Source organism: Streptomyces sp. NPDC008079 (genome assembly GCF_042957385.1).
Taxonomy (GTDB): Bacteria; Actinomycetota; Actinomycetes; order Streptomycetales; family Streptomycetaceae; genus Actinacidiphila.
The window spans coordinates 1-57,357 of the sequence record NZ_JBIBIC010000003.1; the positions used below are offsets into that span (position 1 = coordinate 1).

General features: G+C 72.7%; 48 protein-coding genes and 2 tRNA genes (1 of these 50 only partly in view). 33 read left to right on the forward strand and 17 right to left on the reverse strand.

Annotated elements, in window-relative coordinates:
* Positions 1-288: 288 nt before the first annotated feature.
* A complete protein-coding gene (locus tag ACFZAM_RS09455) occupies positions 289-1,227 on the forward strand; it encodes an FG-GAP-like repeat-containing protein (protein ID WP_391044304.1) in 939 nt (312 codons plus the stop codon).
* A gap of 94 nt (positions 1,228-1,321) precedes the next feature.
* Here the strand turns inward: ACFZAM_RS09455 and ACFZAM_RS09460 are convergent, their stop codons facing one another.
* A complete protein-coding gene (locus tag ACFZAM_RS09460; protein WP_391044306.1) occupies positions 1,322-2,425 on the reverse strand; it encodes a hypothetical protein in 1,104 nt (367 codons plus the stop codon).
* A complete protein-coding gene (locus ACFZAM_RS09465; protein WP_355348657.1) occupies positions 2,422-3,114 on the reverse strand; it encodes a hypothetical protein in 693 nt (230 codons plus the stop codon). Before ACFZAM_RS09465 ends, ACFZAM_RS09460 begins: the two co-directional genes overlap by 4 nt.
* 396 nt (positions 3,115-3,510) lie before the next feature.
* Here ACFZAM_RS09465 and ACFZAM_RS09470 point away from each other — a divergent pair, with 396 nt between their 5' ends.
* Complete coding sequence (locus tag ACFZAM_RS09470; RefSeq protein WP_355348660.1) at positions 3,511-4,101, forward strand: hypothetical protein; 591 nt, start codon at positions 3,511-3,513, stop codon at positions 4,099-4,101.
* A 114-nt stretch (positions 4,102-4,215) separates the two neighbouring features.
* Here the strand turns inward: ACFZAM_RS09470 and ACFZAM_RS09475 are convergent, their stop codons facing one another.
* Entirely contained in the window at positions 4,216-6,864 is a 2,649-nt protein-coding gene (locus ACFZAM_RS09475; RefSeq protein ID WP_391044800.1) for a lysylphosphatidylglycerol synthase domain-containing protein, read from the reverse strand.
* 524 nt (positions 6,865-7,388) lie between these two features.
* On the opposite strand from ACFZAM_RS09475, the gene ACFZAM_RS09480 reads away from it, so the two are divergent.
* From ACFZAM_RS09480 to nudC, 4 genes are all read left to right on the forward strand, one after another.
* Complete coding sequence (locus ACFZAM_RS09480; protein WP_355348662.1) at positions 7,389-7,760, forward strand: MGMT family protein; 372 nt, start codon at positions 7,389-7,391, stop codon at positions 7,758-7,760.
* Positions 7,761-8,035: 275 nt separating this feature from the next.
* Entirely contained in the window at positions 8,036-11,791 is a 3,756-nt protein-coding gene (locus ACFZAM_RS09485) for a UvrD-helicase domain-containing protein (protein ID WP_391044308.1), read from the forward strand.
* Between the two features lie 202 nt (positions 11,792-11,993).
* Complete coding sequence (locus ACFZAM_RS09490) at positions 11,994-15,569, forward strand: UvrD-helicase domain-containing protein (RefSeq protein ID WP_391044311.1); 3,576 nt, start codon at positions 11,994-11,996, stop codon at positions 15,567-15,569.
* A gap of 84 nt (positions 15,570-15,653) precedes the next feature.
* Positions 15,654-16,574, forward strand: a complete 921-nt coding sequence (gene nudC, locus ACFZAM_RS09495; protein ID WP_391044313.1) for an NAD(+) diphosphatase — start codon at positions 15,654-15,656, stop codon at positions 16,572-16,574.
* Between the two features lie 95 nt (positions 16,575-16,669).
* On the opposite strand, the gene ACFZAM_RS09500 is transcribed toward nudC, so the two are convergent.
* On the reverse strand, positions 16,670-16,912 hold the full coding sequence (locus tag ACFZAM_RS09500; protein ID WP_355348671.1) for a mycoredoxin: 243 nt from the start codon (positions 16,910-16,912) through the stop codon (positions 16,670-16,672).
* A gap of 191 nt (positions 16,913-17,103) precedes the next feature.
* Between ACFZAM_RS09500 and ACFZAM_RS09505 the strand changes: the two genes are divergently transcribed.
* From ACFZAM_RS09505 to ACFZAM_RS09525, 5 genes are all read left to right on the forward strand, one after another.
* Positions 17,104-19,311, forward strand: a complete 2,208-nt coding sequence (locus tag ACFZAM_RS09505; RefSeq protein ID WP_391044315.1) for a UvrD-helicase domain-containing protein — start codon at positions 17,104-17,106, stop codon at positions 19,309-19,311.
* A gap of 133 nt (positions 19,312-19,444) precedes the next feature.
* A complete protein-coding gene (locus ACFZAM_RS09510) occupies positions 19,445-19,816 on the forward strand; it encodes a hypothetical protein (RefSeq protein ID WP_355348677.1) in 372 nt (123 codons plus the stop codon).
* Positions 19,817-19,971: 155 nt separating this feature from the next.
* A complete protein-coding gene (locus ACFZAM_RS09515) occupies positions 19,972-20,340 on the forward strand; it encodes a WhiB family transcriptional regulator (RefSeq protein WP_391044318.1) in 369 nt (122 codons plus the stop codon).
* A gap of 125 nt (positions 20,341-20,465) precedes the next feature.
* The gene (locus ACFZAM_RS09520) at positions 20,466-20,714 is read left to right on the forward strand and encodes a hypothetical protein (protein WP_188283322.1); all 249 of its coding nucleotides are present in this window, start codon (positions 20,466-20,468) and stop codon (positions 20,712-20,714) included.
* A 105-nt stretch (positions 20,715-20,819) separates the two neighbouring features.
* On the forward strand, positions 20,820-21,005 hold the full coding sequence (locus ACFZAM_RS09525; RefSeq protein WP_223187396.1) for a hypothetical protein: 186 nt from the start codon (positions 20,820-20,822) through the stop codon (positions 21,003-21,005).
* Positions 21,006-21,085: 80 nt separating this feature from the next.
* On the opposite strand, the gene ACFZAM_RS09530 is transcribed toward ACFZAM_RS09525, so the two are convergent.
* Together ACFZAM_RS09530 and ACFZAM_RS09535 are read right to left on the reverse strand one after the other, a co-directional pair.
* Positions 21,086-22,435, reverse strand: coding sequence for an AarF/ABC1/UbiB kinase family protein (locus tag ACFZAM_RS09530; RefSeq protein WP_355348681.1), 1,350 nt, complete (start codon positions 22,433-22,435; stop codon positions 21,086-21,088).
* Between the two features lie 21 nt (positions 22,436-22,456).
* Entirely contained in the window at positions 22,457-23,650 is a 1,194-nt protein-coding gene (locus tag ACFZAM_RS09535; protein WP_391044323.1) for a ThiF family adenylyltransferase, read from the reverse strand.
* A gap of 277 nt (positions 23,651-23,927) precedes the next feature.
* Here ACFZAM_RS09535 and ACFZAM_RS09540 point away from each other — a divergent pair, with 277 nt between their 5' ends.
* The 4 genes from ACFZAM_RS09540 (at position 23,928) to ACFZAM_RS09555 (ending at position 27,771) form a co-directional block, all read left to right on the forward strand.
* Positions 23,928-24,560, forward strand: coding sequence for a M48 family metallopeptidase (locus ACFZAM_RS09540; RefSeq protein ID WP_355348687.1), 633 nt, complete (start codon positions 23,928-23,930; stop codon positions 24,558-24,560).
* Between the two features lie 101 nt (positions 24,561-24,661).
* Positions 24,662-26,302 carry a TerD family protein gene (locus ACFZAM_RS09545; protein ID WP_391044326.1) on the forward strand — a complete coding sequence of 547 codons (1,641 nt, stop codon included), beginning with the start codon at positions 24,662-24,664 and terminating at the stop codon, positions 26,300-26,302.
* A gap of 6 nt (positions 26,303-26,308) precedes the next feature.
* Positions 26,309-26,992, forward strand: coding sequence for an AIM24 family protein (locus ACFZAM_RS09550; RefSeq protein WP_188285752.1), 684 nt, complete (start codon positions 26,309-26,311; stop codon positions 26,990-26,992).
* Between the two features lie 17 nt (positions 26,993-27,009).
* Positions 27,010-27,771 carry an AIM24 family protein gene (locus tag ACFZAM_RS09555; RefSeq protein ID WP_355348694.1) on the forward strand — a complete coding sequence of 254 codons (762 nt, stop codon included), beginning with the start codon at positions 27,010-27,012 and terminating at the stop codon, positions 27,769-27,771.
* A gap of 112 nt (positions 27,772-27,883) precedes the next feature.
* Here the strand turns inward: ACFZAM_RS09555 and ACFZAM_RS09560 are convergent, their stop codons facing one another.
* Together ACFZAM_RS09560 and ACFZAM_RS09565 are read right to left on the reverse strand one after the other, a co-directional pair.
* Positions 27,884-28,423 (reverse strand): NUDIX domain-containing protein, encoded by a 540-nt coding sequence (locus ACFZAM_RS09560; protein WP_391044330.1) that lies wholly within the window; start codon positions 28,421-28,423, stop codon positions 27,884-27,886.
* On the reverse strand, positions 28,420-29,862 hold the full coding sequence (locus ACFZAM_RS09565) for a zinc-dependent metalloprotease (protein WP_355347395.1): 1,443 nt from the start codon (positions 29,860-29,862) through the stop codon (positions 28,420-28,422). Before ACFZAM_RS09565 ends, ACFZAM_RS09560 begins: the two co-directional genes overlap by 4 nt.
* Positions 29,863-30,029: 167 nt before the next feature.
* Here ACFZAM_RS09565 and ACFZAM_RS09570 point away from each other — a divergent pair, with 167 nt between their 5' ends.
* From ACFZAM_RS09570 to ACFZAM_RS09585, 4 genes are all read left to right on the forward strand, one after another.
* A complete protein-coding gene (locus ACFZAM_RS09570; RefSeq protein WP_355347392.1) occupies positions 30,030-31,133 on the forward strand; it encodes an SDR family oxidoreductase in 1,104 nt (367 codons plus the stop codon).
* An 87-nt stretch (positions 31,134-31,220) separates the two neighbouring features.
* On the forward strand, positions 31,221-31,700 hold the full coding sequence (locus ACFZAM_RS09575; RefSeq protein ID WP_355347389.1) for a molybdenum cofactor biosynthesis protein MoaE: 480 nt from the start codon (positions 31,221-31,223) through the stop codon (positions 31,698-31,700).
* A 126-nt stretch (positions 31,701-31,826) separates the two neighbouring features.
* Positions 31,827-32,006, forward strand: coding sequence for a hypothetical protein (locus tag ACFZAM_RS09580; RefSeq protein ID WP_355347386.1), 180 nt, complete (start codon positions 31,827-31,829; stop codon positions 32,004-32,006).
* 125 nt (positions 32,007-32,131) lie between these two features.
* Positions 32,132-33,205, forward strand: a complete 1,074-nt coding sequence (locus ACFZAM_RS09585; RefSeq protein WP_391044335.1) for a S16 family serine protease — start codon at positions 32,132-32,134, stop codon at positions 33,203-33,205.
* A 59-nt stretch (positions 33,206-33,264) separates the two neighbouring features.
* Here ACFZAM_RS09585 and ACFZAM_RS09590 read toward each other — a convergent pair whose 3' ends face one another.
* Positions 33,265-33,822, reverse strand: a complete 558-nt coding sequence (locus ACFZAM_RS09590; RefSeq protein WP_355347380.1) for a PPA1309 family protein — start codon at positions 33,820-33,822, stop codon at positions 33,265-33,267.
* A gap of 132 nt (positions 33,823-33,954) precedes the next feature.
* On the opposite strand from ACFZAM_RS09590, the gene ACFZAM_RS09595 reads away from it, so the two are divergent.
* The 5 genes from ACFZAM_RS09595 (at position 33,955) to ACFZAM_RS09615 (ending at position 41,042) form a co-directional block, all read left to right on the forward strand.
* Entirely contained in the window at positions 33,955-36,846 is a 2,892-nt protein-coding gene (locus ACFZAM_RS09595) for a UPF0182 family protein (protein WP_355347431.1), read from the forward strand.
* A gap of 82 nt (positions 36,847-36,928) precedes the next feature.
* A tRNA-Met gene (locus ACFZAM_RS09600) sits at positions 36,929-37,002 on the forward strand.
* 249 nt (positions 37,003-37,251) lie between these two features.
* On the forward strand, positions 37,252-39,189 hold the full coding sequence (locus ACFZAM_RS09605; RefSeq protein ID WP_391044338.1) for a tetratricopeptide repeat protein: 1,938 nt from the start codon (positions 37,252-37,254) through the stop codon (positions 39,187-39,189).
* 175 nt (positions 39,190-39,364) lie between these two features.
* A tRNA-Met gene (locus ACFZAM_RS09610) sits at positions 39,365-39,438 on the forward strand.
* 275 nt (positions 39,439-39,713) lie between these two features.
* The gene (locus tag ACFZAM_RS09615) at positions 39,714-41,042 is read left to right on the forward strand and encodes a HEAT repeat domain-containing protein (RefSeq protein WP_391044339.1); all 1,329 of its coding nucleotides are present in this window, start codon (positions 39,714-39,716) and stop codon (positions 41,040-41,042) included.
* Here the strand turns inward: ACFZAM_RS09615 and ACFZAM_RS09620 are convergent.
* Positions 41,008-41,418: a Fur family transcriptional regulator gene (locus tag ACFZAM_RS09620; RefSeq protein WP_355347371.1), complete on the reverse strand. Its 411-nt coding sequence runs from the start codon at positions 41,416-41,418 to the stop codon at positions 41,008-41,010. The two genes, ACFZAM_RS09615 and ACFZAM_RS09620, sit on opposite strands and share 35 nt — an antisense overlap.
* A 187-nt stretch (positions 41,419-41,605) precedes the next feature.
* Here ACFZAM_RS09620 and ACFZAM_RS09625 point away from each other — a divergent pair, with 187 nt between their 5' ends.
* Entirely contained in the window at positions 41,606-43,057 is a 1,452-nt protein-coding gene (locus ACFZAM_RS09625; RefSeq protein WP_391044803.1) for a catalase, read from the forward strand.
* A 131-nt stretch (positions 43,058-43,188) separates the two neighbouring features.
* Here the strand turns inward: ACFZAM_RS09625 and ACFZAM_RS09630 are convergent, their stop codons facing one another.
* Entirely contained in the window at positions 43,189-43,614 is a 426-nt protein-coding gene (locus ACFZAM_RS09630; RefSeq protein ID WP_391044343.1) for a CBS domain-containing protein, read from the reverse strand.
* Positions 43,615-43,821: 207 nt separating this feature from the next.
* Positions 43,822-44,631 carry a histidinol-phosphatase gene (gene hisN / locus ACFZAM_RS09635; RefSeq protein ID WP_355347365.1) on the reverse strand — a complete coding sequence of 270 codons (810 nt, stop codon included), beginning with the start codon at positions 44,629-44,631 and terminating at the stop codon, positions 43,822-43,824.
* Positions 44,632-44,776: 145 nt separating this feature from the next.
* Between hisN and ACFZAM_RS09640 the strand changes: the two genes are divergently transcribed.
* A complete protein-coding gene (locus ACFZAM_RS09640) occupies positions 44,777-45,325 on the forward strand; it encodes a TetR family transcriptional regulator (RefSeq protein ID WP_355347362.1) in 549 nt (182 codons plus the stop codon).
* Between the two features lie 36 nt (positions 45,326-45,361).
* On the opposite strand, the gene ACFZAM_RS09645 is transcribed toward ACFZAM_RS09640, so the two are convergent.
* From ACFZAM_RS09645 to ACFZAM_RS09660, 4 genes are all read right to left on the reverse strand, one after another.
* Entirely contained in the window at positions 45,362-45,685 is a 324-nt protein-coding gene (locus ACFZAM_RS09645) for a multidrug efflux SMR transporter (protein ID WP_355347359.1), read from the reverse strand.
* A 99-nt stretch (positions 45,686-45,784) separates the two neighbouring features.
* Positions 45,785-46,786 carry a ribosome small subunit-dependent GTPase A gene (rsgA, locus tag ACFZAM_RS09650; RefSeq protein WP_391044347.1) on the reverse strand — a complete coding sequence of 334 codons (1,002 nt, stop codon included), beginning with the start codon at positions 46,784-46,786 and terminating at the stop codon, positions 45,785-45,787.
* A gap of 8 nt (positions 46,787-46,794) precedes the next feature.
* On the reverse strand, positions 46,795-48,273 hold the full coding sequence (gene aroA, locus ACFZAM_RS09655; protein WP_391044350.1) for a 3-phosphoshikimate 1-carboxyvinyltransferase: 1,479 nt from the start codon (positions 48,271-48,273) through the stop codon (positions 46,795-46,797).
* 245 nt (positions 48,274-48,518) lie between these two features.
* A complete protein-coding gene (locus ACFZAM_RS09660) occupies positions 48,519-49,232 on the reverse strand; it encodes a M50 family metallopeptidase (RefSeq protein ID WP_355347350.1) in 714 nt (237 codons plus the stop codon).
* A 108-nt stretch (positions 49,233-49,340) separates the two neighbouring features.
* Here ACFZAM_RS09660 and ACFZAM_RS09665 point away from each other — a divergent pair, with 108 nt between their 5' ends.
* Entirely contained in the window at positions 49,341-50,156 is an 816-nt protein-coding gene (locus ACFZAM_RS09665; RefSeq protein WP_355347347.1) for an SOS response-associated peptidase, read from the forward strand.
* Positions 50,156-50,863, forward strand: a complete 708-nt coding sequence (locus ACFZAM_RS09670; protein ID WP_391044354.1) for an alpha/beta family hydrolase — start codon at positions 50,156-50,158, stop codon at positions 50,861-50,863. Before ACFZAM_RS09665 ends, ACFZAM_RS09670 begins: the two co-directional genes overlap by 1 nt.
* On the opposite strand, the gene ACFZAM_RS09675 is transcribed toward ACFZAM_RS09670, so the two are convergent.
* Positions 50,802-51,401, reverse strand: coding sequence for a helix-turn-helix domain-containing protein (locus ACFZAM_RS09675; RefSeq protein WP_391044359.1), 600 nt, complete (start codon positions 51,399-51,401; stop codon positions 50,802-50,804). The genes ACFZAM_RS09670 and ACFZAM_RS09675 overlap by 62 nt on opposite strands.
* A 408-nt stretch (positions 51,402-51,809) precedes the next feature.
* Between ACFZAM_RS09675 and ACFZAM_RS09680 the strand changes: the two genes are divergently transcribed.
* The 5 genes from ACFZAM_RS09680 to ACFZAM_RS09700 form a co-directional block, all read left to right on the forward strand.
* Positions 51,810-52,475, forward strand: a complete 666-nt coding sequence (locus ACFZAM_RS09680; RefSeq protein WP_391044361.1) for a sigma-70 family RNA polymerase sigma factor — start codon at positions 51,810-51,812, stop codon at positions 52,473-52,475.
* Positions 52,472-52,795, forward strand: coding sequence for a mycothiol system anti-sigma-R factor (gene rsrA, locus ACFZAM_RS09685; protein WP_355347335.1), 324 nt, complete (start codon positions 52,472-52,474; stop codon positions 52,793-52,795). Before ACFZAM_RS09680 ends, rsrA begins: the two co-directional genes overlap by 4 nt.
* A gap of 317 nt (positions 52,796-53,112) precedes the next feature.
* Positions 53,113-54,456, forward strand: coding sequence for an HD domain-containing phosphohydrolase (locus tag ACFZAM_RS09690; protein ID WP_391044364.1), 1,344 nt, complete (start codon positions 53,113-53,115; stop codon positions 54,454-54,456).
* Between the two features lie 536 nt (positions 54,457-54,992).
* The gene (locus tag ACFZAM_RS09695) at positions 54,993-56,201 is read left to right on the forward strand and encodes an HD domain-containing protein (protein WP_391044804.1); all 1,209 of its coding nucleotides are present in this window, start codon (positions 54,993-54,995) and stop codon (positions 56,199-56,201) included.
* A 192-nt stretch (positions 56,202-56,393) separates the two neighbouring features.
* Positions 56,394-57,357, forward strand: the 5' portion of a protein-coding gene (locus ACFZAM_RS09700) for a hypothetical protein (protein WP_188283420.1). It continues 32 nt past the right edge of the window; only the first 964 of its 996 coding nucleotides appear in the window; its start codon is at positions 56,394-56,396; the stop codon falls past the right edge of the window.

Here is a 57,357-nt window from a genome sequence, read left to right on the forward strand (position 1 = left end):
GCCGGGGGGGGGGCGTGTTGGGGGTGGTCAACACCCGCGCCCCCCATACCCCTGTGAAATAATCCTGTGTTCGGGTTCGACCGGGGGGGGGGCCCGGGGCCCCCCCCCCGGGGCCCCTCCGCCGTCCCGTCATGTCCCGTTGTTCCAGATGCCCTTGACGGTATCGAAACTGTGACGGACCCATGACCTGCCCATGAGAGAGCCGGGGGGCGAAGGAGGTAGCGTCAGGGGCTCCCGTGCGGAGTGATCCGTACGGAGCAGGGACATTTCACTGAGGGGGACCACTACGTGAAAACGCAGAAAAACCGGCGGACCGGACGGGGAATGAAGGCCAGGGCCGCCGCGGTGACGGCGGGCACGCTCGCCATGGTGCTGGGCGCCTCCGTCGCCGCCAGCGCCGAGGGCGGCTCGCCCGCGCTCACCACCGTCAAGGACGCGCAGAGCCACACCGCCGCACCCGGCGTCTCGACGTTCTCCACGAACGCCGCGCAGGACGACAAGATCTGGTCGTTCGGCATCGACGGCCGCGACTCCAGCGGCCGGATCTGGAGCTACCCGCCGAAGGCGAACGGCTTCGGCTCCCGCACCCAGACCGGCTACGGGATGGGCAGCGCCAACGCGTTCTTCAAGAACAACTCGGGCAACGACACGCACGTGAACGTCTACGCGCGGTTCGGCGGCACGCTCCGGATCTTCTCGGCGGCCTCGCCCGACGAGGGCACCGTGATCGGCACCGGCTGGAACGTCTACAACGCCTTCGTGACGCCGGGCAACGTCGGCGGCGCCGCCAACCCGGACCTGCTCGCCCGTGACAGCAGCGGCGTGCTGTGGCTCTACCTGTCCTACGCGGACGGCACGTTCGCCAAGAAGCGCAAGGTCGGCGGTGGGTGGAACACCTACAACCAGATCGCCGGCCGCGGTGACCTCACCGGTGACGGCAAGCCCGACATCGTGGCCCGCGACAGCAGCGGTGCGCTCTGGCTCTACAAGGGCACCGGCAACATCGACGCGCCGTTCGCCGCGCGGACGAAGATCGGCGGTGGGTGGAACACCTACAACAAGATCCTCAGCCTGGGCGACACCAGCGGTGACGGTCGCAACGACCTGATCGCCCGCGACACGTCGGGTGTCCTGTGGCTGTACAAGGGCACCGGCAACGCCGGCGCCCCGTTCGCGGCCCGCGTGAAGATCGGCGGCGGCTGGAACACGTACAACTACCTGTTCTAAGCCGCGCCGTCCTCCGGATCGCGCCGTTCGAACCGTGAAACGAGGCCCGCCGCCCGGAACTCCTCCGGGCGGCGGGCCTCTCACATGGTCCGGTTCAGCGGTTGACGGTCTGGATCTCCTGGACCGTGACCGGGTGGTCCTGGGTGATCACACCGTTCGGCAGCGGCGGGTTGTCGGCCGCGCCGTCCGAACCGCGCCAGGAGACCTTCCAGGTGGCCGTCACGTTCAGGTCGTACGCGCCGGTGCTCTGCGTGGAGCGCCGATACGTCACACCGCACGGCGGGTTGCCGGTGGCGCCCTCGGTGTACGGGGCGCCGACCTGGCCGCCCTTGCCGATGGGGCACTCGGCGGAGGACGGGTACACGGTGGCGTCCGACGTCCCCGGATCGATGTGGACGCTGGTCGGCGTGGCCGTCGTCTCGGCCCACATGGCCTGCGCGCCGGGGATGTTGAGTTCGGCCCTGACGGTGACCGGCGCGTAGTTCTCGTTCAGCGTCACCCAGGTGGGCAGATTGACGGTCTGGGTGCCCACCGGATTCGTCCGGATGTCCACGCCCGGCACCTTGGTGTGCGCGAAGGCGAGCCTGGCCAGCATCTCCGTGGTGATCACATTCGGCGTACCGGCGGGCGGGCGCTGGCCGTTGGGGACCCAGAAGGGCAGCGTGCCGTTGCAGTCGAAGCGGTCGGGGCTGTCGGAGTTGGGATTCGTCACCGGACCCCAGAATGCGCCCTTGCCCTGCTGGTCGAGGTTGAAGTTCTTGTACGCCTTCTCGCCGTTGCCGCTCCAGGTCCTGCCCTCCGAGTAGTGCTTCTTGTACTCGTCCATGGCCTGCATGGCGTAATTGGCCTGGCCCGGATACTCGTTGGTCTCCTTGACCTGCTTCTCGACCATCTTCTTGAATTCGGCGGGGCCGGCGACGGGGCCGATCCAGCACGGCGGCGGCGTCCACGTCACATTGTCGGCGGCGCCGAGCGAATGGCCTCCCGAGCCCTTCGTGCTGGTGTCCGTGGGATAGGTGACCTGGACGCCCGCGCTCAGATTGCCCTTGTCGTCACCCGAGCCGCTGGTCTTGCCGCCGGGCACGTCGGCGAAGGCCGGGGCGGCGACGGTGGCCGTGGCGGCCGTCACGAGGATCGCGGTGGCCGCGCCAAGAGCCGCACGGCGCAGGCCCGTTGCCGGGCCCGATGTGGTGGTCACTCCTTGCATTGCGTTGCCTTCGCTTTCGCATCGACGGACACGGCTTGCCACAGGTCGGCCCCCGCGGGGAACTTGGCCATGACGATCGTGAAGTACACGTAACTGCTGTCGGTGACCGCGGTGCCGAGGAGCTTGCCCGACCTGACGTCCTTGCCGTAGACCTTGCCCTGGAAGTCGCAGAAGCCGACCGTGGCGGCGGTCTTCGCCGAGGTCACCTTCACCGTGGGCCGGTAGAAGCGGTCGGTGCCGGTCTCGGTCCAGCCGCCGTCCACCGCCTGCCCGATCTGCGTACGGGCATACGCGGCGGCGCTGCCGCCCGGCTGCGCGTACCGCGCCACCAGCGGCTCGTTGACATTCCGCTTCACGATGCCGTGGGCGATGCTGCGCATGAAGTTGGCGGCGTTGCCCAACGCGGCGGCCTCGGCGTGACCGGTCGGCGCGGGCCAGTCGAAGACCAGCTTCAGATCGCCCGGCAGCGCCAGGTTCGGATCCTGCGTCACCGGCGGCGCGGTCGGCTCGGCGGACGCCGACGCCGTGGGAGAGGCGGCCGTCGCGGTGGGGGAGGCGGTGTTCGCCGAATCCCCGTCGATCGTGTCGGAGCCGCCACCTCCACCGCCGCCGCAGGCGGACAGCGCCAGGACGGCGGTCGCCGTCAACGCGGCGGCCGTGGCGCCGCAGTGGACTCGCATGGTCAACGCTCCCGATCGGTGCTCACCGGGCACCGACGGGCACCGGCCGAACAACACATCGAACGCCGAACACCCCTTGGCCCCGTATCCAAGTGGAATCCAACGTACCCAAGGCGGCGGCCCGTGTTGAGAGGGGAAGTGTGCTGGTTCGGTCACGTGCGGGTCACCGCGACGGCACAGCCGCCGATTCCACCCGGATGCCGCGCAACCCGGCAAGGACACAACCCCTCCTAACGGATAGTCGGCGACCTATTGGATACAAGTGGTGGGTCCCGAACAAACGCCGTAAAAGCAGCGAATGGGCTCGAACGCGTCGAACACCGCGGAGAACACGACGACTTCGCGTGGCGCGGAGCACCCGAGCCCTCGAAGAACCTTCGAAAGGCAAGGCACGTCATGCAGCAGAGCCGCACCACCGGTACCCGCACCCGTACCGTCCGCCGTATCGCCCTCACCACGGCCGCGGTGGCGCTCGCGGTCGCCGTACCCGCCGCCGCGGCGCAGGCGCAGTCCCAGCCGCGGACCGCGTCCCGCACGACCGGGCAGTCCCACACGACTGGGCACGGGCACGCGGTCGCGCACCAGGCGCCCACGGCGCACAAGGCCCACAAGGGCGCCAAGGCCGAGCCGGTGATCGGCTCCGGCAGCCCGCAGTCCACGACGGGACGCGTCGCCGACTTCTACGGGTCCTACATCGACGCCGTCTGGGACACCGACAGCGGCCACCTCGGCGCCGACCTGCGGTCGCACTTCCTGACCAAGGGCCTCCAGAAGAAGCTCGCCGCGTGGGAGAAGAAGAACCACGCGGACGGCGTGCTGCGCGCCCAGGACGTACCGACGGCGTGGCGCGTGACGTACGCGGGCAGCGGCGCGGGACACGCCTTCACCAATGTGCGCCTGACGTTCGGCGGGAAGGGCCACGAGACGTACCAGACGCTCAAGGTGCGGTCGGACCTGGCGACGAAGAAGATCTCCGACATCAAGTAGCGCGCGGGGCCCGCTGATTCGGTCCTTCGGACCGGTCGGCGGGGTCGGCCGGCCGGTTCCCGGCGTCGTACGGCGCCGGGGTCCGGCCGGCCGCGGAGTACGTCAACCCGCCCGCTACAGCTCGCCCTTGCGGGTGAGGTGGTGGAAGGAGACCCAGCCCGGCAGCACCGGCAGCCAGAAGGTCAGCAGCCGGAAGAAGAGCACGGCCGGAGTGGCGACCTCCTTCGGCAGCCCGGCGGCGATCAGACCACCGGTGAGGGCGAGTTCGACGGCCCCGACGCCACCGGGGGTGGGCGCGGCGGACCCCAGCGCGTTGCCCGCGAGGAAGACGACGGCGATGGCCGCGTAACTGAGGTGGCCGCCGAAGGCCCGTACGCAGCCGTCCAGGCAGATCACGAAGGTGACCGTCAGCATCAGCGTGCCGCCGATGCCGGTGATCAGCTTCGCGGGCCGCTGGAGCACGTCCAGCATGCGCGGCACGACCCCGGCGAACAGCGCGCGTACCCGCGTCGAGACGAACTTCCGCAGCGCGGGCACCGCCGTGACGACCAGCACCAGCACGCCCGCGGTCAGCAGCCCGGCCATGACCGTACGGGACGGCGACAGCGACGGCGTCTTCTCCGTACCGGTGATGAAGCCGAACGCCATCAGCAGCACCACGTGCGAGCCGAGGCCGACGAGCTGGGAGGCGCCGACGCTCGCCACCGCCAGGCCGGGCCGTACGCCCGCCTTCTGCAAGTAACGGGTGTTGAGCGCGACACCGCCGACCGCGGCCGGGGCGACCAGCTTCACGAACGACCCGGCGACCTGCGCGAGCACCGTCTTCACCAGCGACAGCCGCTCCGGTACGAACCCGGAGAGCGCGCACGCGGCGGCGACGTAACTGGCCGCGGAGCCGAGGACCGCGATCACCGCCCACCGCCAGTCGGCGTTGGCGATGGCGTCGCCGATCGGCACGGAACTGAGCTGGGAGAGCAGGAAATACGCGGCGAAGGCGCCCGCGATCACCGTGATCAGCGTGCGCGGCTTGATGCGTTCGAGACGGACCGGCTCGACCGGCGCCTGCGGACGGATCAGCAGCACCTGCTGGCGGATGAGGGAGAGCAGGTCGTCCTCGCGGGCCTCCTCCAGCGCGTCCTCTATGGCCCGCTTCTCCGCCTTGCTCTCGGCCTTGCGCTCGGCCTTCCGGCCCGCCTTGAGCTTGCCCGCCTTGAGGTCTCCGGCCTTGAGGTCCCCGGCTCTGAGATCCCCGGTTCTGAGATCCCCGGTCTTGAGGTCCCCGGCTCTGAGGTCCCCTGGCGGCACCGCCGCCGTCGCGCCGCCGTGCGCCACCTCCGCGCCGTGCGCGCGCTCCGCGGCCCGTGCCTCCTTCTCCGCCGCCGACGCCGCGAGCACCGCGTCCCGCTCGCGCTGCGCGCGGGCCCGCCCGAGCACCTTCAGCCGCGCCCGGGTCTCCCGGCTCAGCGCGATCGGCTGGAGCAGCGGCAGCGAGTTGGCGACCCGGTCGGGACCGAGCACCGCGAGCCCCGAGGCCACCGCGCGCTCGGGCCCCACCCGCAGCGCGAGCGTCGTCAGCATCTGCGCGATGTCCATCCGCAGCACGATGTCCCCGGCCGCGATCTCACCGCCGCGCAGCTCGGTCAGCACGACCTTGCCGGAACGATCCACCAGCAGCGACTCACCGACCAGCCGCCGGTGCGCGATCCGCCGCGACTGGAGCGCCCGCACCTGCGTCCACGCCTCGCGCAGCAGGTCGTCGGTGATCTCGTCGTCCGCGAGCGAGTCGAACCGCCGGCCGCCGATGTGCTCGTAGACCAGCATCACCGCGTCGGGGCCCAGCTCGGAGGTGGCGATCAGCTTCGGCGCGTTGGCCCCGGCGGCGATGGCCGCGTACGCCAGCAGCGCCTCCTGCTCCAGCGCCTGCCGCAGCGACAGCAGACTGCGCCGCTGCGTGATCCCGCCGACCAGGGCGAGCCGCCGCCACAGCCGGTAGAAGAAACCGTGCGCCTGCTGCTCCCGGTCGACCACCGTGACGTCCAGCGGCGGGCCGTCCTCCAGCGTCACCAGATACGCCCGGCCGCGGTCGGAGTCCGCGGTCTCCGGGCCGTCCAGCTCGACCCGGCGCGCGGTCTGCGGCGCGAAGCCGACCCGGCGCAGGCCCGCGAGCAGGTGCTGCCCGGTCGGCCGGACGTTCGGCGAGCCGACCGCGTAGACCGTGCCGTAGGCGACCGTCCAGCCGATCAGCACGGTCACGGCGATCGAGAACGGTGTCGTGTAGCCGCCGACCAGCACCGCGAAGGCGTCCAGCAGCAGCACGAACCACAGCGCGACCCGCCAGCGCGGTCTGCGCGCCATCCCGACCGCCGTCACATAGGCGATGACGGGCGCGAGATAGCCGTGCACGGGGTCGGTGAGGCCGGTGCCGCCGGGCGCGCTGTGGGTCAGCGCCTCCTGGATCGGATTCGGCGCGGAACTGGTCACCCACAAGTCGGTGGCGAGCGCGGCGCCGTGCGCGAGGACGGCCGCCAGGACGCCGTCGGCGATCCGCAGCCCGTCCCGCTTGACCAGCCGCTCGATCGCGAAGGCGACCGGCACGATCAGTACGGCGATGCTCGCGGTCAGGCCCGCGAAGGACGACAGGGCGTCGGGCGCGTGGTCCGCGCCCTTGGAGATGTCCGTCTCCAGGCCGGTGGTCGTCGCGTGCGCGAAGCCCGCGATGGCCAGCACGACCGCGATGCCCAGCAGCCCGAACAGGAAGCGCATCAGGTCGGCGGGGCGGTGCACGCGGGCGGCGAGCAGCGGTTCGTCGACCAGGACGGTGCCGGGTCCCGGCCCGGGGGTCAGGGTGGGAGCGGGGCCGGGGGCGGTGCCGGACGCGGTGTCCGGGGTCTTCTCGGGCGTGGCGCCGGACGCGGTGCCGGACGCGGTGCCGGACGCGGTGTCGGGTGTGGCCTCGGGCGTCGTGTCGTCTGCGGTGGCCCGGTCGGCGTCCGGGCCGGTGTCCGTCGCGGGTTCGGCCACGGCGTCACGCGTGGTGTCGGGCACGGGCAGGTCGGACAGGCGCGCCCTGTGGGCCCCGTTCGCGGCTGGCGCGGCGGGGTGCGCGGGCAGCGCGTCGGGGGCGCGGTCGGCCGGTCCGGCCTGCTCCGCGCCCGGCTGCTGCTCCCCAGCCGTCTCTTCTTCTTGATCTCGTATCACCAGTCACCGCCCGGACGATGGTGGCATGAGAGGTCTGCGAATGGGACCGGAACCCCCCGTTGTCGGTGGTCTGGGGCAGGATTGTTCGGATGAGCGAGGAGTACGACCCCGGTGCCCCCACGGAGTACGCGGAGCGGGTGCTGGACACCGTAGAACTGATCCCGCCCGGCCGCGTGATGACATACGGCGATGTCGCGGAATACCTGGGCGAAGGCGGTCCGCGACAGGTCGGCCGGGTCATGGCGCTGTACGGCGGCGGCGTGACCTGGTGGCGTGTCGTGCGCTCCGACGGGACGCTGCTGCCCGGCCACGAGCTGAGCGCGCTGGACGCGTACCGCGCCGAGGGCACCCCGCTGCGTGAGCGCGGCCCGGCCGCCGAGGGGCACATACCGCGCGTCGACATGCGCAGGGCCCGCTGGGACGGGGGCGCCGCCGACCTCGCGGGGGGCGGCAGCGGCTGACGGCCGGGGACTCATGTCCTCCAGCTTCCGTCATCGGCGCCGCCGCGATGGCATCGGCCGTCCGTACGGAGTACATCCCGCGCGTGGCGTAGCGTCGACAGCTCCCGTCCGGGAACGCGATCCCGGCGGCGTACGTGACCCGGTACGCGGTCCCGTACGCGTCCCCGTACGACCGCCAGAGCCCATGACCGACCCCATGACCGACTACGTGACCGATCCCGCACCCGAATCCGTACGCGCATCTGATCCTGGCCCCGACAGAACCGGCGAACCACGTGACATCCTCCTCGGTCTCCTCCGCCTCCTCCGCCACCTCGGCAGTGCCGCACCAGGCGCACCGGGGTGCGGGCGGCGGCGGGTACCGGTTGGTGCGGACGCCGCCGGTGGCCGCGACGCCTCCTGTGCTGGACGCGGCACAGCGCGCGGTGGTTGAGCACGGGCAGGGGCCGCTGCTGGTGCTTGCGGGGCCCGGCACCGGCAAGACGACCACGCTCGTCGAGGCGGTCACGGCGCGGGTGCGGGCCGGGACGGATCCCGACCGGATTCTCGTGCTCACCTTCAGCCGCAAGGCCGCCGTCGAGCTGCGCGACCGGCTGGCGGCGCGGGCGGCGGCGGAACCCGACGGTCCGGGCGGCGCGACCGGCGGAGTGGTGGCACCGCACGCCACCACCTTCCACTCCTTCTGCTACGCCCTGGTCCGCGAGCACCAGGCGCCCGAGCTGTTCGCCGACCCGATCAGGCTGCTGTCGGGCCCCGAGCAGGACCTGCTGGTCCGCGAGCTGCTGGCCGGAGAGGCCATGCTCGAACGCGACGGGCGCGGCAAATTCCGCTGGCCGGACGACCTGCGGGCCGCGCGCACCACGCGCGGATTCGCCGACGAGGTGCGCGCGGTGGTCGCGCGCAGCCGCGAACTGGGGCTCGGCCCGCGCGCCCTCGCGGACTTCGCCCGCCGCATCGGGCGGCCCGACTGGACCGCGGCGGCGGCCTTCCTGGACGAATACCTGGAGGTCAGCGACCTTCAGGGGGTCATCGACTACACCGAACTCGTCCACCGGGCCGCGCTGCTCGCCGAACGCCCCGAGACGCACCGGGAGCTGGCCGGGCGGTACGACGCCGTCTTCGTCGACGAGTACCAGGACACCGACCCGGCGCAGGTACGGCTCCTCCAGGCGCTGGCGGGGCAGGGCCGCACGCTGGTCGCCTTCGGCGACCCCGACCAGTCGATCTACGCCTTCCGCGGCGCCGACATCAACGGCATCCTCGACTTCCCCACCGACTTCCCGCCCCGCGACGCCAAGGCCGCCGCCGTCCGCGTCCTCACCGTCTCCCGCCGCGCCGGGGCCGAACTCCTGGACGCCACCCGGCGGCTCACCACCCGCATGCCGCTGCCCAAGCTGCCCGCCGCGGCCGTACGGCAGCACCGCGCGCTGCACGCCGTACGGTCCGACGGCGCGGTCGCCGTCCGCACGTATCCGACCTCCGGCGCGGAACTCGACGGTATCGCCGACACCCTGCGCCGCGCGCATCTCGAAGACGGCATCCCCTGGCACGACATGGCCGTCCTCCTGCGCTCCGCCTCGCCCCTCCCGGCCCTGCGCCGCGCCCTCACCACCTCCGGCGTCCCCGTCCACCTCGACGCCCCCGACATCCCCCTCCACGCCGAGCCCGCCGTCGCCCCCCTCCTCCTCGCCCTCCGCCTCGCAGCCGAGTCGGCTGCCCCTGAGCCCCCCACCCTGCCCGGCGCCCCGGGAACGCCCGACGGGGGCGTGGACTCCGTTCGGCCTGGCGGCTTGGGAGCGTCCGGCGGGGACGCGGACGCCGCTCTGCCGGGTGGGCTGGGAGCGCCCGGCGGGGACGTGGACTCCGTTCGGCCTGGCGGCTTGGGAACGCCCGGCGAGGACGCGGACGCCGCTCGGCCGGGTGGGCTGGGAGCGTCCGGCGAGGACGCGGACGGGCGGTCTGCCGACCCCGCTCTGCCCGGTGGGCCGGGAGGGCCCGGCGCGTACTCGGAGTCGACGGCCGGCCCCGCCGAGCCCGGCCGATCGTCGGCCCCCCTTTCCGGGCCTGCGCCGTTCGGCGGCCCGCAGGGGCGGGTTGAGGTCGCTGCTTCGTCGGCGGCACCCGACGGGTCTTCGCGGGGCGACGGGCGGGGGGTGGGGCGGGTGGTTGTTGGGGTGGAGGACGCCGTCGCGCTGCTGACGTCGCCGTTGGGGGGGATGGACGCCGCGGATCTGCGGCGGTTGGGGCGGGCGTTGCGGGAGGAGGAGCGGGCCGCGGGCCACGCGGTACCGCGGGGGTCGGACGAGCTGATCGCGGAGGCGGTGGGGGAGCCGGAGCGGCTGGTGGCGCACGACCCGGCGTATGCGCGGGGGGCGCTGCGGGTGGGCGGGCTGCTGAGGGCCGCGCGGGACACGCTGGCAGGCGGTGGCACGGCGGAAGAGGCGCTGTGGGGCCTGTGGGACGGCTCGCCCTGGCCGGGGAGGCTGGAGCGGGCGGCGTTGCGGGGCGGGGCGGGCGGACGCCACGCCGACCGTGACCTGGACGCGGTGTGCGCGCTGTTCGAGACGGCGGCGCGGGCCGAGGAGCGTACCGGCGGCCGGGGCGCGCTGAACCTCATCGAGGAGCTGTCGGCGCACGACATCGTCGCCGACACGCTCGGCGGCCCGGCCGTACGCCCCGACGCCGTACGCCTGATGACCGCGCACCGGTCGAAGGGCCTGGAGTGGCGGCTCGTCGTGGTGGCCGGGGTGCAGGACGGCGTCTGGCCCGACCTGCGGCGGCGCGGCTCGCTGCTGGAGGCGGACCGGATCGGCACCGACGGCCTCGCGCCGCCGCTCAGCCAGGGCGCGCTCCTCGCGGAGGAACGGCGGCTGTTCTACGTGGCGGCCACCCGCGCCCGCGAGCGCCTGCTGGTCACGGCCGTGAAGTCGGCCAACGACGACGGCGACCAGCCCTCCCGCTTCCTGGCCGAGCTGGGCGTGCCCCCGCAGGACGTCACCCACCGATCGCGCCGCCCGCTGGCCGTCGCGGCGCTCGTCGCCGAGCTGCGGGCCACCACCGTCGACCCCGCCGCGTCCCCGGCCCTGCGCGACGCCGCCGCGCGCCGGCTGGCCAAGCTCGCGGCGCTCAACGACGACGGGTACGCGCTCGTGCCCGCCGCGCACCCCGACCGCTGGTGGGGCCTGTACGAGCCGACCCGCTCGACGGTCCCGCTGCGCGACCGCGACCAGCCCGTCGTCCTGTCCGGCAGCGCGCTCGACCAGCTCGCCAACACCTGCGCGCTCCAGTGGTTCCTCGGCCGCGAGGTCAAGGCGGAACCGCCGTCCACCGCCGCCCAGGGCTTCGGCAACGTCGTCCACGTCCTGGCCGACGAGGTCGCCTCCGGACGCGCCCCCGCCGACCTCGACGTCCTGATGGAACGGCTGGACTCGGTCTGGGACGCCCTCGCCTTCGACGCGCCGTGGAAGTCCCGGCAGGAGAAGGAGAACGCCCGCGCGGCCCTGGAGCGCTTCCTGCGCTGGCACGTCATGGAGCGCGGCCGTACCCCCGTCGCCACCGAGCACGGCTTCGACGTCACCTTGGAGGCGGGCGACGCCCGGGTACGGATCCGCGGCAGCATGGACCGCGTCGAGACCGACGCCGAGGGCAACGCGTACGTCGTCGACTTCAAGACCGGCCGCTCCAAGCCCACCGCGGCCGAGGTCACCCACCACCCGCAGCTCGCCGTCTACCAGCTCGCCGTGCGCGAAGGCGCCGTCGACCCGCTCTTCAACGACACCCGCCCGCCGTCCGGCGGCGCCGAACTCGTCCAGCTCAGGCTCGGCGCGACGCGCAAGGAGGGCGGCGAGACCGTACCGGCCGTGCAGCGCCAGGAACCGCTGGCGGGGGAGTGGGCGCAGGAGCTGCTGGCCGAGGCCGCGGGCCGCGTCCTGGACGAGCGCTTCACCCCGTCCACCGGCCAGCACTGCGCCAACTGCGCCTTCCGGGCGGCCTGTACGGCGCGACCGGAGGGACGCCAGGTGGTGGAGTGAACGACGGCCGTGCCCCGGTGTGAGCGACGGCCGTGCCCCAGAGTCAGCGAAGGCCGCCCCCGGTACGAGTGACGGCCGCGCCCCGGTGGGAGCGACGGCCGCCGTACGGGCCGCCCAGCGTGCGGACGGCGGTGTCGTACGGATCGCGGAATGAAGGGTTCCGCCGCCACGGCTGTCGGCGGAGCCGGATAGCCTCACCCGAGTGGCAACCCCCCTCACCGACCCCGAGCAGCTCAAGGAGCTGCTGGGCATCCCGTTCACCCCGGAGCAGATGGCGTGCGTCACCGCACCCCTCGCGCCGGGCGTGATCGTGGCCGGGGCCGGGTCGGGGAAGACGACGGTGATGGCCGCGCGGGTGGTGTGGCTGACCGGCACCGGACAGGTGGCGCCCGAGCAGGTGCTGGGCCTGACCTTCACCAACAAGGCGGCGGGCGAGCTGTCCGAGCGGGTCCGCAGAGCCCTCGCGCGGGCCGGGATCACCGACCCCGACCCGGACCCGGCGGCGGAGGGCGACCCCGAACACCCGCCGGGCGACCCGCAGATCGCCACGTACCACTCCTTCGCCGGGCAGCTCCTGAAGGACCACGGGATGCGGATCGGCCTGGAGCCCGGCGCGCGGCTGCTCGCCGACGCCACCCGCTACCAGCTCGCCGCGAAGGTGCTGCGCCGCGCGCCGGGACCGTATCCGGCGCTCACCAAGGGCCTGCCCGCACTCGTCGGCGACCTGCTGGCGCTGGAAGGCGAACTGGCCGAGCACCTGGTGCCGGTCGAGCGGCTGACGGCGTACGACACGCGCCTGGCCGAGGAACTGGCCGACATCGACCCGGCCACGCGCGGCTACGCCTGGGCGCGCGAGGTGAAACAGGCGGTACGCGCCCGGCTCGACCTCGCCGGGCTCGCCGCCGACTACCGGGCCGAGAAGCGCTCCCGCGACCTGCTGGACTTCGGCGACCAGATCGCGCTGTCCGCGACGCTCGCGCAGGACAGGGCCGAGGTCGGCGCGATCCTGCGCGACCAGTACCGGGTGGTGCTGCTCGACGAGTACCAGGACACCTCCGTCGCCCAGCGGCTGCTGCTCGCCGGGCTGTTCGGCGGCGGCACCGGGCACGCCGTCACCGCAGTCGGCGACCCCTGCCAGGCCATCTACGGCTGGCGCGGCGCCTCCGTGGCCAACCTCGACGACTTCCCCCGGCACTTCGCCCACGCCGACGGCCGCCCCGCCGACCGCTACTCGCTCAGCGAGAACCGCCGCTCCGGCGGGCGCCTGCTCGACCTCGCCAACACCCTCGCCGTCGAACTGCGCGCCCGCCACGAAGGCGTCGAGGCCCTGCGGCCCGCCCCCGGCGCCGAACGCGACGGGCTGGTGCGCTGCGCCCTGCTGCCCACCCAGGACGACGAGACGGCCTGGCTCGCCGACTCCATCGCCCACCTGGTGCGCACCGGCACCCCCGCGGGCGAGATCGCCGTCCTGTGCCGTACGGCCGCGCACTTCGCCGACTTCCACGCCGCGCTCGTCGCCCGCGACATCCCCGTCGAGGTCGTCGGCCTGTCGGGGCTGCTGCACCTGCCCGAGGTCGCCGACCTCGTCGCCGTCTGCGAAGTCCTGCACGACCCCACCGCGAACGCCGCCCTCGTCCGCCTCCTCACCGGCCCCCGCTGGCGGATCGGCCCCCGCGACCTGGCCCTCCTCGGCCGCCGCGCCCGGCAGCTCGTGCGGTACGGGGCCGCGGGGGACGGGCGCGATCCGCTGGCGGCGGCCGTCGAGGGCGTCGACCCGGCGGAGGTGATCTCGCTGGCGGACGCGCTGGAGACATTCCTCGCATCGGCGTCCCCGGGGTCCGACGGGAGCGACGGCCCGGACGACGACCTGCCGTTCTCGCCCGAGGCACGGGTCCGCTTCGCCCGGATCGCCGCGGAGATAAGGGATCTGCGGCGCGCGCTCGCCGACCCGCTGATGGACGTGCTCCACCGGGTCCTGGCCGTCACCGGCCTCGAAGTCGAGCTGTCCGCGTCCCCGCACGCGCTCGCCGCCCGCCGCCGCGAGACCCTGCACGCCTTCCTCGACATCGCCGCGGGCTTCGCCGCCCTCGACGGCGAGGCCACGCTGCTGGCCTTCCTCGGCTTCCTGCACACCGCCATCCAGTACGAGAAGGGCCTCGACAGCTCGCTGCCCGGCGGCGAGAACACCGTCAAGGTGCTCACCGCCCACAAGTCCAAGGGCCTGGAGTGGGACGTCGTGGCCGTGCCGGGCCTGGTCGCCAAGGGCTTCCCGAGCGAACGCGGACGCGAGCTGTGGCCCGCCAACGCGAAAGTGCTGCCGCACGGGCTGCGCGGCGACGCGGCCACCCTCCCGGACGTGGCCGAATGGAGCCGCGCCGGGCTCGACGGCTTCCGCGCGGCCATGAAGGAACACCAGCGCGTGGAGGAGCTGCGCCTCGGCTACGTCACCTTCACCCGCCCGCGCTCCCTGCTGCTGGGCTCCGGCCACCGCTGGGGCCCCACCCAGAAGAAGCCGTTCGAGCCGTCCGCCTTCCTCGACGCCCTGCGCACCCACTGCGAGGCGGGCCACGGCGAGATCGAGCACTGGGCGGAGCCCCCGGCCGAGGACGAGCAGAATCCGGCCCTCGCCGCCCCCGTCGAGCCCCCCTGGCCGCTGCCCCTCGACCCGACCGCCCTGGAACGGCGGCGCCGGGCGGCGAAGACCGTCCTCACCTACCTGGAGTCCGGCGCGGGCCCCGACCCCGGCGCGGATTCCCCGGCGCCGCTGCCGTACGAGCCGTCGTACGAGCCGGACGATCAGCCGGACGAGGAGCCGGACGACCAGCCGGACGACGAGCCGCCGTACGACGACGTGGGTGACATGGACGACGTGGGTGACATGGACGACGTGGGTGACTTGGACGACGTGGGTGACTTGGACGACATCGCGGACTGGGACGCGCTCCCCACCCAGCGCCCGCCGGTACGGGAGCCGGACGGCGTACGCGAGGACGTACCGGCGCGGGGCCCCGGGGCGCAGGACGCACCCGTACGTGAACCGGCACGAGACGGTGAACCCGCACGGGACGGTGAACCCGGTCTCGTAGCGGAAGAGGCGCGGCTGGTGGCGTCCTGGGACCGGGACCTCGACGCGCTCGCCGACGAGCTGCGGCGGGCGCGGGCGGGCGTACGGGACGTGCCGCTGCCCGCCGCGCTCACCGCGACGCAGCTGCTGCGGCTGGCCGCCGACCCCGACGGTCTCGCCCGCGACCTGGCCCGGCCCATGCCGCGCCCCCCGGCGCCCGCCGCCCGGCGCGGCACCCGCTTCCACGCGTGGGTCGAGTCGCGGTTCGACGCCCGCCCGCTCTTCGGGCCCGAAGACCTCCCCGGCATCGAGGGCGACGACGACATCGCCGACGAACGCGACCTCGCCGCGCTCAAGGACGCCTTCCTGCGCGGCCCGTACGCCGACCGCACCCCGTACCGGGTCGAATTCCCCTTCCACCTGGTCCTGGCGGGCCGCGTGATCCGCGGCCGGATGGACGCGGTGTACCGGGACGGCGACCGCTACGAGATCCTCGACTGGAAGACCGGCCGCGCCACCGACGCCGACCCCCTCCAGCTCGCCGTCTACCGCCTGGCCTGGTCGGAGCACCAGGGCGTCCCGCTCGACCGCGTCACCGCCGCCTTCCTCCACATCCGCACGGCGACGGTCATCCGGCCGCCGGACCTGCCGGACCGTGAGGGTCTTGAGCGGCTGCTGGGCCCGACCGCGGGAAAGCGGGGCCCGACCGCGTAAATCGGGACCACCCCCGCCAAGCTAGGCTGCACGTATGTGCACGACCACCGGGAGTTGAAAGCAGCCTTGACCGGATTCGACGCTATGTCGCAACCGCTCGCCCTCACCCACGAGGGCGTCGACCGAGCCGCGCACCACCGCCTGGACGAGGCGTGGCTGGCCGCTGCCTGGAGCCACCCGACAACCCGCGTCTTCGTCGTCTCCGGCGGCCAGGTGCTGGTCGAGGACGGGCCCGACGGGCGTACGGCCCTGGTGATGACCCCCGCCTTCGACGCCCCGGAAACCGAGACGCACCGCTACTTCCTGGGCACGGCCCCGGACGGCGTGCGCTACTTCGCGCTCCAGAAGGACACCCTTCCCGGCCGGATGGACGAGGAGGCGCGTCCCGCGGGGCTGCGCGAGGTCGGCGGGCTGCTGTCGCCGCTGGAAGCCGGACTCATGGTGCACGCGGTGGCGCTGGAGAACTGGCAGCGGATGCACCGCTTCTGCTCCCGCTGCGGCGAGCGCACCGTCATCGCCGCCGCGGGCCACATCCGCCGCTGCCCCGCCTGCGGCGCCGAGCACTACCCGCGTACGGACCCGGCCGTGATCATGCTGGTCACCGACGAGGAGGACCGGGCCCTGCTCGGCCGCCAGGTCCACTGGCCCGAAGGCCGCTTCTCGACCCTCGCGGGCTTCGTGGAGCCCGGTGAGTCCATCGAGCAGTCCGTACGCCGCGAGGTCTTCGAGGAGGCGGGCGTCGTCGTCGGCGACGTCGAGTACGTCGCCAGCCAGCCCTGGCCCTTCCCCTCCAGCCTCATGCTGGGCTTCAACGCCCACGCCACCTCGTCGAAGATCACCGTCGACGGCGAGGAGATCCACGAGGCCCGCTGGTTCTCCCGCGAGGACCTGCGCGCCGCCTTCGAGTCCGGCGAAGTGCTGCCGCCCTTCGGCATCTCCATCGCCGCCCGGCTCATCGAGCTCTGGTACGGCAAGCCCCTGCCCCGCCCCGGCACCAACGCCTGAGCCTGCTGCTGCGCCAACGCCTGAGCCCCCAGCGGCAGCAACGCCTGAGCCCGCCGCGCCTCACGGCGACGACGGGCTCGTACGTACGGTGCGGGTCAGGCGCCGATCTTCTGCTTCACCTGCGCCAGCGACGGGTTGGTGAGGGTGGAGCCGTCGGGGAACAGCACGGTCGGCACCGTCTGGTTGCCGCCGTTCGCCTTCTCCACGAACTTCGCCGACTCCGCGTCCTCCTCGATGTTCACCTCGGTGTACGCGATGCCCTCGCGGTCCATCTGGCTCTTCAGCCGACGGCAGTAGCCACACCAGGTGGTGCTGTACATGGTCACGGTGCCCGACATCGCTTCTCGCTCCTCGTCGCCTGCGTTGGTGAAGGGGGTTCTGCGCCAGTAGAACACCATGGCGGGAGTGGGCATTCCGGGGGGCGGCCGGTCGGCCGCGAGGGGGTTACGGGGCGGGGTGCGCGGCGGGTTTCGCGGGCGGCTGTGGATAACTTCGCCGGGGTGTCGGTCGGACCTGGCAGAGTGGCGGGGTGACTGCGACAACCCACGAATCGCTCTTTCCCGCGCAACCCGACTCCGCGGACGCGGTGCTCGCCGGACTCGACCCCGAGCAGCGCGCCGTCGCGACGGCGCTGCACGGGCCGGTGTGCGTGCTGGCGGGGGCCGGTACGGGCAAGACCCGGGCGATCACGCACCGGATCGCGTACGGGGTGCGGGCCGGAATCCTGCAACCCGCGAGCGTGCTCGCGGTGACCTTCACCGCGCGGGCGGCGGGGGAGATGCGGGGGCGGCTGCGGCAGCTCGGCGCGGGCGGTGTGCAGGCACGGACGTTCCACTCCGCGGCGCTGCGGCAGCTCCAGTACTTCTGGCCGCGGGCGATCGGCGGGGAGATCCCGCGGCTGGTGGAGCGCAAGGTGCAACTGGTGGCGGAGGCGGGAGCCCGCTGCCGGATCAGGCTGGACCGCAACGAACTGCGCGATGTCACCGGCGAGATCGAGTGGTGCAAGGTCACGCAGACGGTGCCGGAGGAGTACGCGGCCGCGGCGGCCAAGACCGGCCGTGACGTGCCGCGCGACCCGGCCGAGGTGGCGAAGATCTACACCACGTACGAACAGCTCAAGCGGGACCGCGGGGTGATCGACTTCGAGGACGTGCTGCTGCTGACCGTCGGGGTGCTCCAGGACCGGCCGGACGTGGCGGACACCGTGCGGTCGCAGTACCAGCACTTCGTGGTGGACGAGTACCAGGACGTCAGCCCGCTCCAGCAGCGGCTGCTGGAGCTGTGGCTCGGCGGCCGGGACGACCTGTGCGTGGTCGGCGACGCCTCGCAGACCATCTACTCCTTCACCGGCGCCACCCCGGACTTCCTGCTCGGCTTCCGCTCCCGGCACCCCGACGCGACCGTGGTCAAGCTGGTCCGCGACTACCGCTCCACCCCCCAGGTCGTCGGCCTCGCCAACGGCCTGCTCGGCAAGGCCCGCGGCCAGGCCGCCGCCCACCGGCTGGAACTCATCTCGCAGCGCGAGGCCGGACCCGAGCCGGTGTACTCCGAGTACGCGGACGAACCCGCGGAGGCCGAGGGCGCCGCGCGCCGGATCAAGGAGCTGATCGCCTCCGGCGTACGCCCCAGCGAGATCGCCGTCCTCTACCGGATCAACGCCCAGTCCGAGGTCTACGAGCAGGCGCTGGCCGACGCCGGGGTGCCGTACCAGCTCCGCGGCGCGGAACGCTTCTTCGAACGGCCGGAGGTGCGCGAGGCCGGGCTGCTGCTGCGCGGCGCCGCCCGCGCGTCCACCGACCCGGAAGAGGCCGACAACACCGTGCCGCAGCAGGTGCGCGCGGTGCTCAGCTCCCGCGGCTGGGCCTCAGAGCCGCCGGCCGGCTCCGGGGCGGTACGGGACCGCTGGGAGTCGCTGGCCGCGCTGGTCCGGCTGTCGGAGGACTTCGCGGCGGCCCGGCGGGACGCCACCCTCTCGGACTTCGTCGCGGAGCTGGACGAGCGGGCCAACGCGCAGCACGCCCCGACCGTCGAGGGCGTCACGCTCGGCTCGCTGCACGCCGCCAAGGGCCTGGAGTGGGACGCGGTCTTCCTGGTCGGCCTCACCGAGGGCACGCTGCCGATCACCTACGCCAAGACCGACGAGCAGGTCGAGGAGGAGCGGCGGCTGCTGTACGTCGGGGTGACCAGGGCCCGGCTGCACCTGTCGCTGTCCTGGGCGCTGTCCCGCTCACCCGGCGGGCGCGGCGGGCGCAGGCCCTCGCGCTTCCTGGACGGGCTGCGCCCCGGCTCCGCGCCGCGCGGCGCACGCGGCGCGGGCGCGGGCGGCAGCGGCGGCGCGGAGCGCGGCTCAGGCGGTCGCAAGCGGCGCGGCCCGGTGCTGTGCCGGGTCTGCGGCCGGACGCTGTCCGAGGCGGGCGAGATCAAACTGATGCGCTGCGAGGACTGCCCCTCGGATCTCGACGAGGCGCTGTACGAACGGCTGCGCGAGTGGCGGATGGAACAGGCCAAGGCGCTCGGCCAGCCCGCGTACTGCGTCTTCACCGACAAGACGTTGCTGGCCATCGCCGAGGTCAGGCCGGGCGGCGAGGCGGAGTTGTCGCAGATCGCGGGGGTCGGCGCGCGGAAACTCGACAAGTTCGGCGCGGACGTTCTGGCGCTGTGCGCGGGGGAGGAACCGGGCGGAAACGAGGCCGCCGAAGGATCTTCCGAAGAAACTGAAGAAGAGGCGGAAAAATAGTTTGCGCATCCCGAGGAAGTCCCCATAGCCTTCGGGAGCACGGTCGAGAGCGGCTCTTCCAAGAGCGGGTCTGATCGTGATGTACTAGCAGTCCGTTCCATCCGCACTACGACGCCGAGAGGAGGCGAGCCCAATGATCAGCATCATGACCACCGTGAAAATGACCGATCGTTCGGTCGTCGCCACCTGCCCCCTCGGCGTTTCGCCGCGTGCCACCCGTCTGTCCTCCGCCCTGCTCCCGGTTCTGCCGATCCGTGAGCGGAACGAGCGACCGATGCAGGCGCCCGCGGCAGCGGTAGCGGCGAAGGTTCTGGCGCATGCCTCTGCCTTCGCGGCGGCGGCCAACGGCGCCGGCGCTGGTACCGCCAAGGCTGCGATTGAGGCCAAGGGCGCTATCGACGGCTTCGCCAGCGGCGGCTTCGCCAATGGCAATGGACAGCAGAAGACGCAGCAGTACGGCAAGTGGGCCTTCCGCGGGCTCGAACCCTGGAGTGATCCAGCCTGATAACGCATCAGGTCGGCGCCTCAGGGCCGCGGAATCCCAGACCGGGATCCGCGGCCCTTCTGTTTTCTCTCCAGACAGAAAGCCTGTTCCGCAGGACAGGCAGAAACAGAAAACCGGCCCACCGGCCGGACCGACAGACGAGGAACGAACCAACCGTGCCTACCGCCCAGCACGCCCCGTCCGGACCCCAGCCCGACCTGAACCGCTCGCCCGCAGAAGCACACCACGACCCGGAGACTCCCTTGCTGCCCCTCACCGAGCTCGACGACGAGATCGAGCGACTCGGCGTGCCCGTCCCGTGCCGCACCTACGACCCGGAGGTCTTCTTCGCCGAGTCGCCGGCGGACGTCGAGTACGCGAAGTCCCTGTGCCAGACCTGTCCCGTCCGTGAGGCCTGCCTCGCCGGGGCCAAGGACCGCCGCGAGCCCTGGGGTGTCTGGGGCGGCGAGCTGTTCATCCAGGGTGTAGTCGTGCCCCGCAAGCGGCCCCGTGGCCGTCCGCGCAAGGACGCGGTCGCGGTATGACCGCCAGGAGGACCCGGCCGACCCGGAACGTCAGGAAGGCCCGCACCACCCGAAGCGCCACCACGGCGCATCTGCCCGGAACGATTGACCGCCCACTCACGCTCGACCCGAAGAATCAGGCCCCGATGAACCCCACACTCACCGAGATCCCCGCAGCCCGTACTTCCGACGCCCCCGCGTCGTACCAGAACAGGAACCTCGAAATGCAACTCATGCCAGAAGCACTGGCGCGTGCCCATATGCAACAGCGCCTGTACGAGGCCGAACACGAACGAAGGTCCGTGCGGCTGCTCGCCGCCCGCCGACTCCAGCGCCGTGCCGAACGCGCCTCGCTCCGTGCCCGCCGGGCACTGGCGATGGCCGTCATGCAGTAACCAGTCAGGCAGTTACCAACATTTGACGCGGGGCCGGTCCGAAAGGACCGGCCCCGCGGTGCGTTACGGCGACAAACGCGGCGCATGCGGAGGTATCGTCAACCAGTGGATCAGAAGAACTCTCAGACCACGACCACGACCACGTGCGCCCGCTGCGGCGAGACCCACGATGGCCTGCCGCTGACGTGGACCTGCTCCGTCGAGAACGGACACCGCGTGTACTTCTGCGTCACGTGCGCGCGCCAGCACCTCCGCAGCATCGAGAGCCGCCTCGACTCCGCGTGGTGGTAGCGCGGCTCCCAGCCGCCCGGCCGCCCCAGCACCCAGCCTTCAGCGCCAGCCGTCCGCCGCCGCCCGGCGTCCGTGCCCGCTCAGGCCGACTCCGCCGTGCCCTCGGGGTCGAAGCCGGGGAGCCACGCGTTGAGCTCGTCGCGGAGCCGGACCGTCGCGCCGAGCTGGCACAGCACCCCGACGGTGCTGAGGGTGACGCGGTGGATCAGCAGATAGGAGGGCGGCAGATTGAGCTGCTTGCCGAGCTGGTGCGCGGGTGAGCGCGGGTCGGCGATCCGGGCCGCCTGGGCGCGCATCCACGCCCGGTCGAAGGTGAACTCCTCGCGCCCGGCCGGCTCGATGATCGGCCGCAGATAGTCCAGCACGGCCTCGGCGTCCAGCTTGATCGTCGGCTTCACGAAACCCTCCTGGCGGAGCATCGCGTAGACCTCGTCGGCGTCGCTCTCCAGGGCCAGCCGCAGGGCGGTGCCGATCGGCAGCGGCAGCCCCTCCGGCAGCCGGTCGACGGTGCCGAAGTCCAGCACGCCCAGCCGCCAGCCCTCGGCGGGCCCGTCGTCGACCAGCAGCCGGAAATTCCCCGGATGCGGATCGGCGTGCAGCAGCCCGGTGCGGGCGGGCCCGGCGAACAGGAAGTGCGCCAGGAGCTGCCCCGCGCGGTCCCGCATCTCCTGACTGCCCCCGGAGATCACCTCCGACATCGGCACGCCGTCCATCCACTCGGTGACCAGCACCTCGTCGGCCTGGTGCACCACATCCGGCACGTGGACGTCCGGGTCCTCGGCGAACTCCTCCGCGTGCGCGTGCTGCGCCCTGGCCTCCAGGGCGTAGTCCAGCTCCTCCTCGACCCGCTCGCGCAACTCCACCAGCAGCGGCTTCACGTCCACCCCCGGCACCAGCGGCCCGAACAGCCGTGCCACCCGGCCCAGTTGCGTCAAGTCGGACAGCAGCGCGTCGCCCGCCCCCGGATACTGGACCTTCACCGCCACCTTGCGCCCGTCGCTCCACACCGCCCGGTGCACCTGGCCGATCGACGCGGCGGCGGCCGGGGTGTCCTCGAACTCGCTGAACAGTGAGCGCCAGTCCTTGCCCAGCCGCTCCGCCAGCACCTTGTGCACGGTGCGGGCGGGCATCGGCGGGGCGGCCTCCTGGAGCTTGGTGAGCGCCGCCCGGTAGGGCCCGGCGATGTCCTCCGGCAGCGCCGACTCGAAGACCGACAGGGCCTGGCCGAACTTCATGGCCCCGCCCTTCAGCTCGCCGAGCACCTTGAAGAGCTGTTCCGCGGTCCGCTCCTGCAACTCGGTCGCGACCTCGTCGGCCGGTCTGCCCCCCAGCCGCTTTCCCAGTCCGAGCGTGGCCCGTCCGGCGAACCCGAGAGGGAGCGCCGCCAGCTTCGCGGTACGGGTCACAGCCTTGCGCGGAAGATCAGACATGCGCCCCTCATTTCCCGTCGGTCACATGGCCATTGTGCCCCCCGCCACCGGCGCCCCGTCCCAGCGAGCACCGGTTGTCGTCGGCTCCGCCGCTTTGCCCCCGTCTGCGCCGCCCCAGGTGTCCCGGCCGTCCCGCGCCCCGCGGGCGGTCCCGGCACCGCACCCGCAGCGGCTGTCACCGGGCAGCGCCCTGACCTTGGTGGTGAGCCGGGACAGCGACATCTCCACCCGGCCGCCTACCCCCGGCGCCACCCGTCCATCCAGGTGCGCCAGCACGTGTCCGGCCGCCAGCCCGGCCACCGAGGTGGCCAGCGCGATGTCGCAGGCGGGCACCGCGGGCTGCCGCCCCGACCTGAGCTGGGCCAGCATCCGGGGCCAGGCCGGGTCCTCGTCGGCCAGCCGCAGCCCCAGGCACTCCCCGCACGCCGTCCGACCCGGCAGCACCAGCGGACCGACCACGCCCGTCCCCTCGACCACACCCGTGTAGAGATGCGGCACCCCGGAGGCGACCAGCCGCCGGGACTCGCCCGGATCCGGTGCCCAGGCGTCCAGCCCGTCCCTCGGCGCGATCACCACCACCGTGGCGCCGGGTCTGCCGCGCTCGCCCGGCGTCGTACGCGGGCCCGGCGCCGCCCGCCGTACCGCGCCACGGGCCGCCGCGTCCCGCCGGTCCCCGATGTGGTCGGCCGGGATGCCGCAGGGGCCGGTGTCCCACGGCTCGACGCGCCCGCTGTCCAGCACGTCCACCGAGCCCACCCCGGCCGCCGACAGCACCGAGGCCACGGCGGCGCCGACCCGCCCGGCCCCGTGCACCCGCACCCGTGCCGCCCTGCGGTGCCGTATCCGGCCCGCCGCCCCGCCGGGACCCGGGTGGACCACCGAGAGTGCTGCCAGATCGGGTCTGAGCCGGTCCAGGGCCGCCGTCCGGTGCCGTACCGCCTCCGCCAGCGCGCTGTGCGCCGCCGCGTCGTCCAGCACGCCGCCCTCGGCGAGCAGCCCGAGCAGCCGTCTGACCTGCGCGGGCCCGAGGCCCAGCGCACCCGCGTCACGGGTCAGCGTGTCGGCGCCGCGCGTGCCGTCGAGCAGGTCGAGAAAACCGGCCGCCGCGCCGTCGACCGGCTCCAGCACCACCGCGTGCGCCGGGTCCACCCCGAACTGCACGCTCTCCCTGTCCCGCCAACTGCGGCGCAGCGCGCTCTTGAGCATGGGACGCATGACCGTCACCCCCGTCCATCCGTTCACTCGATCCACCGGGAGGTCCACCGGGACGTCCGCAAGGACGTCCGCAAGAAGGTCCACCGGGAGAGCCGCCCACCGGCCAGCCCGTCCCGTCCATCCGGCCCGCCCGGCGAAATTCCCCATTCCGACTTCCCTCGTCACTCTCCGTAAGCGACAGAACTCAGCATGCCATTTCCCGGCGAAACTCCCGGAGAGTTATCCACAGGTTGTGGGGGATAGTCGTTCAATATGCGTATGAAGCGAGGTGATTCCCATGCGAACCGGCCGGGAGACGGGACTTCCCGGACACGCAGCGGGTAACGTCGAAGGCGTGTCCGCCGATCCAGCGCGTAGCCTCTCCAGCCAGCCCGCAAGCGGCCTACGGACCAATGCGGTGGAAGTGCGCCGCAGTGCCCGCAGGCGCCGAACGGTTTCGGCATATCGCGACGGCGACCGAACTGTCGTGCTGATTCCGGCCCGAATGTCGGCGGCCGAGGAGCAGCGCTGGGTGACCACGATGCTGGAGAAGCTGGCGGCGCAGGAGAGCCGCCGGATGCCCGGCGACGACGAGCTGGCCGCCCGCGCGGAACGGCTGTCCGAGCAGTATCTGCTCGGCCGGGCCGTGCCCGACACGGTCCGCTGGGTCACCAACCAGAATTCCCGCTGGGGCTCGTGCACGCCCTCCGAGGGCAGCATCCGCCTGTCGCACCGCCTCCAGGGGATGCCCGAGTACGTCATCGACTACGTGCTGCTGCACGAGCTGGCGCACCTGCTCGTGCCGGGACACGGCCCGAGCTTCTGGCGACTGCTGGAGAGCTATCCGCGCACCGAGCGCGCCCGCGGCTTCCTGGAGGGCGTCGTGGCGGCCGACCGGCTGCCGCATCCGCCCGGTTCCCGCGAGGAATAGCCGCTGTCGGCACGACCGGTTAGCCTGTCGCCACGTCGGCGCGGCAGCACAAGCGCCGCATCGCGAGCGCAGCAATGAGGGGATGGGGGACGGTCGTATCCATGGCCAGGGAATTCCAGCGTGGCCACAAGGCCAAGATCAGTGATCTGACGGCGGGGACGGATCTGTATGTCGGTGTACAGATCTCCGGCCCCGGCCTGACCTTCGACATCAGTTGTTTCGGGCTCGACGACAAGGAACAACTGTCGGACGACCGTTACTTCATCTTCTTCAACCAGCCCAAGTCGCCCGAGGAGTCGATCCAGCTCCTCGGCGCCCAGTCCGGCGACACCGAGTCCTTCCGTGTCACTCTCGACCGCATACCGGCGAACGTGCACAAGCTGGCGTTCACCGCGACGATCGACGGCAACGGGCAGATGTCGCAGGTCGCCCCCGGTTATCTGCGGCTCGTCGCGGGCGGTGAGGAAGTCGCGCGGTACGCCTTCACCGGCGCGGAATTCACCACCGAACGCGCCGTGATGGTCGCGGACATCTATCTCAAGGACGTGTGGCGTTTCGCCGCCGTCGGCCAGGGCTTCGACGGCGGGCTCGACGCGCTGCTGCGGAATTTCGGCGGCGAGGTCGCCGAGGACGAGCCCGCCGCGCCCGAGCAGGCCGCGGCCCCCGGTTTCGCGCCGCCCGGCGCCGTACCCGGCTTCGCACCTCCGCCCGGCCCCGCGGCGGCCCCCGCTCCGGCCTTCGGAACACCCGCGCCGGCCGCCCCCGTACCGCCCCCGGCTCCCGCGCCCGCCTTCGGCGCGCCTCCCGGCCCGCCCGCCGCGCCCGCGCCGCAGGGCTTCGCGCCGCCGCCCGGCAACCCCGGCCTCCACCAGGCGCCCACCATGGTCGCGCCCCTGACCGCGCCGCCCGGCCAGGCCCCGCCGGGACAGCCGCCCTTCGGCCAGGTCCCGCCGCCCGGCGCGCCCCCCGCCGCCCCCGGATTCGGCGGTCAGCCGCCCTTCGGCCAGGTGCCGGGCCAGCCGGGTCCCCCCGGCCCGCCCGGCGGCGGCTACGCGGCCCCCGCCGTCCCCGCGCAGAACGCGGGCCTCGCCGCCGCCATGCAGAAGTACCGCGAGACGCCCACCGGCCAGCGCTGGACGCAGCAGAATCCGAAGATGATGCGCGCCGACCTCGGCCAGGGCGGCGGCCAGCCGGTCCTCGCCCGGCAGGGCAGCATGGTGCTCTACCAGGGCAAAGTCGATTTCGGCTACAAGGGTGCCGGTTTCACCGGCCGCATCGTCGGCAACGCCACGGGCCAGGAGATGCAGCTCATGCGCTGCACCGGGGGCGGCCAGGTCTTCTTCGCGGAGAACGCCGCCTATCTGCACCCCATCGAGCTCCAGGGCGACGCCATCTGCGTCTCGGCGGAGAATGTGCTGGCCTTCGACGAATCCCTCCAGCACGAGGTGCGCAGGATCGAGGGCCACGGCATCCCCGGCGGCGCCCTGTTCACCATGCAGTTCCAGGGCACCGGCACGGTCATCGTGAAGACGCACGGCACCCCCGTGGTGCTGCCCGTCACCCCGACCACCTACGCGGACAGCAACGCGATCGTCGCCTGGTCGGCCGCCTCACAGGTGATCGTCTCCAGCCAGGTGAGGCTGCGCAGGACCGCGTATCCCGGCCACAGCGGCGAGACCGTGAACCTCCAGTTCCGCGGCGCCCCCGGTAATTTCATCGTCGTCCAGCCCTACGAGGTGTGACCCGCCATGGACCAGCAGATGATCGCGGGCTACGCACCGGCACCGGTGGCCGCCCGGATGGAGAACCACGGCTCGTCGATGCTCAAGGTCGCCATGGTGACCGGCCAGGACCTCTTCGCGCGCACCGGCTCGATGGTCGCCTACGAGGGCTTCGTGCAATACGAGCCCAACCCGCCCGCCGTACGGCAGATGGCCTCGGCCTGGCTGACCGGCGAGAGCGCCCCGCTGATGAAGTGCAGCGGTGACGGCCTGCTCTACCTCGCCGACTACGGCGCCGACGTGGTCTGTCTCAATCTCAACAACGAGTCGGTCTCCGTCAACGGCACGAATCTGCTCGCCTTCGACGCGCACCTCACCTGGGGTGTCGAGCGGGTCAAGGGGCTGGCCAAATTCGCCGGTCAGGGCCTGTTCAACGTCGGGGTCAGCGGTCAGGGCTGGGTCGCGGTGACCTCGCGCGGCACGCCGATCGTGGTCGACTGCGGCAGCGGCGCCGACGAGACCTACGTCGACCCGGACGCGCTCGTCGCCTGGTCGTCGGGGCTGAAGATGAAGGCCAAGCGCAGCTTCAGGGCCGGGGCGCTGATCGGCCGCGGCAGCGGGGAGGCCTTCCAGATCGCCTTCTCCGGCCAGGGCTTCGTGGTCGTCCAGCCCAGCGAGGACAGCACTGACCGTCTCCGGATCCGGGGCTGAGGGGGAGCGACACCATCATGCAGAGCCCGCTTTTCGCATTCACCGAGGTCCAGAACCAGGACCACTACACCCTGCAGAATTCCTACCTCCTGCGGGTCCGCCTCGACGGCAACACCGGCCCCGACTGCCTGGCCCGCAAGGGCTCGATGGTCGCCTACCAGGGCATGATCGAATTCGACGGCGAGTACCAGTCGCAGGGCCAGCGCGGCGCCCGCCGCCACACCGGCGAGGGCCTCGACCTGATGCGCTGCTCCGGGCAGGGCACCGTCTACCTCGCCAACCTCGCCCAGCAGATCCACATCCTGGACGTCGACCACGAGGGCCTGACCGTCGACAGCGCGTACGTCCTCGCGCTCGACTCCGGGCTGCACTGGGACGTGATCGCGGTGGACAGCCAGTTCGGCCTGTCCGGCACGGGCGCGTACAACCTCAACATCTCGGGGCAGGGCAAGGTCGCCCTGATGACGTCGGGCAAGCCGCTGCTGATGCCGGTCACGCCCGACAAGTACGTGTCCTGCGACGCGGACGCCGTCGTCGCCTGGTCGACCAGCCTGCGCGTCCAGATGCAGGCGCAGACCAGCAGCTCCTCCGTCTTCCGCCGCCGCGGCAACACCGGCGAGGGCTGGGAGCTGAACTTCGTCGGCCAGGGATACGTCCTGGTCCAGCCCAGCGAGCTGATGCCGCCGCAGAACGCGGTGATCGGCCAGGGCGTACGCGCCCAGTACGGCATGGGTCCGCAGGGCCACGGTCAGAACCAGGGCAACATCTGGTCCAACTGACCTCGCCGCACGAAGGCCGCCGACCTCGTCGTACGAAGGCCGTGAAAAGCCGCACAAAAGAGGTGGCCGTCCAGGACCCGGGTCCTGAACGGCCACCTCTTTCCGGCCCGTGTCAGGCGCTCCGCGTCAGCGCGCGTATCCGGCCCAGCAGCGCCTGTACGGAGCTGTCGGCGACCGCCGCGACCTCGTCGTAGCCGAACCAGCGCAGATCCAGCGACTCGTCGCTGATCGCCTCGACGGCGCCCTCGGGGGCGACGACCGCGTACTGCACGTCCAGATGCCACGCGCAGGGCGTACGGTGCCGGTCCAGAGCCACCGGCTCGGGCCGCAGCAGGCCGAGACCGGCGATCCCGGACTCCTCCGCGCTCTCCCGCAGCGCCGCCCCGGCCAGGGTGGTGTCCTGCGGCTCGCAGTGGCCGCCGGTCTGGAGCCACATGCGCAGCTTGGCGTGCAGCGTCAGCAGGGCGCGCTCGCGCGGTGGGTCGACCACCAGCGCGCTCGCCGTGATGTGCCCGTCGGCGCACGCCTTCCACATGCCGTCGGGATACGCCGCCAGGTGCGCCAGATACTCCTCGCGCAGCCGCTCCTGCCCCTCGTCGGGCGCACTCCACCGCTCCAGGACGCCGACCGCGTCCGCGTGCAGAAGGCTCACTTGCCGGAGTCGCCGTCCTCGTCGGGGTTCTCGCCCTTGTCGGCCGCGTCGCCGGGCGCCTCGGGCTTGCGGTCGCCGCCGCTCGCGGCCTCGCCGAGCATCTTGTCCAGCTCGGAGAAGTCGACGCCCTCGCTGTGCACGAAGCCGTCCGGGTCGTCCAGGTCGGCGGCGGTCGGCAGCATGTCGGGGTGCGCCCACAGGCCGTCGCGGCCGTCGACACCGCGGGCGTCGGTCAGCGAGGCCCACAGCCGGGAGGCGTCCCGCAGCCTGCGGGGCCGCAGCTCAAGACCGATCAGGGTGGCGAAGGTCTGCTCGGCGGGACCGCCGGTGGCGCGGCGGCGGCGCAGCGTCTCGCGCAGCGCGCCCGCGGACGGCAGGTGCGGGGCGGCGGCCTCGTGCACGACCGCGTCCACCCAGCCCTCGACGAGCGCGAGGGCCGTCTCCAGCCGGGCCAGCGCCGCCTTCTGCGCCGGGGTGTCCTCGGGCTGGAACATGCCCTGCTGAAGCGCTTCCTGAAGCTGCTCGGGCTGCGAGGGGTCGAGCTGCCCCACCGCCTCCTCCAGCCGCGCGGTGTCGACCTTGATCCCGCGCGCGTAACCCTCCACGGCGCCGAACAGATGCGCGCGCAGCCACGGCACGTGCGCGAAGAGCCGCTGGTGGGCGCTCTCGCGCAGCGCCAGGTAGAGCCGCACCTCCTCCTGCGGGACGCCCAGGCCCTCGCCGAAGGCGGTCACATTCGCGGGGAGCAGCGCGGCCTTGCCCGCCGGGCCCAGGGGCAGGCCGACATCGGTGGAGCCGACGACCTCACCGGCCAGGGTGCCGAGCGCCTGCCCGATCTGGGAGCCGAACATCGCGCCGCCCATCGAGCGCATCATCCCGATCAGCGGGCCGGACATGGCCTGCATCTCCTCGGGCAGCACATCGCCCATCGCCCCGGCGACGCGCTCGGCGACCGGGTCGACCAGCTCCTTCCACACCGGAAGCGTCGCCTCGACCCACTCCGCGCGGCTCCAGGCCACCGCGGAGCCGGACCCGGACGGCAGCGAGGTGGCGCTGTCCAGCCACAGATCCGCCAGCCGTACGGCCTCCTCGACCCACGAGCGGTCGGCGCGGCCGACGGTCGCGTCCTTGACGCCGTCCTGGGTGCCCTGGGCGACCGTCTGGCGGGCGATGTCCTTGGCCATGTCCCAGTTCACCGGGCCGCCGTCGTAGGACAGCATCTGGCCGAGCTGCTGGAAGGCGGCCCCCAGGTCGTTGGGGTTGAGCGAGCCGAACATCGCCGCGAACGGGTTGTCGCCGGCGGCGCCGCCGCCGACGCCACCGAAGCCGAACGGGTTCGGCGCTCCGCCCTGGCCCCCTTCGCCCTTGTTCTTCCGGCCGTCGTCCCCGTCCTCGGGCTCCTCGGGAGGGACGCCGAATCCGAATGGGTTGTCACTCACGGGATTCCTCGGCTCTGTGTTGTGATGGGCTGGGGTTGTGTCGGGCTCGGTGTACGGGCAGTACCTCCAGCCTAGACACGTGTCAGGCAGGATGGCTGCGTACCGACGTCACGCCGATGGCGTGCGCCAGCCGCACCCGTACTTGAAACAACCGTGGGAGACACCCGGTGAGTTCCCCAGAAGGACACGTTCGCCCAGAGCGGAGCGCGGGCAGGGCCGCGTCCGGACCGGTGGTCGCGATCACCGGCGCCGCGTCCGGCGTGGGCCGCCAGCTGGCGCTCAGGCTCGTGGAATCCGACCAGGTCAAGAAGGTCGTGGCGATCGACGAACGGCGCGGTGACGTGCCCGGTGCGACCTGGCGGGTGCTCGACGTGCGGGACCCGGTCATCGCCGACAAATTGCGCGGCGCGGACGTCGTCGTCCACCTCGCGCTCGACCTGGACCTGGAATCCGACGCCAAGGCGCGGTCCGCGTTCAATGTGCGCGGCACGCAGACCGTACTGACCGCCGCCGCTGCCGCGGGCGTGCACCGTGTGGTGCTGTGCACCTCGGCGATGGTCTACGGCGCCCAGGCCGACAACGACGTGCCGCTCGCCGAGGACGCCCCGCTGCGGGCCACCTCGGAGGCCAGCTTCGTGGACGACCTGCTGGAGATCGAACGGCTCGGCCGCCGTGCCCCGCGCGCCCACCCCGGCCTCAATGTGACGGTTCTGCGCCCTGCCGTCCTGGTCGGCGGCACGGACACCGCGCTGACCCGCTACTTCGAGTCGCCGCGGCTGCTGGTGGTGGCGGGCAGCAGGCCGTGCTGGCAGTTCTGCCACGTCGAGGACCTGGTGTCGGCGCTGGAGTACGCCGTCCTGGAGAAGGTCGACGGCGAGATGGCGGTGGGCTGCGACGGCTGGCTGGAGCAGGAGGAGATCGAGGAGCTGACCGGGATCAGGCGCATGGAGCTGCCCGCGGCCATCGCCTTCGGCGCCGCCGCCCGGCTGCACCGCCTCGGCCTGACCCCGTCGCCCGCGGGGGACCTCGCGTACACGATGCACCCGTGGGTGGTCAGCGGCAGCCGCCTGCACGAGGCGGGCTGGCGCCCGCAGTGGTCCAACGAGGAGGTGCTGGCCGAGCTGCTCGCCGAGGTCGAGGGCCGCAATTCGCTCGCGGGCCGCAGGCTCGGCCGCAAGGACGCCACGACGCTGGGCGCGGCGGGCGCCACGGTCGCGCTTGTCGGTACGGCGGCGCTGGTGCGCAGGGCCCGCAAGCGGCGCGGCCTCTAGATCCGATAGATCCGAAGGCGTGTCCGTCGCCCCGCGGCGGTGGAAGCCGCTTTCCGTATCGCGGGCATATGAGGCAGCATGTGCCGCATGGCATCCACGCACGGCGAACACGCCGCCCCCGCCGACCGCGCCCGGGCCGCCGACGGTCCGATCCGGCTGCTCGCGATCCGCGACACCCCGCTGTCGCTGGACGAGGTCTTCGCCTCGGTCGGCGACGACGCGGCCGGCGGCACGGCGCTGTTCGTCGGGACGGTACGCGACCACGACGGCGGTTCGGCCGCCGAGGTCACCGGTCTGGCGTACTCGGCGCACCCCAGCGCGGAGGCCGAACTGCGCGGGATCGCCGAGAAGATCGCCGCCGACTACCCGGTACGCGCGCTGGCCGCCGTCCACCGGGTGGGTGAACTGCGGGTCGGCGACATCGCGGTGATCGTCGCCGTCTCCTGCCCGCACCGCGGCGAGGCGTTCGAGGCCAGCCGCCGCTTCATCGACGACCTCAAGAGCGAGGTCCCGATCTGGAAGCACCAGACGTTCACCGACGGCACCGAGGAATGGGTCGGCGTCTAGGGCCTGTCCGGCGGATCGTGAGCGACGCGCGGGGGCGTAACCCCGTACCCCACCGGGCCGTTGGTGCACAGAGCGGTTAATCTGCTCATACGTCCGTTTTGGTGTACATGGGGTCGGGAGTTCGACGTGGCAGCACTCGCTTGGTTGCTCATTCCGTTGGTCGCCGCGGTGTTCGCCGCGGTCTGGGCACGCTGGGCGTCGCACACCCGCACCACCGGGGACGGCGCGTCGCTCGCCGGGTACGAGCGGTTCCGGCAGGCCATGCAGGCCGAGTCGGCGGAGAAGCCGGACACCGAGACGGTCTGAGGACCGGGCACCGGGACGGTCTGAGGACCGGGCACCGGGACGGCAGAACAGGCGCCGCACGGCCGCGTACCCGTCCGGACTCACCCCGCGGGCCGGTTGTCCGGCGGTTCCCGTAGGGTCGTGCCATGCCACGCCGCACCGCGACGCTGCTCGCCTCGACACTGACGCTGATAGCGCTGCTGTGCATCGCGCTGCTGGCTCCCGCACCGTACTCGGAGATGTCGCCGGGACCGACGGTGAACACGCTCGGGAGCTACGACGGCGAAATGGTCATCCAGATCGGCGGCCACAAGACGTACGCGACGTCGGGTCACCTCAACATGACCACCGTGCGGGTCACCGGCGCCGACTACTCCATGAACCTGGTGGAGTCGCTGCTCGGCTGGGCGCGGCGGGACGACAAGGTCGTGGAGCACGACACGCTGTACCCGAAGGGGCAGACGGCCCAGGAGGCCGACCAGCAGAACGCCGAGGAGTTCAGCCAGTCACAGGACAGCGCCAAGTACGCGGCGCTGACCTCGCTGAAGATCCCCGTGCCCTCACGGGTGATCGTGGCGGCCGTCGTCAGCGGCGGGGCGTCCGAGGGCGAACTGCACGCGGGCGATGTGATCAAGGCCGTCGACGGCACCGCGATCACCAAGGCCGACCAGGTCGCGGGCCTGGTCACCAAGCACAAGCCGGGCGAGAAGGTGGTCTTCACGATCATCCCGGCCGCCGACGCGAAGAAGAAGCTGGACACCACGCGGAAGGTGACCATCACCACCCGCGCCTCGGACGACGGCGGCCCGTCGCGCGCCGTGGTCGGCATCCAGGCGGGCGTCGAGCACCTGTACCCGTTCACCATCGACATCAAGCTCGCCGACGTCGGCGGACCCAGCGCGGGCATGATGTTCGCGCTCGGCATCATCGACAAGCTGACGCCCGACGACCTGACCGGCGGCAAATTCGTCGCGGGCACCGGCACGATCGACGACAACGGCAAGGTCGGACCGATCGGCGGCATCAGCCTGAAGACGATCGGCGCGCGCAACAAGGGCGCGCAGTTCTTCCTCACCCCGGCCGACAACTGCGAAGAGGCCGCCAAGAGCATCCCCTCGGGCCTCACCCTGGTGAAGGTGAAGACCCTCGACGACGCCTTGGCGGCGCTGAAGGACATCAAGTCGGGCAACGACGCGGCGCTGCCGAGCTGCAAGAGCTGAGACCGGCTCAGTCCCGGTCAGCTCAGGTCGGTTCAGCCCGGCGGCGCCACACCGGGCGCTCAGACCTCGAAGGTCGCCGACAGCGCCTCCGCCAGACCCGGCACCAGATCGGAACCGGTCAGCACCTCGGTCGGCGTGTCCTTGGCCCGCAGCCGTACGGCCGACTCCCGCGCGCCGTCCCGCAGCACCGCGACCGTCATCCGCACCTCCTGGCGCTGCGGATGCGCCGCCACCCACGTGGCCAGCGACGCGTCGTCCAGGCCCTCGGGAATGGCCGCCTCGGCGGCGGGCGGCAGCATCAGCCGCTCCACGGTCAGCGCGCAGCCCGCGATCACCTCGGGCCACGCGATCGTCGCCAGGAACTCGTCGAGCGCCGTGCCGGACGGCAGCTCGTCCTGCTCGATCGGGGTCAGCGACCCCGTCTCGTTCGTCTCGGTCAGGCCGAGTTGATCGGCGAGGCCGGGTTCCTGCGTACGGAGCTGCGCGGTGTCGACAAGGGCGAACAGCCGTGCGGGCCGGTCCCAGCCGAGGCCGGACGCGTACTCGTCGATTTCCAGTACGGCACGGGTCAGCGGGCTCGCCGCGAGCGGTGCACCATCGGTCGCATTGTTGGACATGGTCAGTATCCTGCCTCTTCCCTTGCCGGAATCGGGAACCGGCCAAAGCGTAGGTAAGTTGCACCAGTGGGAGTCCGACCCGGGACACCCCAGAAATACGGACAATTCGAGGTGCGCACCTTGGTATTCGAGATGCCGGACCGCGGCGGAGGATCGTCGGGGCCACGGATCAGAGTCGGCCGCCCATCCCGGCGGACCCGGACGTTGCTCATCACGATCGGCGTGCTCGCCGGTCTGATGATCGCGTTCGTGATCTTCGCGGGATTCTGGACCGACTGGCTCTGGTACCGATCGGTTCACTACTCGTCGGTCTTCACCACCACGCTCTGGACCAAGGTCGGTCTGTTCTTCGTCTTCGGCCTGCTGATGGCCGGAGCGGTCGGCGTGAACATCTATCTGGCACACCGGCTCCGCCCGCCGCTCAGCGCGATGTCGCTGGAGCAGCAGAGCCTCGACCGCTACCGGATGGGTCTCGCGCCGTACAAGAAGTGGGTGCTCCTCGGGGTCTGCGCGGTGGTCGGGCTCATCGCCGGCGGATCGGCCTCGGGGCAGTGGCGGCTGTGGCTGCTGTGGACGAACGCCACGAAGTTCAACGTCAAGGACCCGCAGTTCCACAAGGACGTGTCCTTCTACGCCTTCGACCTGCCCTGGTACCGCTTCCTGCTGAGCTTCGGCTTCGCGGCCGTGGTGCTCTCGCTGGTCGCCGCCGCCCTGGTGCACTACCTGTACGGCGGGCTGCGGATCACCTCGCCCGGCGGCCGGGCCACGGCCGCCGCCACCGGGCATCTGTCGGTCCTGCTGGGCATCTTCATCTCGCTCAAGGCGGTCGCCTACTGGCTGGACCGCTACGGCCTCGCGGTGAAGTCCAGCGGCTTCAAGGCCACCGACAACTGGACCGGTCTGCGGTACGTGGACGCGAACGCGTATCTGCCCGCCAAAACGATCCTGTTCTGCATCGCGGTGATCTGCGCGCTGCTGTTCTTCGCGACCCTCTGGCGCCGCACCTGGTCGCTGCCGATGATCGGCTTCGGCCTGATGGTGCTCTCGGCGATCCTGATCGGCGGCCTCTACCCGGCCATCGTGCAGAAGTTCCAGGTGCAGCCGAACGAGGCGGCCAAGGAAGCGCCGTACATCCAGAAGAACATCGATGCCACGCGGGCCGCGTACGGCATCAAGGACAGCCAGGTGAAGCCGTACAGCGGCACCAGCGAGTCCAGTACGGAAAAGCTGCGGGCCGACGCGGACACCACGGCGAGCGTGCGCGTGCTGGACCCGAACGTGGTCTCGCCCACGTACCAGCAGTTGCAGCAGACGCGCGGCTACTACGCCTTCCCCTCCACGCTCGACGTCGACCGCTACAGCGACGCCAAGGGCAAGGAGCAGGACACGGTCGTCGGCCTGCGCGAGCTGAACATCAACGGCATCCCCGAGAACAACTGGATCAACGACCACTTCAAGTACACCCACGGCTACGGCATCGTCGCCGCCAAGGGCACCGACGTGTCCAGTGACGGCTCACCGGCCTTCACCGAGAAGGACCTGCCGACCACCGGCCAGCTCGGCACGTACGAGCAGCGGGTCTACTACGGCGAGCGGACGACGCAGTACTCGATCGTCGGCGGTCCGACCCAGGAGATCGACTACACCGACGCGGGCGGCGAGAAGCCGTTCACGTACACCGGCAAGAGCGGCGTGGACCTGTCCAACCCGCTGACGCGGGCGGCGTACGCGGTGCAGTTCGGCGAGCCGCAGATCCTGTACTCGGGGGCGATCGGCAAGGGCTCGAAGATCCTCTACAACCGCACTCCCAAGGAGCGGGTGGAGTCGGTCGCGCCCTGGCTGACCATCGACGGCGACCCGTACCCGGCCGTGGTCAACGGCCAGGTGGAGTGGATCGTCGACGCCTACACCACCACCAACGGCTATCCGTACGCGTCGCGCACCACGCTCGGCGACACCACGACCGACTCGCTCACCGACGACCAGCGGTCCGTCATCGCGCAGCAGAATCAGGTCAACTACATCCGCAACTCGGTCAAGGCGACCGTGAACGCGTACACCGGTGAGGTCACGCTCTACCAGTGGGACACCCAGGACCCGGTGCTCAAGACGTGGATGAAGGCGTTCCCGCACACGGTGCAGCCGAAGGACAAGATCAGCGCCGAGCTGATGGACCACCTGCGCTACCCGCAGGACCTGTTCAAGGTGCAGCGGCAACTGCTCACCAAGTACCACGTCACCAAGGCGTCCACCTTCTACACCGGCAGTGAGGTGTGGGAGGTCCCGGACGACCCGGCCGCCCAGACGGGCAAGGCGGTGCCGCCGTACTACCTGAGTCTGAAGATGCCCGACCAGTCGGAGCAGGCGTTCTCGCTGACGTCCACCTTCACGCCGAACGACCGCTCCAACCTGAGCGCGTTCATGGCGGTGAACGCCGACGCGTCCAGCAAGGACTACGGCACGATCAGAGTGCTGCAACTGCCGCCGAACACCACGGTCGACGGGCCCAAACAGGTGCAGGCCAAGCTCAACTCCGACAACAAGGTCGCGCCGCAGATCAACCAGCTCAAACGGGCGGGCGCGGACACCACCGTGGAGTACGGCAATCTGCTCACCGTGCCGATGGACGGCGGGCTGATGTACGTGGAGCCGGTGTACGTACGCGGCGCGGGCAACAACTACCCGCTGATGAAGAGCGTGGTGGTGCTCTTCGGCGACCGGATCGGCTTCCAGCCCACGCTGAAGGCCGCGCTGGACGAGGTGTTCGGCCCCGACGGCGAGTCGACGACGAAGCCGCCGCCGGACGACACCACGCAGCCGCCGACGACGACCAGCCCGCCGACCACCAGCCCACCGGGCGACGCGACGCTGGAGCAGGCCCTGACGGACGCTCAGAAGGCGTACGACGACGGTCAGGCGGCGCTGAAGAAGGGCGACTGGCAGGCGTACGGCGAGGCGCAGAAGAAGCTCTCCGAGGCGCTGAAGCAGGCGCGGGAGGCGGAGAAGGCGGCCAAGGGGACATAAGACGGGGCCGATCGACCTGATGGGTCGACAAGCGGGCTGATCGGGTGACACTCCGCGTCGTGGTACGGTGAGGACACAACGACGCGGGGTGGAGCAGCTCGGTAGCTCGCTGGGCTCATAACCCAGAGGTCGCAGGTTCAAATCCTGTCCCCGCTACTGTACGAAGAGGGCCAAAGTCAACTGACTTTGGCCCTCTTCACTTATATGGGGGATGTTCGGTGAACGGGGTTTCGCAAGCCGCCTTGTCGGGAAGTCGACAAACCGCTGAAGTGACCAATCGGGTTGCGGTATACCAGGTGTACGGCGGTAGTGGACGGTGCGACGATGGACCTCATGGGGGATGGTGCAAGACTGCTGAACACTCGTCAGATCCACGAACGGCGTGGTTCTACGGGCGATGTCGACATGTCGACCGAAAGGTTGGCCCAGGAGTCGGCTTCGACGCCCGTGACCGCGTCCGCGACCGTGCCCGTCACCGCGACCGCGCTGCTGCCCGCACCGCGCCCGTCGGCTGAGCAGCCCGCGTCCGCCGAACTCACCGCGTCCACCGGGACGGTGGCCACCCGGTCCCTGGGGCCCGTCGCCGCCCCGGCCGCCGGGCTCAACGACCTGCCCGGGCTTCCCGAACCGACCGACGAGGACGGCCTCGCGCTCCGCGAGGAGGCCGAGATCGAGGCGCGCCATCGGCACGCCGCCGACCTCGGCGACCCGTATGCCATGAGCGCGCTCGGCACGCTGCTGCTGCGCCGCGGCGACCTCGACGGCGCGGAGCCGTACCTGCGCGCCGCCGTCACGCACGGGGACCGCGCCGCCGCCAACAACCTGGCCCTGCTGCTGCACCAGCGCGGTTACGCCGACGAGGCGGCCGACTGGTGGCGGACCGCCGCCGTGGCGGGCTCCGCGCCCGCCGCGCACGCGCTGGGCCGGCACTACCGCGAGCGCGGCGACGAGCCCGCGGCCGAGTACTGGCTGCGGCAGGCCGCCGAGTCCGGCCACACGCTGGGCGCGTACGCGCTGGCCGACCTGCTCGACCACCGGCGCGAGAGCGGCGCCGAGCGCTGGTTCCGCGCCGCGGCCGAGCACGGCCACCGCGAGGCCGCGTACCGCCTCGCCCGGATATGCGCCGCGCGCGGCCAGAACCACGAGGCCGAGCAGTGGTACCGGCAGGCCGCCGCGCGCCGCCACCGGCGGGCCGCGCTGCGCCTGGGCACGCTCCTGGAGGAGCGCGGCGAGCAGGCGGAGGCGGGCCGCTGGTATCTGACCGCCGCCAGGGACGGCGAGGCGCGGGCCGCCTGCGCGCTGGCGTTCCTGCTGCGCGACGCGGGCGACATCGACCAGGCCGCCACCTGGTGGCGGCGCGCCGCCCAGGCGGGCGACGGCCAGGCCGCCAACGCGCTCGGCGCGCTGCACGCCCAGGAGGGCGAGACGCAGACCGCCGAGCGCTGGTACCGCACGGCCCTGGACGCGGGCGACATCAACGGCGCCTACAACCTCGGCCTGCTCTGTGCGGGCCAGAGCCGCAACGCGCAGGCCGAGCAGTGGTACCGCAAGGCCGCGTACGCCGGGCACCGCGAGGCCGCCAACGCGCTGGCGGTGCTGCTGCTCCAGCGCGGCGACGCGATGGGCGCCGAGCCGTGGTTCTCCAAGGCCGCGGAGGCGGGCAGCATCGACGCCGCCTTCAACCTCGGCATCCTGCACGCCGGGCGCGAGGAGGCCGACACCGCGCGCGCCTGGTACGAGCGGGCCGCCGCCGCCGGACACGCCGAGGCCGCCCTCCAGGTGGCCATCGCGCTCCAGCGCGACGGCGACCACCACGCCGCCGAGCGGCACCTGCGGTGCGCCGCGGGCGGCGGCAGCCCGGAGGCCGCCTTCCGGCTCGGCGCGCTCCTGGAGCGCAGGCAGCGCGAGCGGGACGAGGGCGACGCGGGCGCGGAGGCCACGGGCAGCGTCGAGGCCGAGGAGTGGTACGAGCGGGCCGCCCGGCAGGGGCACCGCCGCGCCCAGGTACGGCTCGGCATGTGCGCCGCCAAGCGCGGGGACGTGGTGGACGCGGCGCACTGGTACCGGCAGGCCGCCGAGGCCGGTTCCCGCAACGGGGCCTTCAACCTCGGGCTGCTGCTGGCCCGCGAGGGCGCCGAGCCCGAGGCCGCCATGTGGTGGACGCGGGCCGCGGACGCCGGGCACGGCCGCGCCGCCCTGCGGATGGCGCTGCTCTCCGCCCGGCGCGGCGAGCTGGCCGAGGCGCAGCACTGGTGCTCCCGCGCGGTTACCTACGGGCCCGCCGAGGTCGCCGAGCGCGCGGCCCGGCTGACCGCCGCGGTCAAGCACGAGCTGACCGCGTGAGCCGACGGTCGTCAGCGGCGGTTGACCAGGTCATCCGTACGGTTCCTGACCGTTTCCGGCTGAGGGGCGCCCCGCGCGGGGCACCCCTCAGCCGGAATGGCCACCCGCTGCGACGGCCGCCCGCCTATGGATTTGCGCTGGTCAGGAACGCTGGTCTACAGTGAGGGCACAACGACGCGGGGTGGAGCAGCTCGGTAGCTCGCTGGGCTCATAACCCAGAGGTCGCAGGTTCAAATCCTGTCCCCGCTACGGAAAGAGAAGGCCCGGAAGCCATTGGCTTCCGGGCCTTCTTCCTGTGCGACACCGGTCGTCGGCCGGGCTGCGGGGCCGGTTCGCTGGGCGCTGCGCGCGCGGCGGCACCGCGCGCTTTCTCTTAGTCTCCTTGTGCGGGCTTCTTATTCGGGCAAAGACCCGCCGAACCGTCTTGGGCGCGGCACCTTCGCGCGCGATCCTGGTCGGGTACGACGGGCGAGGAGGCGGGATTGCTGCGCAGGCGGCGAGGGCGATCCGAGGCGGGTGTCACCGTGGTGGACACGGGACGCTGGCAGCGCTGGTGCGAGGCCGCGCTCGGCGGGCGTCGCGAGGACGCGGTGACCTTGCTCGCGGGCCTGCGCGCGGTCGTCGAGGACGGACCGCCGTACGACAGGGCCGCGGCGCTCGCCGCGCTCGGCGACGCTCCCGCGGACCTCCTGCTGCTGCTCGACCGGCACGCCAGGCCCTGGCACGGCGGCGGCGCCCACCGCTGGGCCGCCGGCGGCCACGCCGGTGTCGATCCGCTGCGTCTGCTGCTGGCCTCGCTCGACGAGGACGGCCGGGTGCGGGCCGGGGCCGTCGAGAGCCTGGCCGGATGCGGCGGGCCGCTGGCCGTGGCCGCGCTCGCCCTGCGGACGGTCGACTGGGTGCCGGAGGTGAGCGAGCGCGCCACCGCCGCCCTGGTGGCCCGCAACGCGCCGGACGAGGTGGCGGCGGCCGTCCGCGTGCTGCTCAGGCTCGGCGGCAGGCGCCGGGCGGGCGGGCTGCTCGCCTCGTACCGCGCGGTGCTGAGCGAGCCTCCGCACCGCCGCGCCGTGCGGGCGCTGGCCGCCGACTCCGACCCGCTGGCCCGCCGCTTCGGCGTCGAACTCGCCCTGGACCTCGGCAGTTACGTCCGCGGCGACCTGCTGCGGACCGCGCTGCACGACCGCGACCAGGTCTGCCGCAGGCTCTGCGCGCAGCGGCTGCTGGAGCTGGACCCCGACCAGGCGGGCCGGTTGATGTGGGCGCGCGGCGCGGGCGTACGGGAGCTGGCGGTGGCCGCGCTGCCCGGCGACGTGCCCGCCACGCGGCTGGTCGCGCCGCTGGCCGACCGGGCCAGGATGGTACGGGCGCAGGCCCGTTGGCAGTTGTACCGGCGCGGGGAGCCGCCCGCCGACGTCTACCGCAGGCAGCTCCGCAAGGTCGGCAGGACGACCGCGCCCCGGCTCGTCGCGGGACTGGCGGCCGGTCTCGGGGAGTGCGGGGACGCCTCCGACGCGGCGCTGCTGACGCGGCTGCTCGGACCCCGCGAGCGCGATCAGGCCGAGAACTGGCCGCCGATGGTGCGCAGGGCCGCCGCCCGCGCGATCGGACGGCTGGCCAAGCCCGCCGAACTGGTCGGCCTGCTCGGCCCGTTGGCGACCGATCCCGATCCGGGCGTGGCGCGCGAGGTGTTCGAGGCGCTGGCCCGGGTGCCGGCCGATGTCCCGGTGGAGACCCTGTGGGTCGGCAGGACCCGTACGGAACCGGCCGTACGCAGGGCCGCAGAGCGGATCGGCGGCAGGGCCTGCGAGCGGACCGTGCCTACGAGCAGTCCGGGCACAGTCCCCGGTAGGTGACCTCGGCCGCCTGGACCGCGAAGCCGAAGCGTTCGGTCGGGGGGAGGGCCGCGAGCGGGTCGCCGTGCGGGTGGACGTCGCGGATGGTGCCGCAGCGGGAGCAGACCAGGTGCTGGTGCGGCCGGTGCGCGTTGGGGTCGTAGCGCTTGGCGCGGCCGTCGGTGGCGACCTCGATGATCTCGCCGATGCTCACCATCTCGCCCAGCGTGTTGTACACGGTGGCGCGGGAGATCTCCGGCAGCCGTGCGATGGCACGCGCGTGCACCTCGTCGGCGGTGAGATGGACATGGTCGCCGTCGAGGACCTCCGCCACCACGCGCCGCTGGGCGGTCAGCCGCCAGCCGCGTTCGCGCAGTCGTTCCAGCAGGTCGCTCATGCGAGCCAGGGTAACAGCGGGGCAACCTGGATCGAAAGGGTCTGTTCCTGACCCGCATCCTCTATTGGCTCTCTTCTTGACTTAGACATTGTCCAGAGTAGGATCGGCTCCGGCGCGAGCCGATGGGCATGCCGGGGGGCCGGACGATCTGGAGGAGAAGCACGTGACGGTTCAGGAGACGGGTCCGCTGACCACGAGTGCGCTGACCACGGAGGCCGGAGCGCCGGTCGCGGACAACCAGAACAGCGAGACGGCGGGCCTCGGCGGCCCGGTGCTCGTCCAGAGCCAGCACCTGCTGGAGAAGCTCGCGCACTTCAACCGCGAGCGCATCCCGGAGCGGGTCGTGCACGCGCGCGGCGCCGGTGCGTACGGCACCTTCACACTGACCCGTGACGTCTCGCGCTGGACGCGGGCGAAGTTCCTGTCCGAGGTCGGCAAGCGGACCGAGACGTTCCTGCGCTTCTCCACCGTCGCGGGCAACCTCGGCTCGGCCGACGCCGTCCGCGACCCGCGCGGCTTCGCGCTGAAGTTCTACACCGAGGAGGGCAACTACGACCTCGTCGGCAACAACACCCCGGTGTTCTTCATCAAGGACGCCCTGAAGTTCCCCGACTTCATCCACACCCAGAAGCGCGACCCGTACACCGGCTCCCAGGAGGCGGACAACGTCTGGGACTTCTGGGGGCTCAGCCCGGAGTCCACACACCAGGTGACCTGGCTCTTCGGCGACCGCGGCATCCCGGCCAGCTACCGGCACATGAACGGCTACGGCTCGCACACCTACCAGTGGAACAACGAGGCCGGAGAGGTCTTCTGGGTCAAGTACCACTTCAAGACCGACCAGGGGATCAGGAACCTCGCCACCGGGGAGGCCGTGCGCGTCTCGGGCATGGACCCCGACTCCCACCAGCGCGACCTGCGGGAGGCGATCGAGCGCGGCGCGTTCCCGTCCTGGACCGTGCAGGTGCAGATCATGCCCGCGGCGGACGCGGCCACGTACCGCTTCAACCCGTTCGACCTCACCAAGGTGTGGCCGCACGCGGACTACCCGCCGGTCGAGATCGGCAGGCTGGAGCTGAACCGCAACCCGGAGAACGTCTTCGCCGAGGTCGAGCAGTCGGTCTTCAGCCCCGCGCACTTCGTGCCCGGCATCGGCCCGTCCCCGGACAAGATGCTCCAGGGCCGCCTGTTCGCGTACGGCGACGCGCACCGCTACCGGGTCGGCGTCAACGCCGACCACCTGCCGGTCAACCGTCCGCACGCCACCGAGGCGCGGACGCACAGCAGGGACGGCGCCCTCTACGACGGCCGCCACCAGGGTGCCAAGAACTACGAGCCGAACAGCTTCGGCGGCCCGGCCGAGACCGGCCGCCCGCTGTGGGAGCCCGTCGAGGTGTCCGGCGCGACCCGGTACTCCGCCGCGCCCGCGCACGCCGAGGACGACGACTTCGGGCAGGCGGGCACCCTGTACCGGCTCATGTCCGAGGACGAGAAGACCCGGCTGATCGACAACCTGGCGGGCTTCATCGCCAAGGTCTCCCGCGAGGACGTCGTCGAGCGCGCCGTCGACAACTTCCGCCGCGCGGACCCCGACTACGGCAAGCGACTGGAGGCAGCGGTCCAGGCCCTCCGCACCTGACCCGTCGCTCGCCGTTGGCCGAAGAGGCCGGACGCCAAAGGGCTCCGGCCTCTTCTGCGCGTCCGCGTGCGGAACCGAAGGCGCGTGTGTGCCGTTCCGAAGCCGAGCGTGCCGGCCGTTCCGAAAAGCGGTTACGCGCTGGTCAGGGCGGTCGCGGCCGGTGTCCCGGCCGGTGTCGCGGGCCGCTGCCCGGACCAGCAGCGGATGATGTCGCGGACGGAGACCACGCCGATCGGATCGCGGCCCTCAAGGACGACCAGGTGACGGAAACCGCCGTGCAGCATGGCGGCGGCGGCCTCGTCGAGGGTCCACTGCGGGGCGGCGAAGACGACATCGGTCGTGGTGTGGGCGTGGGCGAGTTCGCGGTCGGGGCTGAGACCGTCCCCGATCGCGTCGAGGACGTCGCGCTCGGTGAGGATGCCGAGACCGCAGGTGTCGGTGTCGAGGACTATGGCCGCGCCGACTCGGCGGGCGGACATCAACTGGGCGGCCTGGCGGAGGGTGTGGGCGGGGCCGATGGTGAGTACCACCGTACTCATCGCGTCGCGGACCAGCATGGGACGGGCACCTCCTTGTGTGAAGCCCTCACACGGGACCGCCGTCCGGCGAGCCGGGAGACGCTCGCGTGAACGGTTTCACAAGTTCACAAGCGGGGGCACCTTCATAGTCACACGCCCCCGGAGGACCGGCAAGGGGGCGCGCGAAGCTCCCGCCGCGAGGTGACCCGCCGCCGCGCGCGGCTCGCGCCGCGCCGCTCCGACCTGCTAGGCGACGCCGTCCGAACCGCCCACGTACCCCAGCAGCTCCTCGTGCAGCAGGCCGTTGGAGGCCGCCGCGTTCCCGCCGAAGGGGCCCGGCTCGCCGTCGAGCGAGGTGAAGCGGCCACCGGCCTCGCGCACGATCACGTCGTTGGCCGCCATGTCCCACGTGCTCAGCTCGGGCTCCGCGCAGATGTCCACCGAACCCTCGGCGACCATCATGTACGGCCAGAAGTCGCCGTAGCCGCGGGTGCGCCAGACGTCGCGCGACAGGCGCAGGAAGCCGTCGAGCCGCCCCCGCTCCTCCCAGCCGCTCAGCGAGGAGTACGCGAACGACGCGTCCTCCAGCCGGCTCACGCCCGAGACGTGCAGCCGGGTCGCCGACGACAGGCTGCGGCCGGTGTACGCGCCGTCGCCCTTCGCCGCCCACCAGCGGCGGCCGAGCGCGGGCGCGGAGACCACGCCGACCACGCTCTCGTCGCCCTGCTCGCCGCGGACCATCAGCGCGATCAGGGTCGCCCACACCGGAACGCCGCGCACGTAGTTCTTGGTGCCGTCGATCGGGTCGATCACCCAGCGGCGCGGCCCCGCGCCCTGGCTGCCGTACTCCTCGCCGAGCACCGCGTCCCGCGGGCGCGCCCGTGCCAACTGGCCCCGGATCAGCTCCTCGGCCGCCTTGTCCGCCTCGCTCACCGGCGTCAGGTCGGGCTTGGTCTCGACCTTGAGGTCGAGCGCCTTGAAGCGGGCCATGGTCGCGGCGTCGGCGGCATCGGCCAGCACGTGGGCCAGGCGCAGATCGTCGTTGAATTCGGGCATAAGCCGAACAGTAGCGATCTCGCCTGGTCCCGGTCATCTCCGCCCTGCGCGCAACCTTGACAGACCAGGACAGCGCGTCAATTCTTTCCGCACGGCCGCTGTCCGCGCCATCGCGCGGACACCTCGTGGCGCCTTGGAGGCAATGATGCCTACAGCGCGGGAATCGCTCCTGGACGCGGCGTTCGCCGCGCTCGGCGACCGGCCCTGGGAAGCCGTACGGATGGTCGAGGTCGCGGCGGCGGCCGGGGTGTCGCGGCAGACCCTCTACAACGAGTTCAGCAGCAAGGAAGGGCTCGCGCGCGCCCTCGCCCGGCGCGAGACCGAGGGCTATCTGGCCGGTGTCGACCGCGAGTTGGCCGCCGCGGGCCGGGTCGGCGCCGACGCGGGGGAGTGCTTCGCGGGCGCCGCGGGCTGGACCCTGCGGTCCGCCCGGCGCAGTCCGGTGGTCGCCGCCGCCCTCACCGGCGCCGAGGGCGGCCTGGTCGAATCCCTCAAGGCCCGTACGGTCGACGCGCTCGTCCGCGGCTACCCGCGGCTGCGGCCCCAGGACATCGGATGGGCCTGCGAGGCGGCGATCCGGCTCACCCTGTCGTACGTGATCGCGCCCGCCGCCAGTGACGAGGAGGCGTGTCTGCGGGTGGCGCAGCTCGTCCGCAGCCTGCTGTCGTGGCCCGCGACGGGGGAGGAGCCGTAGCGGCGCACGGTCCGCGCGGGCGCCGCCCGTGAACCGTCAGTGCGCCGAGCCGGAGATCTGGAGGCCGATGACGCCCGCGATCACCAACGAGATGGACACGATCTTCAGCGTGGAGACGACGTCGCCGAGGAAGATCATGCCGTAGATCGCGGTGCCCGCCGCGCCGATGCCGGTCCAGACGGCGTACGCCGGGCCGACGTCCAGCTTCTTCAGCGACAGCGTCAGCAGACCGAAGGAGCCCAGCGCGAACAGGGCGAAGGCGATGGTCGGCCAGATACGGGTGAAGCCGTGCGACAGCTTGAGGCAGACCGCGAACCCCGTCTCAAGGATGCCTGCGACCACCACGAGCAGCCAGGCCATCGGGTGCCTCCCGTTCCCACTCCGTCTCCGAAACCTGTGTGCGCTGTCGATCATCACACAGCCTGCCCGGAAACCGCCCCTCCGGTCGCCGAAAGCGCGTCAGTCTCCCTCGCGCCGCTCGCGGGTGGCCAGCAGCCGCCGCAGCGAGTCCAGCCGGGCGGGCTCGGCGTGCCCCGCCGCGACCCACGCGTCCAGCGCGCACTCCGGCTCGTCGTGCGAGCAGCCGCGCGGGCACTCCTCGGTGCCCGGCTCCAGGTCGGGGAAGGCGTGGATGACCCGCGACGGATCGATGTGGTGCAGGCCGAACGACCGTACGCCCGGCGTGTCGATCACCCATCCCGTGTCGCCCGGCAGCGGCAGCGCGAGCGCCGAGGTGGTGGTGTGCCGGCCGCGCCCGGTCACCGCGTTCACCGAGCCGGTGGTGCGCTGACGCTCCACCAGCGCGTTGACCAGCGTGGTCTTTCCGACGCCGCTGTGGCCGACGAAGGCCGTCACATGCCCGGCCAGCCGCTCGCGGATCTGGTCGACCCCGCCGGTCAGGAAGTCGTCCCTGTTGGTCACCACATACGCCAGGTCCAGCGCGCCGTACGTCTCCAACAGCGGCGCGGCCGGGGCCAGATCGGACTTGGTGAGCACCAGCAGCGGCTTCAGGCCCGCGTCGAAGGCCGCGACCAGGCAGCGGTCGATCATCCGGGGGCGCGGCTCGGGGTCGGCCAGCGCCGTGACGATCGCGAGCTGGTCGGCGTTGGCGACCACCACCCGCTCGAACGGGTCGTCGTCGTCGGCCGTCCGCCGCAGCACCGACTTGCGCGGCTCGATCCGTACGATCCGGGCCAGGGTGTCCTTCGCGCCCGACAGGTCGCCGACGACCGCGACCCGGTCGCCGACCACCATCGACTTGCGGCCCAGTTCGCGGGCCTTCATCGCGACCACCTCGCGGTCGTCGACCAGCACGGTCAGCCGCCCGCGGTCCACGGTCAGCACCATGCCCTCGGTGGCGTCCTCGTGCTTGGGCCTGATCGTGCTGCGCGGCCGGTTGCCCTTGGCGTTGGGGCGGACTCTGACGTCGTCCTCGTCGGGGTTCTTTCCGTAGCGGCGCACGGCGGTCCTCAGCCCCGGCCCGGCGCGGTGGTGTCCGCTGTGTCTGCCGTGTCCGTCGCGTCCGCCGTATCCGTCGGGTCCGCTGTGCCGGTTGTCTCCGCTGTCTCGGTCGTCTCCGGTGCGGCGGCGCCCGGGGTGACGGCGCCCGGCGTGGAGATCCCCGGCGCGGGCGCGCGGCCCGCGAGCATCGCCGTCCACAGCTCGGGGAATTCGGGCAGGGTCTTCGCGGTCGTCGCCACGTTCTCCACCTGGACGCCGTCCACGGTCAGGCCCAGGACGGCCGCGGCGGTCGCCAGCCGGTGGTCCTCGTAGGTGTGGAAGACCCCGCCGTGCAGCGTGGTCGGCCGGATGCGCAGGCCGTCCTCGGTCTCGGTGACGTCACCGCCCAGCTCGTTGATCTCCTTGGCCAGCGCGGCCAGCCGGTCGGTCTCGTGCAGCCGCAGATGCGCGATGCCGGTCAGCACGCTCTCGCCCTCGGCCAGCGCCGCGACCGCCGCGATCACCGGGGTCAGCTCGCCGACCTCGTGCAGATCGGCGGTGATGCCGAGCACCCGGCCGGTGCCGCTGAGCGTCAGCCCCTGCTCGGTCAGCTCGTACGAGCCGCCCATCGCGGTGAACAGCGTGCGCAGCGCGTCACCCGGCTGGGTGGTGCGGCGCGGCCAGTCCGGGATGGTCACCCGGCCGCCGGTGATCAGCGCGGCGGCCAGGAACGGCGCCGCGTTGGACAGGTCGGGCTCCACCGTCAGGTCCCGGCCGAGCAGCGCGCTCGGCGCCACCCGCCACACATTGCGCGCGCCGCCGTCCTGCGGGGCGTCCACCTTGGCGCCGGCCTTCCGCAGCATGTCCACGGTCATCCGGATGTGCGGCTGGGACGGCAGGCTGCGGCCGGTGTGCCGCAGTTCGAGGCCCCGGTTGAAGCGCGGCGCGGACAGCAGCAGCGCGCTGACGAACTGCGAGGACGACGACGCGTCCACGGACACGCTCCCGCCGGACAGCGAGCCCGCGCCGTTCACGGTCAGCGGCAGGGAGCCGCGGCCCTCGTCGTCGATCCTGGCCCCCAGCGCGCGCAGCGCGTCGATCACGCCGTGCAGCGGACGCTCGTACGCCCGCGCGTCGCCCTCGAAGCGGACCGGGCCGTCGGCGAGCGCGGCGACCGGCGGCAGGAAGCGCATCACGGTGCCCGCGTTGCCGACGTCGATCCGGGCGGGGCCGTGCAGCCCGGCGGGGATGATCCGCCACGCCTCGCCGCCGGACGGGTTGACCGTCTCGTCGATCTGCACGCCCATGGCGCGCAGCGCGTCGGCCATCAGGACCGTGTCGCGGCTGCGCAGCGGACGGCGCACCCATCCGGGTTCCGTGGAGTGCGCGGCGAGCACCAGAGCGCGGTTGGTCACCGACTTCGAGCCGGGCACCGTGACGGTCGCGTCCACGGCGCGGGGCGCGGTCGGGGCCGGCCAGAGGGCGGTCTGCGCGGTGCTGTCGCTCATGGGGCCCAAGCGTAGTGGCTCAGGCACAGGGAGATAGGACGCCGAATGCGGCGAAATCTGCCGGAAACAGGTGCTGTCACTCTCGGCCACATGCGCCGGGGTCGTGCGCCGGGCTCATGCGCGGGGCCAGTGCCGTGGGTCTGTGCGCCGGTCTGCCCCCGTTGCCCCGGCCGTTCTCTCCGCCGGGGCCGCCACGGCCGTCACGGTGGGTGTTCCCCGTCACTCCCGTCACCGCGGTCATCGCGTTATTGGAGGAGCAGCCACCGGGCGCCGCCCACCAGCGAGCAGATCGCGACCGCGTAGAACAGGAGCAGCCACAGGGCCGCCGGAGTGTGCGTGAGCCGGGCGAGCTGGTCCGCGTCCGAGGTGCCGGAGCGCTCACGGCGCCGCGTACGTTGCAGCTCAGCGACCGGCCGCGCGCCGCCGACCAGCAGGAACCACACCACCAGATACGCGAACGCCGCCTGTACCTGCGCCTTGGTCAGCCAGGACACCAGCAGGAAGATCGCCCCGGTGACCACCACGGTCAGCGCCCCGTACGCGTTGCGGATCATCACGAGCATGACCAGCAGCAGCGCCGTCGCGCCCCACAGCAGCGCGGTGATGTGGCCGGATGCCAGCAGCCCCGCGCCCGCAAGGCCCAGCAGCGGCGGCGCGGTGTACCCGGCGGCGGCCGTCAGCACCATGCCCACCCCGTGCGGCTTGCCGCGCGAGACGGTCAGGCCCGAGGTGTCCGAGTGCAGGCGTATGCCCTCCAGGCGCCGCCCGGTCAGCAGCGCGAGCAGCCCGTGACCGCCCTCGTGCGCGATCGTCACCGCGTTGCGCGTGACGTGCCACACCCGCCGCAGCAGTACGGCCGCCAGCGCGAGCAGCGCCGTCGCGCCGATCAGCCAGCGCGAGGGATCGGGCTGTGTCCCCGTCAGCCGGTCCCACATCTCGGTGACGCTCGCGACGTTCATGACGTGGCCAGTCCTTGCTACTAGGGGGCTGCGGAGGGGAGTGCCGGGGGCTTGCGAAAGGGCGGACTGTGGGCCGTTCGGGTCCACGGTCGTGGCAGTCTGGCACCTATGTGCGGTCGATATGCGGCGAGCCGGAAACCAGAGGATCTCGCAGGACTCTTCGAAGTCCGTAAGTGGGACCCCACCGAGACCATCGCCCCCGATTGGAACGTCGCGCCGACGAAGGACGTCTACGCGGTGCTTGACCGTCCCGTGCGCGACTCCGGTTCCCCGGAACCGGTCAGACAGTTGCGCGTGCTGCGCTGGGGCCTGGTCCCGTCGTGGGCCAAGTCGCCGGAAGGAGCGGCCAAGCTGATCAACGCGCGGGCCGAGACGGTGCACGAGAAGCCGTCCTTCCGCCGCGCGCTCACCGCCCGGCGCTGCCTGATACCCGCCGACGGCTATTACGAGTGGGTGACGGCGCCCGAGGAGCGCGCGCTGGAGGAGCAGGGCAGGAAGAAGCGGTCCCGCAAACAGCCGTATTTCGTGACGCCCGCCGACGGCTCGGTGATGGCGATGGCCGGGCTGTACGAGTTCTGGCGCGACCGGACGCTGCCCGACGACCACCCGATGGCCTGGTGGGCCACCTGCACGGTGATCACCACGGCGGCCGAGACCGACACCCTGGCCGGATACGCGGGCGAGGGCCCGCGCTCGCTCACCGACATCCACCCCCGGATGCCGCTGATGATGACCCCCGACCGCTGGAACGCCTGGCTCGACCCGGCCACCACCGACCCCGACGCGCTCGGCGCCCTGCTCGCCCCGCCGCCCGGCGGCCTGATGCGCGCCTATCCGGTCGGCACCGGTGTGAGCAGTGTGAAGAACAACGGACCGGAGCTGCTGACGGAGCTGGAGGCACCCGAGGAGGAGACGCTGTTCTGATGACAGCACGCGCAGCACACACAGCGTCCCCGTCCCCCGAGCGGTCGGTGGAAACGGTCGGCACCCCCGCGGGCGAGGCCCGCGTCACCTGGCACCGCGCCCGCGCCGCCCGCGCGGTCCTCGCGCTCGGCCACGGCGCGGGCGGCGGCATCGAGGCCCGCGACCTGGCCGCGCTCGCGGCGGCGCTGCCCACGCACGGCGTGACCGTGGCACTGGTCGAGCAGCCCTGGCGGGTGGCGGGCAAGAAGCTGGCGCCCGCGCCCAAGACGCTGGACACCGGGTGGACGGCGGTATGGCCCGCGCTGGCGGAGCCGGGGCTGCCGGTGGTCGCGGGCGGACGCAGCGCCGGCGCCCGGGTGGCCTGCCGTACGGCGAAGGAGCTGGGCGCCGCGGCCGTCCTCGCGCTGTCCTTCCCGCTGCACCCGCCGGGGAAGCCGGAGAAGTCCCGCGCGGCCGAGCTGGACCTGGGCGCCGCGGCCGGGCCGCTGCTGATCGTGCAGGGCGGCAACGACACCTTCGGGCGGCCCGCGGAGTTCCCCGCCGGGTACGAACCGGTCGAGGTGCCGTACGGCGATCACTCGTTCGCCGTACCCAAGCGCGCGGAGTTGACGCAGGACGCGGCGCTGGCCGTGCTGACCGGGGCCGTCAGCGACTGGCTGGCCGGGCTCGGACATGCATCCGCTCGCCCTGGCGGCCGAAAAGGCTGAGCACCTCGACGGTCTCGTCCCCCGCGGGCCCGAACCAGTGCGGCAGCCGGGTGTCGAACTCGGCTGCCTCGCCCGCCCGCAGCTCCAGATCCTTGTCGGCGAGCAGCAGCCGCAGCCGCCCGGAGAGCACGTAGATCCACTCGTAGCCCTCGTGGGTGCGCTGCTCACAGGGCTTGTTCGGCTCGATGATCATCTTGTACGCCTGGAGCGCGCCGGGGTGCCGAGTCAGCGGCAGCACCGTCATGTGGTCCATCTTGCGCGGCACCGTGCGCACCCGCGGGTCGCCGACCTCGGGCGCGCCCACCAGTTCGTCCAGCGGCATCTGGTGCGCGCGGGCCAGCGGCAGCAGCAGTTCGAGCGTGGCGCGCCGCTGCCCCGACTCCAGCCGCGACAAGGTGCTCACCGAGATCCCGGTCGCCTCCGCCAGCGCGGCCAGCGTCACCCCGCGCTCCAGCCGCGCCGCCCGCAACCGCGGCCCGACCTCGGCCAGAGTGCGCTCGACGCCGTCGTCCGTGCCCTTGGGTGCTTTCTCCGCCATGCGCCGATTTTGCCATACCGGCAAGCACGTTTGCCGTACGACCCCGGCGCGGACTCCGGACCACCGCCGTGCGACTTCCGCGCGATCCGCCCGCGCGCCCCCTGTGCCACCGGGAATGAGCCGCGCGATACCGGTGTTGTGCGAATCGGCAGAACGATTCGATCCCGCATTGACGAAGCAATCCGTGAGATCTGTGAGAGAGGCAGCCGCATGGTTTCAGCCGCTTGCCGGTCCCGCGCAGAGGCCGCACAGGCCACCGCGCGACCGGACGCAGCCGCGCCCTACCTGAACTGGGCCGAATGGCCGGTCAAGGACGACGGCAAGGGCGCATCCGGCACGTCGATCTCCAGCGGGATATCCTCCGGAACAGGCGTGGCCGCTTTTGGGCGCGCTGACGTTTCTGAGGAGGTGGGTGCGGTCACCGGCACCGACGACAGCACGGCGGAAAACGCGAGTGCGTCCGGTGAGGCAGCACAGGAGAGCAGCGCGGAGCGCACCGAGCGCTTCGAGCGGGACGCCCTTGGCTTCCTCGACCAGATGTACTCGGCCGCGCTGCGGATGACCCGCAATCCGGCCGACGCGGAAGACCTCGTCCAGGAGACGTACGCGAAGGCGTACGCCTCCTTCCACCAGTTCCGTGAGGGCACCAACCTCAAGGCGTGGCTCTACCGCATTCTCACCAACAGCTTCATCAACTCCTACCGCAAGAAGCAGCGCGAACCGCTGCGCAGCGGCTCGGAGGAGATCGAGGACTGGCAGCTCGCACGAGCCGAATCCCATATGTCGACCGGCCTGCGCTCCGCGGAGTCCCAGGCGCTCGACCACCTGCCCGACTCCGACGTGAAGGCGGCGTTGCAGACGATCCCCGAGGAGTTCCGCATCGCGGTCTACCTCGCGGACGTCGAGGGCTTTGCCTACAAGGAGATCGCGGACATCATGGGAACACCCATCGGCACAGTGATGTCCCGGCTGCACCGCGGGCGTCGCCAGTTGCGTGAGCTGCTGGAGGACTATGCGCGGGACCGCGGTCTTGTACCCGCGGGCGCGGCGGATGAGAAGGGCGCGGATTCATGAGTTGCGGCGACGCACATGAGACGGACTGCTCGGAGGTGCTCGGCCACCTCTACGAGTACCTCGACAACGAGATGCCCGACGAGAGCTGCGCCAAGTTCAAGGAGCACTTCGACGAGTGCCACCCGTGCCTGGAGAAGTACGGCCTCGAACAGGCCGTCAAGAAGCTCGTCAAGCGGTGCTGCGGCTCCGACGACGTGCCGACCGACCTCCGTTCGAAGGTCATGATGCGGATCGAGCTGATCCGCTCCGGTGAGGTCGCCCCGGTCCCGGACCAGGCGCCCGACATCCTCGCCACCCCGACCGAGGCCGAGGCCCGCTAGCTCCTGTCTCCACCGCCGGGCGCGCCAGGGCTTCCCCGCCGCCGTCGGCCAACGCCGGGACACCCCCCGGCACCCCTTCGTCCCGGCTCGTACCCCGTTGCGCTTGTGGACGGGGTTCGGGCGTTCGGACGAGGGCGCATACGCCTCACGTCACCCGTGCGGGTGAGCGTCGGGTCCCACGGACGGCCCAACCCCGGCAAACGCCTCTTCCACGACGGGCGCGGCCCTATCCTCCTGACTCTCAACGGGCCGGGAGCCGATCGGGCCGCGCCCGCCGCGCGTTCGCGCACGTTCGCGTACGGAGGAGGCCGCCTCTCGTGTCCGCCATGCCGACACCCGCACGGGTCACCGTGGCCGCCGTGTGCGCCGCCGGGACGCTGTGCGCCGCGCCCGCCCTGCGGCCCGCCACCGCGTGGGGGACCGTCGCCGTACTCGCCGCCCTGTACGCGCTGTGCGAGCCCGGCGTGCTCCCCGACCGCGCCGCGGGCCGCCACCCGCCCGCCGCCGTCGGCCCGTTCCTGCCCGTCCTGCTGGCCGCCGCCCTGCTGCTGCCCCCGGCCGCCGCCGCGCTGGTGGCCGTCCCCGGCTCGCTCGCGGGCCGCGTGGAGCAGGAGCCGCGCCGCGTACGGCGGCTGTGGCGCGCCGCCCACCTGGCCGTCGCCGTCTGGGCCGCCGCGCTCGCCGCCCGGCTGCTCGACGGCCCCCGCGCGCTGGCCGCCGCCGACCTGCCGTACGCGCTGCTGCCCGCGACCGTCGCCGCGCTCGTCCTCTGCGTCACCGCCACCGCGCTCACCGGCGCCGTCCTGGTCACCGCCGAGGGCCGCACACCGCGCGCGGCCTGGGGCGCCCCGCTGCTCGGCGCCCTCGCCCCGCACCTGACCTACGGCCTCGTCGCCCTCATGACCGCCGTTCTGTGGCAGGCCCGCTACGGCGCCTTCGCCGCGGTGCTCGTACCGCTGCCGATGTACGCGGCCTGCTGGGGATTCGCCCGCGCCCGCCGGGAGCGCGACGCCCACCGGGCGACCGTGCGCGCGCTCGTCCAGGCCGTCGAAATCAAGGACCACTACACGCGCGGGCACAGTGAACGCGTGGGCCGCGCCTCGGTGTTCATCGCCCGCGAGCTGGGCATGCCCGAACCCCGCGTCGACGCCCTGCGGTTCGCCGGAATCCTGCACGACATCGGCAAACTCGGCGTCCCCACCCGCCTGTTGCGCAAGAACGGGCCGCTGACCCCGGCCGAGCGGCGGGTGGTCGAGCTGCACCCGGAGTACGGGCACGAGATGGTCCGCGGCATCGCCTTCCTCGGCGAGGCGCGGGACGCGATCCTGCACCACCACGAACGCCTCGACGGCAGCGGCTACCCGCACGGGCTCGCGGGCGACCAGATCCCGGAATTCGCCCGCGTGGTCGCCGTCGCGGACGCCTTCGACGCCATGACGTCCACCCGCTCCTACCGGCGCGCCCGGCCGGTTCGCGCCGCGCTCGACGAACTCCACGCCTGCGCCGGTACGCACTTCGACCCGGCGATGGTCGCCGCCCTGACGCGTGCGCTGGCGCACCACTCCTGGCCGGTGGCCGCCTCGGGGCCGGTCGGCGCCACCACCGCCGGGCGGGGCCCGCTGCTTCTTCCGGCCGCCGTCTCCGCGCCGGTGCCGCGATGAGTGCCCGGCTCGTCCGGGGCGTGTACGGCGCCGCCCTCACCCTGACGGCCGCGGCCGTCGCCCGCACCGCCCTCACCGGCCTCTCCGCGCCCGGCACCGCCCTCGCCTTCGCCGCCGTCATCGCCGTGGGCGTCACCTTCCGCCTTCCCGCCCCCCTCGCCCCTCTCGCCCCTCTCGCCTTCGGCGTCGACCGCGACACCGCGCCTCTCGCCACGGCGACGGCTCTCGCCTACGCCCTCCTGGCACCGGGCCGCCACGGCCTCGCCCAAACCGTGGCCGTCTCCGCCCTCGCGGCCGCCGTCCCGCTGACCCTGAGCCGCCCCCGCCCCCGCCACGCAGCCGCCCCCGCCCCGCCCCCCTCACCCAGGTGGGCACCCCCCAGGACCGCGGCGAACGCGGGTCCCTTGCGCAGGTGGCTGCCCCCCAGGGCCGCGGCGGGTGAGGGCCCTTTGCGCAGGTGGGTGCCCTCCAGGGCCGCGGCGGCCGCGGGTCCCTTGCGCAGGTGGCTGCCCCGTAGGGGCGCGGGGCTGCGTCTGATGTGCGGCTGCCGCCGCGTGGGCGCGGCCGGCCGCGATGGGGCTGTGCCCTCCAGGGCCGCGGCGGGTGAGGGCCCTTTGCGCAGGTGGGTGCCCCGTAGGGGCGCGGGGAACTGCGCGCTCAGCCACGACGCTCCCGCAGGTCACCACCCGCCCCGGCGGGGCAGTTCGGTGGTCTCCGGACCACCGGCCGGTGGGGGCGGGCCGCGCAGTTCCCCGCGCCCCTACGGGGCGGACCCTCCTGGGGAGGGGCGCCCGGGTTCGGGGCGGTATGGGGGGCCGGGGGCCAAGGGGGACGGTGAGGTGCGGCGGCTCGCGGCAGCGACCTTCGCCGGGGTGTGCGCCCAACCCTTCGCGGGAGGCGAAGGCCCCGCGTACGCCGCCGCACTCCTGGCGGTCCTCGGCCTGACGGCGCTGTGCGACGCGGCGCTGGCGGCGGCCCTGGGCGCGGCCAGGACCGGCCACCCGTACGCCCCGGCGCTGCGCGACGAGGTGCGGGCACTGGCGGGAATGGCCAGCGCGGTGTGCGCGGGCGGTGTGGTGATGGCGCTGGCGGTCGCGACGGCCGGGCTGTGGGCGCTGCCGATGGCCGCGGCGCCGCTGCTGCTGGCGCAGATGTCGCTGCGGGGCCAGGCGGCGGTGCGGGCCACGTACCGGCAGACGATCGGGTCGCTGGCGCGGGCCACCGAGGTGGCCGGGTACACACCGGAGGGGCACGCGCGGCGGGTGAGCGAGCTGGCGACGGCGGTCGGCAGGGAGCTGGGCCTGCCCGCCCGCCACCTGATGCTGCTGGAGTACGCGGCGCTGATGCACGACATCGGCCAGCTCTCGCTGGTCGACCCGGTGCCGCGCGGGGCGACGGAGCCGCTGGACGGCGAGCGGCGGCGCGCCATCGCCGCGCTCGGCGGCGAGGTGGTGCGGCAGACCGGCGCCCCGGCCGAGGTGGCGCTGATCGTGGAGCGGCAGGCGCACCCGTACCGGGAGCAGCCGTTGGCGGGCCGGATCGTCCGGGCCGTCAACGCCTACGAGGACCTGACGGGGGAGCCGGGCGCGGCCCTCGACCACCGGCTCGCGGCGGTCGAGCGGCTGCGGTTGGCGACCGCACGTGAGTACGATCCGCAGGTGGTGGCGGCACTCACCAGGGTGCTCGCACGGCGCCCCACCTGGGCATGGTTGGATGCCCACGGGAGTGGCAAGGGTGTCGAGTGAGGAAGCGCGCTCACCGGGGAGCCGCGGACCGCACGGACCGGGTCGCCGGCCCCGGGGGACGGGGGCGACGGCCGGGCTGAGACAACGGCCAAAATGTGCAAGGTTGGAGTCGTACGGGGGGACGCGATCGTAGTGGTGCGGGAAGGCGACGTCCTGGCAGTGATCGGCTGAGCGGGCAGGCGGGTAACGACGTTGAACATCTTCGGAAGAGTGCGGCACCGGCCGTCGCCCACGTGGCGGCAGGCCACTGACCGGGCGTTCTCGCTGATCGGCGACGGCCGTTACGAGGACGCCGGAGCGCTGCTGACCCGAGCCGCCGATCTGGAGCCGTGGCTGTCGGAGTCCTGGTACAACCTCGCGCTGCTGCACAAGTTCCGGCACGACTGGGCGCAGGCCCGGATCGCCGGGCTGCGCGCGGTGGCGCTGCTCGACCGCCCGGTCGGCTCCCCCGACTGGTGGAACCTGGGCATCGCCGCCACCGCCGTGCAGGACTGGCCGCTGGCCCGCCGCGCCTGGCAGGCGTACGGCCTGCGGATGCCCGCGGGCACCGCGAGTCACAACGGCGAGGAGTCGGTACGGCTGCCGCTGGGCAGCGCCGCCGTACGGCTGTCGCCCGAGGGCGAGGCCGAGGTCGTGTGGGGCCGCAGGCTCGACCCGGCGCGGGTCGAGGTGCTCTCCATCCCGCTGCCGTCGTCCGGGCGCCGCTGGGGCGAGGTCGTGCTGCACGACGGCGTCCCGCACGGCGAGCGCGCCACCGCCGACACCGCGGGCGGCGCGGTCTACCCCGTCTTCGACGAGATCGAGCTGTGGGCGCCGTCCCCGGTGCCGACCTGGCTGGTGCTCCTCGAAGCGGACACGGCCGCCGACCGCGACGCGCTGGAGCGGCTGGCGGCGGAGGCCGGATACGCGGCCGAGGACTGGTCGTCGTCCGTCCGGCTGCTGTGCCGCACCTGTTCGGAGAGCCGGATGCCCACCGACGACGGCTCGATGGCCACGCGCGACCCGCACGACCACGGTGAGCCCGGTCACCCCGGCCACCTCAGCCACCACAGCGCGGGTGTGCGCTGGTCGCCGGAGCGCGAGTGCGGGATCGCCGCCCCCGCGTCCCTGGTCCGCGGCCTGCTCGACGGCTGGGTCGCCGACAGCCCGGACACCC

Excerpts from the sequence above, each read along its gene's own strand:
- ACFZAM_RS09465 (WP_355348657.1), bottom strand. The coding sequence starts at position 3,114 with ATGCGAGTCCACTGCGGCGCCACGGCCGCCGCGTTGACGGCGACCGCC.
- ACFZAM_RS09470 (WP_355348660.1), top strand. The coding sequence starts at position 3,511 with ATGCAGCAGAGCCGCACCACCGGTACCCGCACCCGTACCGTCCGCCGT.
- ACFZAM_RS09475 (WP_391044800.1), bottom strand. The coding sequence starts at position 6,864 with ATGCGCTTCCTGTTCGGGCTGCTGGGCATCGCGGTCGTGCTGGCCATC.
- ACFZAM_RS09480 (WP_355348662.1), top strand. The coding sequence starts at position 7,389 with ATGAGCGAGGAGTACGACCCCGGTGCCCCCACGGAGTACGCGGAGCGG.
- nudC (WP_391044313.1), top strand. The coding sequence starts at position 15,654 with ATGTCGCAACCGCTCGCCCTCACCCACGAGGGCGTCGACCGAGCCGCG.
- ACFZAM_RS09500 (WP_355348671.1), bottom strand. The coding sequence starts at position 16,912 with ATGTCGGGCACCGTGACCATGTACAGCACCACCTGGTGTGGCTACTGC.
- ACFZAM_RS09510 (WP_355348677.1), top strand. The coding sequence starts at position 19,445 with ATGATCAGCATCATGACCACCGTGAAAATGACCGATCGTTCGGTCGTC.
- ACFZAM_RS09520 (WP_188283322.1), top strand. The coding sequence starts at position 20,466 with ATGAACCCCACACTCACCGAGATCCCCGCAGCCCGTACTTCCGACGCC.
- ACFZAM_RS09530 (WP_355348681.1), bottom strand. The coding sequence starts at position 22,435 with ATGTCTGATCTTCCGCGCAAGGCTGTGACCCGTACCGCGAAGCTGGCG.
- ACFZAM_RS09535 (WP_391044323.1), bottom strand. The coding sequence starts at position 23,650 with ATGCGTCCCATGCTCAAGAGCGCGCTGCGCCGCAGTTGGCGGGACAGG.
- ACFZAM_RS09540 (WP_355348687.1), top strand. The coding sequence starts at position 23,928 with ATGCGAACCGGCCGGGAGACGGGACTTCCCGGACACGCAGCGGGTAAC.
- ACFZAM_RS09545 (WP_391044326.1), top strand. The coding sequence starts at position 24,662 with ATGGCCAGGGAATTCCAGCGTGGCCACAAGGCCAAGATCAGTGATCTG.
- ACFZAM_RS09550 (WP_188285752.1), top strand. The coding sequence starts at position 26,309 with ATGGACCAGCAGATGATCGCGGGCTACGCACCGGCACCGGTGGCCGCC.
- ACFZAM_RS09555 (WP_355348694.1), top strand. The coding sequence starts at position 27,010 with ATGCAGAGCCCGCTTTTCGCATTCACCGAGGTCCAGAACCAGGACCAC.
- ACFZAM_RS09575 (WP_355347389.1), top strand. The coding sequence starts at position 31,221 with ATGGCATCCACGCACGGCGAACACGCCGCCCCCGCCGACCGCGCCCGG.
- ACFZAM_RS09585 (WP_391044335.1), top strand. The coding sequence starts at position 32,132 with ATGCCACGCCGCACCGCGACGCTGCTCGCCTCGACACTGACGCTGATA.
- ACFZAM_RS09590 (WP_355347380.1), bottom strand. The coding sequence starts at position 33,822 with ATGTCCAACAATGCGACCGATGGTGCACCGCTCGCGGCGAGCCCGCTG.
- ACFZAM_RS09595 (WP_355347431.1), top strand. The coding sequence starts at position 33,955 with ATGCCGGACCGCGGCGGAGGATCGTCGGGGCCACGGATCAGAGTCGGC.
- ACFZAM_RS09605 (WP_391044338.1), top strand. The coding sequence starts at position 37,252 with ATGTCGACCGAAAGGTTGGCCCAGGAGTCGGCTTCGACGCCCGTGACC.
- ACFZAM_RS09620 (WP_355347371.1), bottom strand. The coding sequence starts at position 41,418 with ATGAGCGACCTGCTGGAACGACTGCGCGAACGCGGCTGGCGGCTGACC.
- ACFZAM_RS09630 (WP_391044343.1), bottom strand. The coding sequence starts at position 43,614 with ATGCTGGTCCGCGACGCGATGAGTACGGTGGTACTCACCATCGGCCCC.
- hisN (WP_355347365.1), bottom strand. The coding sequence starts at position 44,631 with ATGCCCGAATTCAACGACGATCTGCGCCTGGCCCACGTGCTGGCCGAT.
- ACFZAM_RS09640 (WP_355347362.1), top strand. The coding sequence starts at position 44,777 with ATGCCTACAGCGCGGGAATCGCTCCTGGACGCGGCGTTCGCCGCGCTC.
- ACFZAM_RS09645 (WP_355347359.1), bottom strand. The coding sequence starts at position 45,685 with ATGGCCTGGCTGCTCGTGGTGGTCGCAGGCATCCTTGAGACGGGGTTC.
- aroA (WP_391044350.1), bottom strand. The coding sequence starts at position 48,273 with ATGAGCGACAGCACCGCGCAGACCGCCCTCTGGCCGGCCCCGACCGCG.
- ACFZAM_RS09660 (WP_355347350.1), bottom strand. The coding sequence starts at position 49,232 with ATGAACGTCGCGAGCGTCACCGAGATGTGGGACCGGCTGACGGGGACA.
- ACFZAM_RS09665 (WP_355347347.1), top strand. The coding sequence starts at position 49,341 with ATGTGCGGTCGATATGCGGCGAGCCGGAAACCAGAGGATCTCGCAGGA.
- ACFZAM_RS09670 (WP_391044354.1), top strand. The coding sequence starts at position 50,156 with ATGACAGCACGCGCAGCACACACAGCGTCCCCGTCCCCCGAGCGGTCG.
- ACFZAM_RS09675 (WP_391044359.1), bottom strand. The coding sequence starts at position 51,401 with ATGGCGGAGAAAGCACCCAAGGGCACGGACGACGGCGTCGAGCGCACT.
- rsrA (WP_355347335.1), top strand. The coding sequence starts at position 52,472 with ATGAGTTGCGGCGACGCACATGAGACGGACTGCTCGGAGGTGCTCGGC.
- ACFZAM_RS09695 (WP_391044804.1), top strand. The coding sequence starts at position 54,993 with ATGTGCGGCTGCCGCCGCGTGGGCGCGGCCGGCCGCGATGGGGCTGTG.